We start from the raw sequence: 57,671 nt of genomic DNA on the forward strand, positions 1-57,671 counted from the left end.
AAGCTTATGCTAAACAAGGAAAAGCAGGTTACTTGCCTTCTGCAAATGTAGGAGCTAATTACACACGTCAAGAGTTTTCAGAAAATAGCCAATTTGGTTCAATTTTTAGTGGTGGATTAGATACGTATGATATTACAGCTAATTTATCTTGGGAAGCAGATATTTGGGGGAAAATTAGAAGTAACAAACGTGCAACACAAGCTGCTTACTTACAAAGTGTCGCAGGACATCAAGCAATAAAAACGCAATTAATTTCTAGTATTGCGAATACATACTATAATTTATTGGCTTTAGATGCACAATTAGAAGTGACTAAACAAACTATTTTAACTAGAGAAAGTGGTGTAAAAACCATTAAAGCTTTAAAAGATGCTGGACAAGTAACACAAGTTGCAGTAGACCAAAATATCGCACAGTACAATAGTGCTAAAGCTTTACAAGTAGATATTGAAGTCGCTATTTTTAAAACTGAAAATACGCTAAGTATTTTATTAGGTAAAACACCACAAACGTTTGAAAGAAGCAGTTTAGACATTCAAAATATAGATCAAGATATCGTATTGGGTGTTCCTGCAACGTTATTAAGTAACAGACCTGATGTTATGGCTGCAGAATATGGTTTAATAAATTCGTTTGAGTTAACTAATGTTGCTAAAAGTAATTTATATCCTTCATTAACATTAACCGCTTCTGGAGGATTAGAAAGCTTGGATGTAGATAATTTAATTAATGTTAATTCAATTTTCGCAAATATTATAGGCGGAATTACACAACCTATCTTTAATCAACGTAAGTTAAAAACTCAAAGAGAAGTTGCTTTTGCACAACAAGAACAAGCTTTACTTCAGTTTAAACAAACCTTGTTAGTAGCAGGAAGTGAAGTATCTAATGCATTATATACATACAAAGCCGAAACTAAAAAGTTTGAGTTTAGAAAAGATGAGGTGGAAGCGTTACGTACAGCCGAAGCCAATTCTAACGAGTTACTTAAAAATGGTTATGCTAACTATTTAGACTTATTAACAGCAAGAGAAAGTGCTTTAAATGCCGAACTTAATATTATTGACAGCCAATTACAACAACTAGTGTCTGTTGTAGATTTATATGAAGCGCTTGGTGGTGGATGGAAATAATAATGTAATAAAAAAGAAATGATAACAAAAACTCAATTGTTACAATGTGCTATAACTAAGTTTACAAGATTTGGTAGTAAACACGTTACTTTAGACGATTTAGCAACTGAGCTTGGGATATCTAAAAAAACTATTTATTCTTTTTTTAAAAACAAAGAAGACTTGGTAAAATCAAGTCTAGAAAGTTTATTAAACGAGTATAAAACCGATATAAATAGGATTGTTGATAGCAATGGTAAAGATCCTGTTTTGTGTGTTATTTTAATTTACCGTAGAGGGTTTGAGTATTTAAAGTACTTTAAACCCTCTTTTATTTTTGGATTACAAAAATATTATCCTAAAGCAAGCTTGTTGTTCGATAATTTTTCTGAAGAATTAGCGCATAAAACCATACAAGATTTACTTATTGAAGCAAAAGTAAAAGGAGATATAAGACCCGAAATTGATATTGAATTAATAGTGAGAATCTATTTTTTTAGAATAGATAATCTTGTGTTTAAAGAGAATAATTTGTTTGAAATTTATACAAAAGAAGCATTGTTTAAACACTTAGTGCTTTATAATTTAAAAGGTATTACAAGTGATAATTACACTAATAAATATTTATAACTTGAATTTTAAGCATAAAGAAGCCTTAACAGAACTGTTAAGGCTTTTTTTGTGTAAGTAAACCAATTTAGGTATTTAAAGACCAATTTTGGTTTGTTATAATATAGATTTATTCAATTAAAAGATCATATTGAAATTGAGGATTCCCTCTTTCTCCAGTTTCACTTTCAACAGCTGTAAATCTTAATTTATAGTAGTTACCATCAGTATCTTTTATTATGTAATATCTGTTTGCAGTAACAGAGGTTTCACCTGTTGAAAAATCAACACTTCTCCAACCACTTCCTATGTATGCACGATTATCAAATACTAAATTAGCTTCGTTAATATCACTAAATGAAAAATTAGTATAAGTTGGTGTTGTGTCATCTTCTACATCAATTTGGTATACGCCTACAGCACTTAATGTATTATGTAAAGTATAATCTGAATAAGTTAATCCAGCATCAAGACCTTGTGATCCATAATAAGAAAACACACCTCCTAAATCTAAATCCCAGTTAGAAGATATTGGTTCTGTTTCTATTATTAGACCATTAGTTAAACTTACACCAGTTAAATTGTAACTACTATCTTTAGTTACGGTAATTTCAGAAAAGTCTGTTGTATTACTTAATGCTGCGTATTGAATGGTATAAGTGTTTCCGTCGCTTAGGATTCTAACTTTCATAAAACCTCTAGCCTCTCCAACATGATTTAATCCTCCATTCTCTTCAGTAGGTATTTGGTTACCTAAGTTTACAATATAAACATTGTTTTCACTATCAGTTGTCGAAATTTCTCCAAATGCAGTTCCTGTCAATTCTCCTTCTTTACTATCTGTAAAAGAAATACCTTCATCAAGATTACCATATTGAGAATAACTAATTGGTAGACCTTGCATTAATTCTGAGACTGTGTTTACAGTTACTGTTATGTTGCCTTGTTGATTTTGAGCTGCATCATATGTGTTTAAAGTCAAAGGAGTGCTTAATTCTGTAGTTTCTGTAACAGATGTAATATCTGTAATACCGCTTAACTCAGCAGCAGATACTAATAATGAATTATTAAGATACACTCTGTTTTCTGATCCATTATAAATAGCTAGTTCCCAAGTATCACGTTGTAATGCTACTTCTTCACCTGTACTTAAATCAAAATATACACGATTTGATTGGTTAAATCCACCAACTGTAGGATCAATTATTCCACCTGTAGAAGCAGGAGTTGGAGTTATTGTAGGGTTTGTGCTATGATCATCACTACTACAGTTAGTAAAAGCTAATGCAGCTAAGCAGACTATTAATGTTAAAAATTTGTTTTTCATTTTTTGTTTGTATTAAAGTTTAAATTATAGGCTAGTTTTAAAAAAAATGATCGACCGTTACCAATCAATCTAGAAGTTGAGGTAGACGCAGAATGTGCTCCTGCGGAAATACCTGTATTAATATCGACAACATCTAAAAGGTTTCTTACACCTAATGTTGTAGATAATTTAGGCGTTATATTTGTTTTTATAGATAAGTTTAACCACGTGTATGCATCAGTTTCTCCAATAAATAATTCTCCGTTAGTATCATTAAATACACCTTGTGTTTTACCGTTGTATTTAAGTTGGCTAGAAATGTTAGTGTTCCACTTTTCAATTTGATAATTAATAGAGGCTTGAAGATTTAAAGCCCATAAATAATCAGATGTGTTATTAAGTGACTTATTTATTGCGTTAGTTGTCCCTAAGTATGTAGCTCCTAGTCCAATATTCCAGTTTTTATAAATAAAATTATTGTCTAAAGTAAATCCTAAACGCTTACTGTAATCTATGTTATCTTGTGTAAATAAAACACGACCATCATCATCCTCTGAAGTTACACTGGCAATAGCATCATTTAAGTCAATATAAAACGTATTAAACCCTGTTTTTAAATAAGCATTTTTATTAATTTTATAGCTATCCTTTAGGTTAACAAAAATGGATAGTCCATCTTCAGGTTGTAGATTAGGATTTCCTCTTACATTATGGTTAGAGTCTACAAAATAGAAGAAAAGTTCTTCAAAATTAGGTGCTCTGTAAGCAGACCCAACAACAGCTTTTAATTTTAGTTTTTCTGTAAAATCATAGGTTGAAGATAATGACCAAATAAGATGATTATTAAATTGCGAACTATGCGTAAATCTAGCTCCAGGATTTAAAGATAATTTTTTGTTTACATTAAACTCTGTGATGCTAAATAACTCATAATTTGTTATTGTATTTTTTACGACATCATTAGAGTAGTTTCCTGTAGCTATGGCATCAAAACCTGTTTGATTAGTAAATTCATAACCTAATTGGAAATTAAAGATCTCAGAATTTGTTATAATATTATTTACAAAAGCTTTGGAGTACCAAATGTTACTTGATTGGCTAACAGCATCGGTTTGTACAGATTCTGTTTTTTGGTCCAAAATGTTGTAAACATACTCTTTATAGTTTCGTTTTTGATTTTGATAGGATAGTGATACATTATATTTTGTATCACCAATTAAGCTACCAGATGCGTTTAAATTACTTACCCATCTATTAGTGTTGTAATTTTTATCTAAAGCGGTTGGATTAAGTCTTCCGTCTTCATAACGTCCATTAACAGACCTATTATAGATGTCTAAATCTTCATTAAAATACTGTAATTTGTAAAATAAGTTATGTTTACCTAGATCTAAATCAATATTTAAAGAGGTTGTAATTTGATCTTTAGGATTCCATTCTGTGCCACGCAAACCATCATTAACAACAGCTCCATCTTGTATATTTACATAGTTTGGACCTTTATAAGTATTGTAAAAACCAGCAAAATCGTTTCTAGAAGCACCAATTGAATAGGATAATTTATCATTAACTTGATTAGTAGCTTTAAAATTTTGAATATGTCTTCCCTTATCAAAAAACTCAAATTCGTTACCTACAGATTCTTCTTGTAATGCTAGTTGAAGCTCCCAACCATTGTCTTTTAACCCTCTTTTTGTAATAATATTAATAACTCCAGCAACTGCATTATCACCATATAAAACACCCATTGAGCCTTCAACAATCTCAACACGTTCCACATCATCTAAATTTATTTGTGTAATATCTATGTTATTACCAACACCATTATCACTTACAACAGGTATTCCGTCAATTAATATTTTTACATACTGACCATCTAATCCAAATAAACTAACAGTAGATTTACCGTTGGATGCGTCAGGATTAATAGAAATATTTAAGTTATTAAATAGTACATCTGCTAATGTATTTCCAGCTACATTTTCTATATCTTTTCTCTTTATGGTATTAACCGTAAAAAGCTTTTTACTTAAAGACATAACATTGCTTTCTCCAGTAATGACTACTTCTTCTAAAACTTCAATATTAGTAGTGTCTTTTATTTTTTCTTGTGCAGAAAGGATTACTACACAAAAAAATATAAAATAAACCGTTAAATAGTTTTTATTTAGAATCATTCTTGATTAAATTTGCTGCAAATATATATCTTATTTTAATTCAGTCTAAATAAGAATAGATTATTTTTAAATAAAACTATAAACAACTAAAAATGAAACAATTATCAACTTTACCATTACTATTAATAGTATTTTCATTATCAGTAACTGCTCAAAACAAGAAAAAGCAAGATCAAAATACTATTAAAAGCATGTGTGGTTGTTACGAAGTAACCTTTAATTTTACCGAAACATTTAACTATAGTCAAGATTCGTTATATAAACCTTCTGACACTAAGATAGCTTCTGGTTTAGAATGGGCTCAATTAGTTGAAGACAGTGATGATAAGATTTCAATTCAGCACTTGTTACAAGTAGGTAGTCCTACTGCTCCACATATTGTTAAACATTGGAGACAAGATTGGTTGTTTGAAAACACTGATTTTTACATGTTTAACGGAGATAATAAATGGACATACCAATCTAAACCTAAAAAAGAGGTTAAAAACCAATGGACTCAAAAAGTTTATCAAGTAGACGATAGTCCACGTTATGAAGGGTCTGCAACTTGGGTACATGTAGATGGTAAAAGTTTTTGGGAAAACACAACAACTGCGCCTTTACCAAGACGTGAGTATACTAAAAGAAGTGATTATAATGTAACCCTAAGAGGTAATAGACATGAGATTACCAAATATGGATGGTTACACGATCAAGATAACGAAAAACTAATTAGAGAAACAGGAAAAGAAGACGTAGTTTTAGCAAAAGAAAAAGGATATAATACTTATGTTAAAGTAGACGATAATCGTTGTCAAGCTGCACAAGATTGGTGGAAAAATAGCCAAGAAAAATGGGCTAAAGTAAGAACAAAATGGAATGAAGTTTTTGCAAGACACCAAAATTTAGCTTTACACGCTAAAGTTGATAATAAAGTATTGTTTAAATACTTGTTTGATGATGAAAACTACTCTACATCAGCGCAAATAAATCCATTAATAGAAAGTTTTATAATTAAATAAATGAAAAAATTAATTACAGTAGTTATACTTTTAATAAGTATACAAATCAAAGCACAAGACAATATATTATTAAACCGAAAATTTTGGAATCCAACGGTTTCTGTTGCAACAGTACAATCTGAGATTGCAAAAGGTAATGATCCAACACAATTAAATAATAATAATTTTGACCCAATGGTGTATGCTATTTTGCAATCTGCACCTAATGATGTTTTAAAGTTTATGTTGTCTCAAGAAGGGAATGATGTAAATAAGTTAACTCACGACGGTCGTACTTATATTTTTTGGGCAGCTTACGCTGGTAATGATACAATAATGGAATACCTTATTAGTAAAGGTGCCAAAACAGATATTTTAGATGACCATGGATATACTGTATTAAATTTTGCTGCAAATGCAGGACAAACCAACACTAAAGTATATGAGTTATGTATAGATAATGGTGCAGATTTAAAAAAAGACGTAAACCATGATGGTGCAAACGCTATGTTGTTAGCTGCACCAAGCAATATCAAGTTATCAAACTACTTTATTCATAAAGGTATTAGCGTAAAAAGCGTAGATAATAACGGTAACGGAATCTTTAACTACGCTGCTAAAACAGGTAATATTGAAGTTTTAGAAGGCTTAATTAAAGAAGGTTTAAAAGGTAATGATCAAGCATTTATTTTTGCAAGTCAAGGGACTCGTGGTAAAACAAATGGTCTTGAAGTATATAAATACCTAGAAAGTATTGGTTTAAAACCTAATGTTAAAACAATTGAAGGCTTAACTCCATTGCATAATACAGCTGCTAAAAGTAAAGATGTAGCGGTTAGTAACTACTTTATAGAAAATGGGGTAAGCGTAAATGCGGCAGATAAAAACGGTAACACTCCGTTTTTAAATGCAGTTAAAAACAATTCTGTTGAGGTTGTTACTACACTTTTAAGTAAAGCTGATAACATTGAGTATGCTAACAAAAAAGGACAAACAGCATTAATATTAGCAGTCCAAAATAATAGTACAGATGTTGTTAAGTTGTTACTATCTAAAAATGCAAAAATCGATGTTACAGATGCTAAAGGTAATAATTTAGCTTACTATTTATTAGAGTCCTACAGTCCAAGAAATACTAAATCTTTTGAGACTAAATTACAGCTTTTAGAAAGCAATGGTTTAGACTTTACTACGCCTCAAAAAAACGGAAACACGCTATTACATTTAGCTTTAGATAAAAATGATACTAACTTTTTAAAGCAAATCGCTCAGTTTGATGTAGACGTTAATGCTATAAATAGTGAAGGTAACACTGCGTTACATTTAGCAGCAATGAAAGCACAAGACACTACAGTAATTAGATACTTATTATCTTTAGGAGCCGATAAAAATATAAAAACATCTTTTGACGAAACCGTTTTTGACTTAGCTTCAGAAAACGAATTATTGTCTAAAAAAGGAGTATCATTAAACTTTTTAAAATAATTACTACTAATGAAAAATTATAAACTAATTTTTAGTCTAGCGTTACTTTGTGTCGCCTTATTTTCTTTTTCAACCATTGCGACTTCTACAAAATACAAGTGTATGGTGCAAATGACTAACTATACAGGTGAAGGTGCATATATTGCTATTTCATTAATTAATCCAGAAGGCGAATACGAAAAAACACTTTACGTACAAGGTGATGATGAAGAGTGGTACCATGACATTACACAATGGTGGAAATTTCAAGGTAAAGTGCGTACAGATATTGATGCCTTAACAGGAGCAACAATTTCTGGAGGTGAGCGTGCTATTAGCGTTATAGAAATTGAAGATTCTAAAATAGATTCTGGTTATAGTATACGTTTTGAAACAGCTGTTGAGGATCAAGAATATTACACACAAGATGTTCAGTTTTTACTAACGTCAGAGAGTGTAAAAAGTAAAAAAGAAGGTACAGGATTTATACGTTACATACGTTTAATGCCTAATTAAATACATCTCTATGATCATTTCTATTTGGAGGTATAGTCACTTAGCATTAGCTATAACTTCTTTTGTATTTGTTTTTTTAGCGACAGTTACAGGAATAGTGTTGTCATTTCAACCTATTTCAGAACAAATACAACCTTTTAAAATAGATGGTATAGAGCAGCTAAATGTAGAGCAAACAATTGCCACATTTAAAAAACAATATCCAGAAATTATTAGTATAGAAGTAGATGCAAATCAATTTGTATCTGCTTCTGTAATAACAAAAGAAGGTAACTCTTTAAATGGATATTTTAACCCTAAAACAGCTGCGTTTTTAGGCCAAAAACCTGAGGTCTCAAATCTATTTAAGTTTACCACAAGTTTACATCGCTCGTTATTTTTAAAAGGTATTGGTCGCTTTTTTGTAGGTTTGGGTTCTTTTTTATTATTTCTAATTGCATTTACTGGAGCTATATTAGTTATAAAGCGTCAAAGCGGAATTAAAAAGTTTTTTGCCAAAGTTATAAATGAAGATTTTGCGCAATATTGGCACGTTATTTTAGGTAGATTATCATTAATACCAATAATAATAATAACACTTACAGGTGTGTATTTATCGTTGTTAAAATTTGATTTAATCGAAGAAAAAAAAGACAAACACACTATAAATTTTGAAACTACTGCTGTAACAGAAATAAAGCCTGAAACGTCAGTTTTTGAAACCATTAGTTTAAATAATGTTGAAACTTTAGAGTTTCCGTTTTCTGAAGATGAAGAAGATTATTTCATCTTAAAACTAAAAAACAAAGAACTTCTTGTACACCAATATTCTGGTCAAGTTTTAAGCGAAGTTAAAGATCCAATGGTAACTTTTTTATCTAATTGGAGTTTGGTTTTACACACAGGCAAAGGAACTGTATTATGGTCTATTGTATTATTTATAGCCTGTATTAATATCTTGTTTTTTATCTATTCTGGATTTAAAATGACTATTGATAGACGTAAAAACACAGTAATACCAAAAAATAAATTTACCAAGGATAATGCAGATATCATAATACTTGTCGGATCTGAAACAGGTAGTACATACCATTTAGCAACAGCATTTTTTAAAGGGTTATTAGATAAAGGTAATCGGGTTTTTATTTCAGATTTAAACAGTTATACCAACTATAAAAATGCTTCACAATTAATTGTATTAACATCAACCTATGGTGAAGGTGAAGCGCCAATAAACGCTAAAAAGTTTTTAACGCTATTACACAGTGTTAAACAAAAGCGTTTAATGCATTATGCTGTAGTTGGTTTTGGCTCTTTACAGTATCCTGAGTATTGTAAATTTGCGCAAATAGTTGATGCTAATTTGCAACTGCATCCTCAATTTCAACCTAATGTTGAATTATTTAAAATTCATAATCAATCTGAATCCGATTTTAAAAATTGGGCAAAAAAATGGAGTCAATCGGTTGACTTAGATTTTGATGCTTCGACTTTAAAAGTTTCAAATAGAGCAAGAAAAGACCAATTGTTTACTGTCGTAGATAAAACCGATATTAATATAGATAACACTTTTATTATTACATTAAAACCTAATAAAAAACTTAAGTTTAAGTCAGGAGATTTACTCTCTGTTATTCCAAAAAAGGATAAGGTAGAGCGACTATATTCTATCGGAAAAATAGATGGTAACATTGTTATAAGTATAAAAAAACATGAGTTTGGAGTGTGCTCTAATTACTTATATAATTTAAAAGTCAATACTCAAATTAAAGCTGTTGTTAAAAGCAACACAAGTTTTAATATACCTAAAGCTAAAACAGTACAAGATGTTGTTTTTATAGCAAACGGAACAGGAATTGGACCGTTTTTAGGCATGATACAACAGTCTAAACCCACAAAGCATTTGTTTTGGGGAGGACGTACTAAACAGTCGTTACAGTTGTATAAAAACACAATAGATGGTAGTTTAAATAATAAATCTTTAGCTAGTTTTAATATGGCTTTATCTAAAGAAACCAATGATAAAGTTTATGTGCAAGATGTTGTAGCAAGACAGCAAGACCTTATTGCTAAGGTGTTAAGCAATAATGGTGTTATAATGATTTGTGGGTCTATTGCAATGCAAAATCAAGTGTTAGATGTTTTAAATAAAATAACAACTAATACATTGCAACAACCATTAAGTGTTTTTGAGCAAAATAATCAACTATTAACCGACTGTTATTAATCTTTAAAACAATATTATGTGTAAAGGAATAGAAGCGATTAATAAAACCTCTAAAGGCGAATTAAATTTTTGTAAAAACTGCCAGCAATTTCATTTAGAATTTAATAATATTTATTTTGAATTTTCACCTGTTGAGTATAATCAATTTAGAAAATATATAATGTTTATTGAAACGGAATATTGGGAACATAAGTATGCAAATGCTAATGTTAAACGTAAAATTCCGATACCAACGTTACAAGAAAATTTAGTTTTAATGTTTAATAGGCAAGAAATAAAAGAGCTTAAAGCTTTAGTCACTAACAAACATCAAGATATATTTAACAGCTATTTAAATGTGGATGATATAGATTATACATTAATAGTTAATTAAACCAGAGTTTAACCAATATAAAAGCCCAACTTTAATCTAAAGTTGGGCTTTTTATTTGAAGTGATTTTAAAATTTTATTTTAAGATTATTTCATAAGGAACATCGTTGTTTAACGAGTAGTTACCTGAAATTTCTTCTACAACCTTATCATCATTACTATTAAAGTAGGTGATTCTAAATTGTTTGATTTGATCTTGTGGATATGAGTTTATTGTTAATTCTATTAAACCACTAGCATCGCTAGTTTTACTTTCTTTAAACTTGTATTCTGTTAATACATCAATTGTGACTTGTACAGCTTGACCATTAACATTTAAAAATTTAGCTTTAAAAAATTGTTGCTCAATTTCTGGTTCATTAACATAGTTTAAATGCTGTTGATTAGTGTTTTGGTGTTTGTTTCGGTAAAACCCTAAATGCAAGTTGTTACTAACGTCATCTAAAAATGTATTGTATCCCTTTTTTTCTGCATTATCAAAGTATTTACAAGATTCGCTAGTGTGCTGTCTTGCTATCTCTACTTCTTTACTGTATTTTTTTCTGTTGCTATAGTTTTTATATGCGACTACAGATCTTTTAAATAAATAAAAAACAAACAGACCAGCTAAAACTTCTAAAATGTAAAATAATACAGGTAGGATATCTTGAATTCCAAAAGCAGATTCTCTTATTCCTGCAGCAATTTCTCTAGCAACACGTTCTTTTGAAAAATAAAAAATGGCTCCTCCAATAGCTATAAAAAGTATAGATCCAAAAATAAACTGTCCTCTAGCGTGTTTGTAGACACCTCTTATAATATCAGAGTCTGGTGTGGATGCATTGGCTAATATTTTTTTGTCTTCAAAAAAACGTCTATTTCTAGTATGTGCACTTAACATACCTACTAAAAGCTCGGCAATGACTATAGATATAAAAATTATACCAATACCTATAACCCAAGGCGCTTGAGGTAAAATATCACGATAAATCTCGCGACTAAAATAGTATTCTAAAATACAAATAACTATAAAGGATATTGTAAAAGGGACTACATAAGCATTGGACATTATTTTGTCCCATTGGTTAAGCTTTGCTTCTTCAGGTTTTAGTACTTCAAATGTGTCTCTAGCACGTTTTGATGCCGAATTAGCTCTTGCTGCGACTTCATCAGATATTGAATATAGGTTTTCTGACTCGTCTGTTGATGGTTGATTCCAGTTAACAATCATAGGTTGGTTATGTGTGTTTTATTATAAGCATTCAAAATCTTCTAGGTAGCTAAAAAAGCCTTCTTTCCCTTCAAATTCATTAATTTCAATTCCTCCAAAAACAGAAGTGTCTTTCCATCCGACAAGGTATAATTCTGCATTATCGGTTAGTTCTAAATTATTTTTGATGTCTACGATTTTTCCAGATCTAACAGGCTCGTTAACACCATCTGTAAATAAAGCAACTATCACTTTGTCATAGTCTTCAATATTTGGTTCTTTTAAAAGTTTATTGATATGACCAAATGCTAAATCTATATTTGTAATGTCATTACCTTTATGCGGTTTGTATCCTAATATAGAAGACTCTAATGTTTTGGATAAAAAGCTTTTTAAACGAGATTGGTTTTTCTTTTTAATTTTTTCGTTTTTAGCTTTAATTTTTTCGTTGTGCTTTTTTTGTTTGGCTTGCTCTGTTAATGTTGGGTTTTCAGAGGTTAAAATATCTTCATAAGGTTTTAATGCACTTACTTTTAGTCTAAAAATTTCTTTAGAATTTGGTGCAGGATTACCAATTATGGTTGAAGCAAAGTAGCCATGTCCATTTTGGTTGATAATGTCTATTACAGCTTCGTAGTCTGTTTTGTCTAATTTTTGAATGCTTTGTGACGAGCCACTTCGGTCATCACCTAAAATAATCATTATTTTACAATCAGGTATGTCTTCTTCTTGCATTGCAGAGTGTGCTTTTGATGCTCCATCTACACAGGAAGTTAAGGTGATTGCTAAAAATGTTAATAGTAAAATTGGTTTAAAATTGGTCATTGTTTATTAATTTATGCTAATATATGTAATAAAAACTTACCGAATGTTACATAATCTATACTACTAATCTATATTTTTGCAGTAAATTTTTGATAATTAGTATTGTGTTTTTATGAAAAAAGATATTGTTATTCCTGAGGTTAAAGATGTACATGTTGCTGTTGTACAAGAGCAGCATTTAGAGTATAAAACCCTAGATTGGAATGCTTATATTATTAATAATAGTGATGTAGATTTAGATACTGTTTTAATTGTGTCACAAGGCTATAATGATACTAAAATGACGCCTCCAATGCGTCATACTATTGCAAAACTACCTGCCAGAAGTTATGCTAAAATAGAATTTTTACAAGACAAGGTTTTAGCGTTAAATAACCAGTTTAAGGTTACTTTTTTTGAAGGTAACCAGATGTATGATAAAACGTATTTGTTTAGAAAAAACACGATTAATATTAAGGCTTTACAACCTTTGCCTTTAATGCAATTAAAAGGTGTTTTGGTTAAGTAATTAATTGGGCTGTTTACGCGTTAGCGATTGCAGTGTAAATCCTTTTTATGAGGTACGATTAAAAAGATTGCAACGTAAAGCGCGACCTTTAGGTAACGCCCAAATTATAATTTAAAGTTTATAAAAAAAACCCTTTTTGCAAAGGGATTTTTTTAGTCTAATTTATCTGTTAATTTTTTAAACACCTTTTTTGCATCTTTACCTTCGTACAAAACGTCATAAACTGCGTTTACTATTGGTAAGCGTGTTTTTTTCTTGTTTTTGGAGTTTAGTAAATGGGCACTTTTTGTGGCATAATAACCTTCGGCAACCATACTCATTTCCATTTGTGCGGATTTTACGGTGTAACCTTTACCTATCATGTTTCCAAACATACGATTGCGCGAAAATGTAGAGTAGCCTGTGACTAGTAAATCACCAAGGTAGGCAGAGTTGTTTATGTTACGTTTCATTTTATGCATTTTTTTAATAAAACGTTTCATTTCGCGTATTGCATTACTCATTAATACACTCTGGAAATTGTCTCCATATCCTAAACCATGTGCTATTCCTGCTGCTATTGCATAAATGTTTTTAAGCATTACAGCGTATTCTGTACCAATAATATCATCGCTGATTTTGGTTTTTATATAGTCACTAGATAATGCATCTGCAATGTGCTGTGCTTTTTGTTGGTCTGCACAAGATATGGTTAGGTAAGATAATCGCTCAAGTGCAACCTCTTCTGCATGGCATGGTCCAGCAATCACACCAATATTATCAAATGGTATGTTATAATTATCATGAAAATGCTCGCCTAAAAGTTTTCCTGTTTCTGGTAAAATCCCTTTTACTGCAGAAACTACTGTTTTGTTGGTAATGTCTACGGTTAGTTTTTGTAGCTCAGAATGTATAAAAGCAGAGGGTACTACAAAAATTAGTACGTCTGCGTAATTAGCCATTTCGTTAATATCGTTACTTAGTTTTAGTTGTTCTAAATGAAACTCGACTGAGCTTAAGTAACTTGGGTTATGTTGTTCTTTTAATAAATGCTCTTTAGTATAAACGCTACGCATGTACCATCCTACTTCATCCAAGTTTTCGCATAGCATTTTTACAATTGCAGTAGCCCAACTTCCGGATCCAAAAACAGCGTATTTTAATTGTTGACTCATTATTTAATTTTAATAACTAATTCAAAAATACATAAAATTTAAGTCATAAATGTTAATGGATTATCAATGTTGTTTGCTTTTTGGCACAGCTTTTGAAAACAGTTAAGTATCAATCCTTAAAATGACAGATTATGAAAACTCTAAAATTACTTTCAGGTTTTGCTTTAATAGCAACTTTGTTTACTTCGTGTTATACTGAAGTAGCTGTAGATAATTACAACGATCCAATACCTTTAAGCATCAATCAAGTCTTAAACTCTCATGAGTTATGGTATGTTGCTGTTGAAGAAACTATAGGTTATGGCGAGTCTCCTTTTTTACAAATAGCCTTTACCGTATCTTTTAGAAACGGAACCCTTTACGCTAATAATAATTTAGTTGGTATTGGAAGTCAAGGTAACGGTTTTGGGATACCAATTGGTTATTACAATGCTTATGATAATATTTTAGACATAGACCATGATATTGATGGATATGATAGTTTTGATGTTTATCAAATAGATAATAATACTATCGAGTTATACAACCCATTTACTGATACATCGTATTTTTTACATGGTTACCAACGTAATAATTTTGATTATGACTATGTGTTTTATGATAACATCCAATATTTTTTACAAGAATATGAAGCTTGGGAAAAAACATATACCAGTAATTATGGTGCTTTAAATGAATTTGATAACGAAAACTATTTACAGTTTTTAACTGGAGGAAACGATGATACTTTTAGAAGTAGTCAAGATCCAAACGGAATTGACCCAAACAATTTATATTGGGATTATTCAGGGTTTTATAACGTCGGAAACGTTAGTGGTAATATGTATTTAAAGACATTGGTTTTAGATTATGATTATTTTGATAATGAGCAGTTTGAATTGAGTATTGTTAATGATCAACGTATAGAATTATTTCATCCTTCTTCAGGAACGTTATATGAATTTACAGGACGTGGTTATATCCAATATTTAAAACAAGGAAAGTCAATTGATACATCAAAAACTTCAGGTCTTAAAAAACGTGTCCAGCATACTAAAAAACAAGACAATACTAGAGAAAACTCTAGAGCATAATATTTTTATTAGTTAGTTTGTAAAAACCGTTTAAAACATTTGTTTTAAGCGGTTTTTTGTTTTTTTAAAAACATTAGTCGTATAAGTATTAAAAATACAGGAGCAAAAGTTGTGGGAATAAGAAAAATAGCTAAACATTATTGTAATGATGCTATATAGTACCCAAAAATATTTGATGCCAATAAACCTATGTTAACTGATTCTGATAAAATTTATCCAGGTCAAGTATTACGTATTCCTGCTTTAGATTAATTTATACAGTAGTTAACATAAAAAAAGCGATTCCATTAGGGTCGCTTTTTTTGTAATGTTATTTATAAAATCCCATTTGATCTAAATAGGTCCAAACGTCTTCACTTAATAAAGGTTTGACATTTTTATCAGCTTTAATACTGTTACGTATTAAGGTAGAAGAAATTTCAATTATTGGTGCTTCGACATGATGAATTTTAGGGTGATTATCAAATTGTGTTTCAGTAACGCCTTCACTTATCCTTGGGTAAACATAAATGTGGTGGTTGTCTAAAATAACTTGATAGTTTTTCCATTTATGAAAGCTTTTTAAGTTGTCTTCACCCATTATTAATGAAAAATCTTTTGTAGGATGTTTTTCAGTTAAATAAGCTAGCGTGTTTACAGTATAATTTGGTTGAGGTAAATTAAACTCGATATCACTTTCTTTTAGTGTGTCATAGTCTTTGGTTGCTAAATAAACCATCTCTAATCTTTGATGATTGTCTAACAATGTACTTTTCTTTTTAAATGGATTGTGCGGTGTTACAACAAACCAGATTTGATCCAAATCACTGTTTTCTACTAATTGATTAGCAATAATTAAGTGTCCAATATGTATTGGATTAAACGATCCAAAGTATAAGCCTATTTTCATGTTTTACTTCTATGCTTAGGTGTATTTTAATTAGCTTTTAATAAAACTGTCAACCAAATGCTCAGCTTCGTTTAAAGCCTTTTCAAGATTATCATTTTCTATAATAACATCAAATAAAGGTGCTGTAGCTAATTCTGCACTGGCTTTAGAGATGCGCATATTTATCTTGTCTTCGCTTTCTGTTTTACGCTTTTTAAGTCTAATTTTAAGCTCGTCAATACTTGGTGGTTTAACAAAAATAGCTATAGTTTGTTCAGGAAACTTTCTTTTAATACGTAATCCTCCAGAGACATCAATATCAAAAATAACATTTTTGCCTAAAGCCCAAATACGCTTGACTTCTGTTTTTAAAGTTCCGTAAAAATTGTCTCGATACACTTCTTCCCATTCTAAAAAGTCATCATCTTTTATGTGCTGTTTAAAATCTTTAGCAGATAAAAAATAGTAGTCTTTACCATCTACTTCTGTTCCGCGTTTTTCTCTTGAAGTTGCAGAAATTGAAAACGCTAAATTTAATTGTTCCTGTTTAAGCAAATGTCTTACAATGGTAGTTTTTCCTGACCCAGAAGGTGCAGAAAACACAATTAATTTGCCTTGTTTTGTTGGTTGTTTAGTCAATGTAGTAGTGTTTAAAGCGCGTTTAATAATTGTTCTTTAATTTTTTCAAGCTCGTCTTTCATTTGTACAACCAATTGTTGCATTGGTGCATAATTACTTTTAGAACCTATTGTGTTGATTTCTCTACCAATTTCTTGCGCGATAAAACCTAGTTTTTTTCCGTTAGAATCCGGACTGTTTATACTTTCGTTAAAATAGTTAAGGTGGTTGTTTAGTCTTACTTTTTCTTCGGTAATATCAAACTTTTCAATATAGTATACTAACTCTTGTTCAAAACGATTATCATCGTATTTTTCTCTTAGTTCTTCGACGCCTTTTCTTAACCGTTCTCTAACACCATCTATACGTTCTGGATCCATAAAAATGACTTGTTCAAGTAAGTCTGCAATGTTTTTAATACGATCTTTAAAATCTTGCTCTAAAACCTTTCCTTCATTTAGTCTGTAATCTGATAAATGGTTTAAAGCAGTTTTTATTTCGGCTTCAATTTGTGTCCATTCTGTGTCATCTATTTCTTCTCTAACAGTATTTAATGCATCTGGAAAACGAACAGCCATTTTTAGTAACTCCATTTGGTTACCATCATTATAAACAGCTTTTAATTGTTCCATGTATTGTTTTACAACAGGAGCATTAATTTGTGTTGAGGTATCATCAGCAGTTGTTTCTACATAAATAGAAAAATCTACCTTACCACGTACTAGTTGTTTAGCAATTAATTTACGTAAGTCTAGTTCTTTCTCTCTGTAAATTGAAGGCATTCTAGCATTCAAATCTAGGTTTTTGCTATTAAGCGATTTTAACTCTATAGTTATTTTTTTTGTTGGCAATTGTAATACAGATTTGCCATAACCTGTCATCGAATAAATCATATAAACACTAATTAATTGCTACAAAGGTAAGTAAAATGTCAACGCTTAAGAAATAGAAGTTTTATTATGCGTGCACAGCTAATTATTGTAAATTTGAGTGACCAAAAAACACTAAAATTATGTACAAAAAAGATTTTGAAATAAGATGGAGTGATATTGATGCTAATAGACATCTAGCTAACTCTGCATATATAAATTACATGTCACATACACGTACTGCTTTTTTGCAAGATCATGGGTTTTCTTTAATGACATTAAGTAAAGCCGGTTTAGGTCCTGTGGTGTTCCATGAGCATGTTCATTATTTTAAAGAAGCTTTTTTAGGGCAACCAATTACTGTAAGCTTAGAGGTATCTGGTTTAAGTGAAGATGGAATGTTTTTTAAATTTGACCATAATTTTTACAATAGTAAAGGCCAAAATTTAGCTTTTTGTGAAATTGTAGGCGCATGGATAGATTTAAATACAAGAAAACTTACAGGTTTACCTGAAGATTTATTACTAATGGCTAATAAGTTTCCGCAAACCGAAGATTATAAAATATTAACCAAAGAAGACATGCGTAGTCATGGACGTGTACCTAAGAATTTAACGTTGTAACTTTAGGCTTTTTAGTTACTAAGTACACACCAAAAAATATTAGTGATGATGCTATTAGCTTGACAGAGGTAATAGCATCACTACCTGCTATAATAGCGTAAATACCTGCTATTAATGGTTGTAGGTAGATAAAAACAGTCACTGTTGATGCTTTTAAATGTCTTAATGCTAAAGGATTTAATAAATAAGTTCCAAAAGTAGCACCAACAATTACAAATGCTATTGAAAACCATATGTAAGGTGTGAAATTGGTTATGTTAATAGCTGCTACATCATTAAAACCAAAAGGTAAAACCATAAAAAAGCCAATTAAAAACAACCATCTTATAAATGTAAATGGATGGTATTTATAGGTTAGTTTTTTTATAATTATAATGTAAATACTGTATGAGACTGCATTTAGTAAAATCATTATATTACCTAAAAACACATTGTCTCCTGGACTTTTAGAGCCACCATAAATGGTTAAAACTGCAGCTCCTGTAAAACCAAAAACAACACCTAAAACTTTTAGTTTGGTTACTTTTTCTTTTAGATAATATGATGATAGTAATAATACGATAATAGGACTGGTTATCATTATTACAGAGGCGTGTATTGGTGTTGTTAATTCTAGCCCTTTAAAAAATAAGAGCATGTTTGTAGCGACACCAAAGAAGGCTGCATAAACCAGTGTTAAAAAGTCTTTTTGATCTATTTTTTCTTTTGGACCTAAAAAACTAAATAGCCAAAACAATATTGCTGTACCACCAACACGAAGGACTATAAAACCAAAAGGTTTTACAAATCCACCAACCATTACATCTTTAGCAAATGTGTAGTTTAACCCATAAAGGATTTGAACGGTTAAGGCTGCCAATAATGCCCAATATCTAGCTTTCATCTAATGCTTGTTTTGTAAGTTGAGTTGTCTTTTTAGAATTACCAATAAATATCTGGTCATCCATAACAATGACTGGACGACTTAAAAAGGTGTAATGTTCTAGCAGATAATGTTTGTAATCTTTTTCGGTTAGGGTTTGGTCTTTTAAACCCATTTCTTTGTATAGTTTAGCTCGTCTGCTAAACAATGCTTCATAACTACCTGCTAATGCTGCTAACTCATCTACTTGTTGAGCTGTTAGTGGATTAGCTTTTATATCTTGTAACTGAAAAGTTTCAGGAAGATTTAATTCGTTTAAAATTCTTAAACAAGTGTTACAGGTTTTAAGGTAGTATACTTTTTTCATTTGTACTATTTTTAAACAAAGGTCGTTTTTTTTAGCAAAAAATAACTTCTTTTTGTATTTAAAACTATGGTTGGCTTGGCGAAGCTTCCGCGAAAGCGTTATGTGTTATAGGAAAATTACATGATCTAGCTATAAAGCACATTTGATTTGCTTGATGATGTAGTTGATTGGCTTTATCTACCATGTTTTGATCTTTGACTTGTACTTTTGGGTTTAATGTGACATTAGTAAATTGTCCACTTCCATTGGTGTTTTCTTGCATTGTGCCTTCTGGTTGGTCTTGATAATTGGTAACAATAATATGGTTTGTTGCACATAGGTGTAAATACCATAACATATGGCAAGAGGCAATGGACGCTAGTAAAAGTTCTTCTGGATTATATCTTGAGGGATCACCCAAAAACATTGGATCTGCACTAGCTAGTATAGTTTGACTTTTTTGATCGTGATTAATGGTGTGATTGCGGTTATATGCTTTGTAATTTGTGGTGCCTTGACCAAGATTACCTGTCCAGTTTAGGGTTGTTTTATAGTGGTGTGTTTTCATGGTAATTATATTTGGTTACAAGTTAATTATTGAAAACTTATTTTTCTGAAGATTTTTTAATTTACTTACTTTTGACAAAAAAAGAATATTATGGACTTTACTTTTGATGTTGCAATTAAAAACAGAATGTTATTTAAGCATTTTTTAGAAAACTTTACTTTAGATCAGTTAAATAAAGTACCTGAAGGATTTAGTAATAATATGTTTTGGAATATTGCACATACAGTAGTCACACAACAGTTATTGGTTTATAAATTATCTGATGTGCCAATGCTTGTAAGTGATGCTTTGGTTGAAACTTACAGAAAAGGAACTAAAACAGAAAGACCAGTAACACAAGCTGAAGTGGATGAGGTTAAAAGGTTGCTATTTTCTACTATCGAAACCACAAAAGTAGATTATAATAATAACGTGTTTAAAACTTATACAGAATATACAGTGTCTACAAAAAGTACTTTAACTTGTGTAGATGATGCGTTGGTTTTTAATAATTTTCATGAAGGTATACATTTAGGGTATATCCTTGCGCTTAAAAAGTATGTTTAATAATTTAAATACTGATTGACCACAGTGTAAGGTATAGTAAATTCTACTAGTTGCTTGGTAAAGTTACCAAGTTCAAAATTATCATATACTATAATTACTCCGTCTTCATTAAAACCAATAGTTTCGGGTAGTTTAAAATTATCTGTGGTATTGTTAACACTGGTGTAGGTAGTTAGTAGCTCTTTATCGTAATATTTTTTGACTAAAGCTTTAAACACCTTCATGTTGTTGACAATATCTTTGGTTTTAAGCGATTTTCCGTTAGATAAATCAAAGTTGAAAAACTTAAATTTTAAACTGCTACTTGCTGCTCCTGTAGTAATACTACCATTCATGGAAACACAAACTAAAGCTTCATTTTGGTAAGATACTTCACCATCTATCAAAGCTTCCCATCTAGGAAACTTAGTATCAAAATCAGCTAGTAGTGTTTCGTTAAAATTAATATAGGCTGCATTAAAAGCATCAATACTTTGATTGATTGTAGTCGTTTTATTTTTGGCACTATCAATATTTAAAACATCACACGCAAAATTAGTTAGTGCGTCGTTTATATTTTTTGCAGTTTTTGATTTTCCGTTTGCTTTTGGAATGATAATTTCCACAAAGGTTTCTTTTTCTTTTGTGATTTCGGTTTCAGAGAAACTCAATTTTTCATCTTTATCACAAGATAAAGTGATTAATAAACAAGACATTACAGTAAAGACTGTTATTTTAGATGTAGTGTTAAACATAGACTAAAGGTTGGGTTCTAGTTTGAATACAACGAAGTAAAAACTATTTTTGTTGTTAACAAAAGTTTTGAACATGAAATTTAACACAAAAACGATTCATGGTGGTCAAAAACCAGATCCTGCTTATGGAGCTGTCATGCCACCAATTTATCAAACGTCTACTTATGCACAAACGACTCCAGGAGGACATAAAGGTTTTGAATACTCTAGAACTCATAATCCTACACGTCAAGCTTTAGAAAACGCTTTTGCAAGTTTAGAAAATGGATCATATGGCTTAGCTTTTGGCTCTGGATTGGCAGCTATTGATGCTGTTTTAAAATTATTAAAATCTGGAGATGAGGTTATTTCTACCAATGATTTGTATGGTGGAACTTACAGATTGTTTACAAAAATTTTTGAAAACTTCGGTATCAAATTTCATTTTGTAGGTATGAATCAAGCTAGTAATATAGAGCAATACATTAATAAAAATACAAAGTTGATATGGGTAGAAACACCAACTAACCCAATGATGAATATTATTGATATCTCTGAAACTGCTAAAATAGCTAAAAAGCATGATGTACTTTTGGCTGTAGACAATACTTTTGCAACGCCTTATTTACAACAACCTTTAGATTTGGGTGCAGATATAATCATGCATTCAGCCACAAAATATCTAGGTGGTCATAGTGATTTAGTTATGGGAGCTTTAGTTGTAAAGGACAAAGCATTAGCAGATAGGCTGTATTTTATACAAAATGCAAGTGGCGCAATTTGTGGACCACAAGATGCTTTTTTAGCGTTAAGAGGTATAAAAACTTTACATGTAAGAATGCAACGTCATTGTGAAAATGCTAAGACTGTAGCCGAATTTTTAAATGCACATCCTAAAATTGAAACTGTTTATTGGCCAGGTTTTGATCATCATCCAAATCATGATATAGCTAAGGTACAAATGAAAGGTTTTGGAGGTATGTTAAGTTTTGTTACAAAAGGAAACGATTATAAAGAAGCTATTAATATAATTGAAAAACTTAAGGTATTTACTCTTGCAGAGTCCTTAGGTGGAATAGAATCTTTATGTGGTCATCCAGCTAGTATGACTCATGCTAGTATACCTAAATCCGAGAGAGAGAAAGTAGGTGTGGTTGATAGTTTAATTAGGTTAAGTGTAGGTATTGAAGATGAAACCGATTTAATTAATGATCTTAAACAAGCTTTAGCCTAAGCATCATGTTATATAAATAAAAAAGCTCAAGTTATATTTTTAACTTTTTATTTATATAAGTTTAATTATACCCTAATCTAAGTAATATATGTAACCAACGTTAAGCCAAACTAACCAATCATTATGTTTATTACTATTAAGTTGGTGGTCTAAACCATCAATTAAATCGTTAAAATAATATTGACCACGTAAATCTAACATTAAATCAGATGTAGCATTTAATTTATATCTAACACCAATACTAGAAACTATAGACCAGGTAGAACCAGATTCTGGATTTACAGATCCAGGTTGCCAAGGAGAATAAAAATTATTACTATCTAAAACATTTCCAACATCATTTGTTCCGTTGTCGTAATTAGTATAAACTTTTGGATTATAGGAAACATAATGTGCACCTAAACTCACAAAAGGAGCAAGTTTATATCCGTAAGCTTGAAAAGATCTAATGCTTAAAGGGTAAAATTCTAACTGCATACCAATGTCAAAATTATTAGCTTCACCTGTGTGAGATCTTAATTTTTCTGCTTCGTCGCTAGTTCTTGAGCCTTCAACCCATTCACCAAAATGACTTAATTTAGTTTTGTTGTATGAAATTTCAGTACGTAATTTAAAATGGTCATTAAAATAATTGTCAGTAGTATAACAATTACAATTAGCTTGATATGAAAAATTAATGTAATGTACTAAACCTATTCCAAAGCCAGTATTTCCTGAATTTGTTTCGTAATCAGTGCGTAGTCCAAAATCAGACTTAAATGCCACAGGACCAGTTATAACGCCTATCTCATGAGAGAAGCCTAACTGAGAAAACGCATTGCTTGTACATAATAAAATAAGTACAGCTAGAATTAATTGCTTATGGTTAAACATGATTAGGCATATTTTTAAGGACTATTTATTCAACAAATATATAAAATCACGACCAACATACAAATTTTATAGATAAAACGCATTAATTTTTTATTTATTTCGGTATCAACTATATCGATTGCGAAAATCAAAAAAAAATAGGTGTAATATTAAAGATAATGTATCTTTGTATTACTTTTTTACAAATAGTATAACAACATTGTAATTATTTACATAATGAAAAATAAAATTGAAGCATTTTTAGACCTAGTAAAGGAAAAAAATAGTCATGAACCAGAGTTTTTACAAGCTGTTCATGAGGTTGCAGAAACTGTAATTCCTTTTATAGAAGACAATCCTAAATATCAAGGTAAGATGTTATTAGAGCGTATGGTGGAGCCAGAACGTACTATAATTTTTAGAGTGCCTTGGATTGATGATGAAGGTAATACTCAGGTTAATAGAGCATTTAGAGTTGAGTTTAACTCGGCAATTGGACCATATAAAGGAGGATTACGTTTCCACCCATCTGTAAATCTTAGTATTTTAAAATTCTTAGGGTTTGAACAGGTGTTTAAAAACTCTTTAACTACTTTACCAATGGGTGGAGGAAAAGGAGGAAGTGATTTTAATCCAAAAGGGAAAAGTGATAACGAAGTTATGCGTTTTTGCCAATCTTTTATGAGTGAATTATTTCGTCATATTGGAGCAAATACTGATGTGCCAGCTGGTGATATTGGTGTTGGTGGAAGAGAAATAGGTTATATGTTTGGTCAATACAAACGATTAAGAAATGAGTTTACTGGAGTGTTAACTGGTAAAGGAGCTTCTTATGGTGGATCATTAATAAGACCTGAAGCGACTGGTTATGGTACTGTGTATTTTGCTAAAAATATGTTAGCAACAAAAGGAGATTCTTTTTCTGGTAAAACAGTTGTGATTTCTGGATCAGGAAATGTAGCACAATATGCTTGTGAAAAAGCAACACAATTGGGAGCTAAAGTTTTAACTATGTCAGATTCTTCAGGATACATACATGATGCTGATGGTATTGATGCAGATAAACTAGCTCACGTTATGGAACTTAAAAATGTACAACGCGCTAGAATTAGTGAATATGTTACTAAGTATCCTAATGCTACATTCCATAAAGGAGAAAGACCTTGGAGTGTTAATTGTGATATTGCGTTACCATGTGCTACACAAAATGAATTAGATAAATCTGAAGCAGAAGCTTTAGTTAAAAATAATGTAATAGCTGTAGCAGAAGGTGCTAATATGCCAACAACGCCTGAAGCTATTGAAGTTTTACAACAAGCTAAAGTATTATTCTCTCCTGGAAAAGCATCTAATGCTGGAGGAGTGGCAACTTCTGGTTTAGAAATGAGCCAAAACTCGTTACGTTATAATTGGACTAGAGAAGAGGTTGACGCTAAGCTTAATCAAATTATGGATGATATTCACGCATCTTGTGTACAATACGGAACACAAAAAGATGGTTATGTAGATTACGTAAAAGGTGCTAACGTTGCAGGATTTGTTAAAGTTGCAGATGCTATGCTTGCACAAGGAGTTGTATAATTCTAATATACAAATAGCTTAAAAACACCCTTAATCTTTTAAAAGATTAAGGGTGTTTTATTAATAAAGGTTTTGTTAAGTAGGGAAGATTGCGTTCTACAATTTCGTAAATGACAATATCGGGTTTGTAATCTTTGATTAATTTAGTGGATATTTGGTTGTAATTTTTTATGTATTTAGTTTGATTAAAGCTAGTGTTAAAAAATGGGATCCATGCATCACTAAAGGAATCTCTACTCATAAGTAACTTTAGTTTTTTATTAGGATTATAATACGTTAAATCATCATATTTTGAAGATATAGTGTCAACTTTACTTGGTTTTTTTTCATTCAAATCAAAAACCTTTTCCCTTTTATTGATGTTAATCATTTTAGATAAATGATTAACAGGTTTTATTGAGCTACTTACAGTGTAGTCTTTTAAAAGCACTTGATCTATAATATTAGTTTTATTAATGGTTTTTATAACCTCTTGATATGCATAGAATGCTCCTAAGTTATTCCAGTGAGAATCAGTTTTATGATATAGTTTGTTTTCTTCTTTATGACTTAATAGTGTTTGTTGTAAATCAATATAATTAATATTATTAACTTCAAATTCTTTTTTAATTTGATTATAAAACGTGTAGCTATTAGATAACTGATAAGGTAGATACTCTTTGTAAATGCTATGTTTGTTTGGTGCTACAGTTATATAAAACTCGATGTTGTTTTCTTTTAAATATTCAGAAAGAGTTTTAATATTTTTTACAACTTTTAGGATTTGTCTTTTTTTATATTGGGACTCAAAGGTATTAGTTAAGACTTGTTTGTATGAATCTCCTAAATAGTACCAATTATCATGTCCAATTACCACTTTGTTGGGTAATGGGTTTTCGTTTAAAATTTCAGATTTAAAATTGAGGTATTGATTAACAAATGTTTTTTTTAATCCATAATTGCCTAAATAGTAACTTTTGTAATTTTTTAATGTTAATCCAATGTTTTTAAAATTGAATTTAGGAGGTGTTTCAAATTGTGTGTTTTCATTATTAGTCATGCTTTTTTCTATTCCCAAAACCATGACAATATTAGGTGCTAAAAGCATTATTAAAAATGAAGCAATAAATAATCTATATTTTAAATTTTGAAACTGCATCATTTTTAGAATTTAAAATATATGAAAGGGTTGTATGCGTTAGTTGCTATGTAATAGTAGCATAGCCAAAGCAAGGCTAATAATGCTAATGATTTTGTTATAACATAGGATTGGTAAATAACACTGCTTTTAGTTTGTTTGTTAAAAAAACAAACTATTTTCTTGTCTATGGACGTTGATAAAATTAAACCAATTATTAAGGCCAATACTACTTCTGTAGTAAAATAAAAATTAAAATAATCGTAATTGGTTTTGCTGTTAAAGCTGAAAAGTTTTACTAAAAAGGAGGTTGCTTGTTCAAGTGTTTCACTTCTAAAAAACACCCAGCCTAAGAGAATAACCAACAATGTGTAACAATGTGCAATAGCTGAATGTGTTTGTTTTAATATGTTATTAAAACCAAGTCTTTCAATAATTAAAAATAAACCATGCCATAATCCCCAAATTAGAAATGTCCAATTGGCTCCATGCCATAATCCTGTTAGTGTAAATACAATTAGTAAATTAATATAAGTTCTAGTCTTGGTTTTTCTATTTCCGCCTAACGGTATGTATAAATAATCTTTAAACCATCTAGATAAAGTCATATGCCAACGTCTCCAAAATGATTTTATAGATTTAGAAATATAAGGATAGTTAAAATTTTCTGGAAAAGTAAAGCCAAACATTAGTCCTAAACCAATTGCCATATCAGAATATCCAGAAAAATCAAAATAAATTTGTAGTGCATAACAAATTAGACCTAACCAAGCAACAAGTATAGACAACTCCTCATTGGGTAAATTAAAAGCAGCGTCTGCAAAAAAGGCACAATTGTTTGCTATTAGCATTTTTTTTGATAATCCGATTATAAAGCGTTTACATCCTTTGTAAAATTGATGTGAACCAAAATGTTTATTTTTCAGATTGTATTTAATGTCTGTATACCTAACTATAGGTCCTGCAATTAATTGTGGAAACATCGTTATATAGCAAGCAAAATCTATAAAGTTATTATTAGCTTTAATTTTTCCTTGGTACACATCTAAAGTGTAGGACATTGTTTGAAAAGTAAAAAAACTTATTCCAATTGGTAATATAACTTCAATTGTTGAAAACGAAATATTAAACGTACTATTTAATAATAATGAAGCATTATAAGTTATAAAGTAAGCGTATTTAAAATATAAAAGAATTCCTAAATTAAAAAATAAAGAGGTATAAAGGCCTGTTTTTTTATACCCATTTTTAATTAATAAGCCTGCAGAATAATCTACAGAAGCTGAAATTAAAAGCAGTAAAACTAAGTTTTTTTCTCCCCAAGTATAAAAAGCTAAGCTAAATATTAGGAGGACTAAATTCTTAAGATTTTTAGGTGCTAGATAATAGAAGCATAATGCAATTGGCAGAAATAAAAATAAAAAAATAGGGTCTGTAAATAGCATATTGTTTACTAAAAAGCTAACTTAAAATACAATAATAATCAGTAATTTTGGTTTTTGATTAATATAGCTTAAAAAATATAATAATGCGCATTTTAAAGATAGTCTTATGTTTGTTGGTATTTGCTAATACTACAGCTAATTTTGCGCAAGATTTTACAGCTGATTGGACGGGACATTACAGCTATCTAGATATAAAGGATGTTACTAAATCACAAGAAAAATTATATGTGGCAGCAACAAATGCAGTGTTTACATATGATTTTATTTCTAGAGAAATACATACAATATCCACTATTAATGGTTTGTCAGGAGATGATATTACAACGGTTTTATATATTGAAGATAAATCAATTTTATTAATTGGTTATGACAACGGTTTGATTCAGGTTTATGATGAAATTGATAATTCTGTTTTTAGTGTTGTTGATATATTAGAAAAGCAAACCATACCTGCTGCTAGTAAAATAATAAATCAATTTTATAGATTTGAAGATGTTGTATACATATCAACGGGTTTTGGTGTTTCTGTTTATGACATTAATCAATTAGAATTTGGTGATACTTATTATATTGGTCCAAATAATACTCAGATTAATGTCAATCAAACAACTGTTTTTAATGGATTTATTCATGCAGCTTCTTCGCAAGGTATGTATAAAGGAGAGTTAGCAAACCCTAATTTGATTGATGCTGCAGAGTGGCAAAGTATTAACGCAAATAATTGGGTTGGTATACAAAAAGTACAAGATAATTTATATGCAGCTTTAAGTAATAATAAAATATATGAAGTTGTAAATAGTAATTTTATAGAAAAAACAACTATCCAAGGTACTGTGTCAGATTTTAAATCTGTTGATAATCATTTAGTAATTACTGCTACTAATCTTGTAAAAGTATATAGTAATGATTTTAGTGAAGTGTATAGTACAATAATTGATGTTTCAGAATATTCTAATTTAAATACAGCATTAATAGCTAATCAAGATGAAGTCTTTATTGGTACCAAAGCTATTGTAAATTCTGGTAATGCTGGATTAGGTATTTTAAAAACATCGTATTTTGATCAAGATGTTTATGAAGAAATTCATCCTACTGGTCCATTAAAAAACAGATTTTTTCAGATTAATATTAATGGAAATCATCTTTGGGGAACACATGGAGGGCACAATGCTATTTTAAACTTTGAAATTGGAGATTATAGACGTACAGGCCTTAGTTATTTTAATTCCGAAGAATGGGATAATATTCCTTACAAAACCTTTAATGAGTCAGTCGCTAATCCATTTTTTTTAACAGGAATTGTAATTAATCCATTTAATATAAATCAAGTCTATGTGACTTCTTATAATTCAGGATTAATAGAATTGACTAACAGAGAGATAACTAATTATTTTAATCAAGATAATAGTACTTTATCCCCATTTTACTCAAATTTTTATTTGACATCTAAAGCTGTTTTTAATGAAGATGGTGAACTTTGGGTTATGAATGGAAGAGTAGACCAGCCTTTAAATATTTACTCAAACAACCAATGGTCTTCTTTTAGTTTTCAGGATGTTATTCCTGATCCTTTTGATGAAAACGGTTTTTTTGATACTGTGTTTGATGACTCAGGAAACTTTTTTTTAGGAACCCATCGTTTTGGAATCATAGGGCTAAATAAAAATGGTAATAACATTACCTTCAATCACCTTTCAGAAGAGGAAGAAGGTATGCCTTCTCCATCTGTAAAAACACTTACAATAGACAATAACGGTCAACTTTGGCTTGGTACAGATAAGGGGTTAAGAATTGTTTATAACACAGACCAATTTGTAAATGGAGAAGCAGAGGTGGACAACATTGTGGTTTTGGATGATGGTATAGCTAGAGAGCTTTTGTTTCAGCAATACATAACAGATATAGAAGTTGATGGGTCTAATAATAAATGGGTCGCAACATTAGATACAGGTTTATACTATTTTTCGTCAGATGGACAAGAGACTATTTTTCATTTTACAAAAGACAACTCCCCTTTGCCAACAAATGATATTTTAGATGTTGATATTGACGATGTCAATGGTGTTGTGTATATCGCAACAGATAAAGGTATGGTATCCTATAAATCGGAAGCCTCAAAACCTCAAGTAACGTTAGAAAACGCTTATGTTTACCCAAATCCTGTAAGGCCAAATTTTAATATAATAAGTGATAAAGTTAAAATTAGAGACTTGTCCGAAAATGTAAATATCAAAATATTAGATATTGAAGGTAATCTAGTGGCTGAAGCCGAAACAAATACAAACTCAAGATTTAAAGGGTATAATTTAGAAATTGATGGAGGAACAGCACTATGGAATGGTAAAAACCTTGGCGGAAACATCGTCGCTTCAGGTGTCTATTTAATAATGCTAAACGATTTAGATACTTTTGAAACCAAAGTGCTAAAAGTAATGGTTGTTAGGTAATGTTAACACCAACAAATGCAATTGTACTCTCAAAGTTAAGGTTTAAAGATAACGACCTGATAGTAAAATGCTATACTCAAAAACAAGGTGTGGTTAGCTATTTATTAAAAGGAGTTTTAGCCTCTAAAAAAAGTAATAAAAAGGTGGCTTATTTTCAGCCATTATCTCAATTACAATTAATTACAGACTATAAATCCAACCGTTCTCTACAATATATAAAAGATATAAAAACAGATTTTTTATATACCTCATTACATACAAATATTTTAAAAAGTGCTATAGTTATGTTTCTTGCTGAAGTATTGTCAAATGCACTTCAAGAAGAAGAACAAAATGATCCTTTATATAGCTATTTACAAGCCACTCTACAATGGTTAGATGCTAATGATGATTATGCCAATTTTCATTTATTATTTCTGTTAGAACTTACTAAATATTTAGGGTTTTATCCCGATCAAACAAACATTGAAACTGCAACGTCTTTTAATTTGCAAGACGGAGATTTTCAAGAGTTAAGTATTTCAAAACATAATGTATCTGGTCAAAATTTAGCACTCCTAAAACAATTGTTAGGTACAACATTTGATGAGCTACATACTATAAAAGTTAATGCTAAACAAAGACAATCTTTTTTAACACTTATATTAGTGTATTTTGAGTTACATTTAGGCAATTTTAAAAAGCCAAAATCTTTACAAATCCTTAATGACGTATTTAATTAAAAATATGAAGTTTATAATAAGCACGTTTTTCCTTTTGTTTTTCACTATATCTATGTCTTCTCAGACTATAAAAGTGCTTAATAAAACCACTAAACAACCAATTTTTGGTGTTGCTATTTATAATAAAGAACAAACTAAAAGCGAAATAACTAATCTAAATGGAGAAGCTTCTTTGGATAGGTTTTTGCCTAACGAAACTATTTATTTTCAACATATAACCCATCAATTAAAACAGGTCAATAAGGAAGCTGTAAATGATGTCGTTTATTTGGTAGACAGTCAGCAAGGGTTGGACGAGATTGTCATCTCTGCGTCTAATTTTGGTCAAAGAAAAAAAGACATTCCAAAAACAATAAAAACTGTCACTGCTAAAAATATAAGTTTTAACAATCCACAAACAAGTGCAGATCTGTTAGAAGCTACAGGACAGGTTTATATGCAAAAAAGTCAATTAGGTGGAGGAAGCCCAATGATTAGAGGGTTTTCGACCAATCGTTTATTGATTACTGTTGATGGTGTGCGTATGAATAATGCTATTTTTAGAGGTGGAAACCTTCAAAATGTTATATCAATAGACCCATTATCTATTCAAAATACAGAAGTTACCTTAGGTGCTGGATCAATTATTTATGGTAGTGATGCCATAGGTGGAGTTATGAGTTTCTATACCAAAAAACCAGAATTTTCTTTATCAGATACCTTAGAGATTAAAAGTAATGTAATGTTGAGGTATGCAACTGCAAGTCAAGAAAAAACTGCACATTTAGATCTTAATTTAGGCTATAAAAAATGGGCTTTTTTAACTAATGTGAGTTATACAGATTTTAATGATTTAAAAATGGGAAGCCATGGTCCTGAAGATTATTTAAGACCAGAATATGTAGTAACCCAAAATAATCAAGATGTCATTATCCAAAACAATGACAGTCGTATTCAAAAATTCACAGGTTATAATCAAATTAATCTAATGCAAAAGGTAAGCTATAAAGCTGCTGAAGATTTAGATTTTGGATTGGGTGTTTTTTATACTACGACGTCTGATTATTCAAGGTATGATAGATTAATAAGGTATAGAGGTGAAAACTTGAGGTCAGCCGAGTGGAATTATGGTCCACAAAAATGGTTTATGACCAATCTTAATGTTGTTAAAAGAAGTAGCCAAGCGACTTTTTATGATAATATAAAAACAACATTCGCTTATCAAAACTTTCAGGAAAGTAGAATGGATAGAGATTTTCAGGATAATGAAAGAAGTGTTAGAGAAGAGTCTGTAGATGCATTGTCTTTTAATATAGATTTTGAAAAAGCTTTAAATGAAACCTCCTTTTTATTTTATGGTTTAGAGTATGTTTATAACAAAGTTGGATCTACTGGCTTTACAGAGTATATAGATGATAATACAACACAACCAACAGTGTCAAGGTATCCTGATGGATCAACTTGGAGTAGTGCTGCTCTTTATGCAAGTTATAAGTACAAACCAAATCAAAAGTTTGTGTTTCAATCCGGTTTACGCTACAATACTGTGACTCAGAAGGCAGATTTTACTGCTAATAATGTGTATTTAAATTTGCCATTTTCAGAATCAGATAATACGTCTAATGCATTAACAGGAACAGCAGGTGTTACATGGTCACCTAACCAATTATTACAATGGAAATTTAACTTATCGTCAGCCTTTAGAGCGCCTAATATAGACGATATAGGCAAGGTGTTTGACTCAGAACCAGGGTCTGTAGTTGTGCCAAATAATAACCTAGATCCAGAATATGCTTACAGTGGTGAATTAGGATTAAAATTAGATTTTGATAAGTTTTTTATTTTAGATATGGCAACGTATTATACGTATTTAGATAATGCTTTAGTAAGACGTGATGGTACTTTAAATGGACAATCGCAAATTATATATGATGGCGAGTTAAGTAATGTGCAATCCTTACAAAACGCTTCTAAATCTTGGATTTATGGTTTTGAAATTGGTGCTCAGATTAATTTCTCTAAAGCTTTAAAATTAACATCACAGTATAATGTCATAGGAGGAACAGAAGAAACTGAAGGTATAGAATTACCTGTTAGGCATGTCGCTCCAAATTTTGGAAATACGCATTTAATTTGGCAAAAAAACAAGTTTAAAGTTGATGGATTTATTAACTATAATAATGCCTTATCGTTTGAGCAGTTAGCGCCTTCTGAGCATGAAAAGGATTATATTTATGCTTTAGATAAAAATGGTAATCCATATGCGCCAGCTTGGTATACTTTAAATTTAAGAACGCAATATCAATTAGGGGAAGGTGTTACCTTAACAACAGCTCTAGAGAACATTACAGACCAACGATATAAAACGTATTCATCAGGTATTGCTGCTCCTGGCAGAAACTTAATAGTATCATTGAAGTATAGTTTATAAATACTAGTTATTTATTTTTATAGTATGAAATCAACCCAATCGTTTTCAGTAGAAGAAGCAAAAAAAAAGCTAGAGCATTATTGTGCTTATCAAGAGCGTTGTCATCAAGAAGTCAAGCAAAAATTGAAAAATATGAATATGATACCTGAAGCTTCAGATGTCATAATTGTACATCTTTTAGAGCATAAATTTTTAAATGAGACACGTTTTGCTAAATCTTTTGCTAGTGGTAAATTCAGAATTAAAAAATGGGGTAAACGTCGTATTGCACTTGAGTTGAAACGAAAAGAAATTACTAAGTATAATATAGATCAAGCGCTTAACGATATTGATGAAGAGGAATATCTTGAGGTTTTTAATGCTTTAGCAGAAAAAAAAGAAGCTTCGTTAAAAGAAACTGATAATTATAAGAAAAAGAAAAAATTAATAGACTACCTATTGTATAGAGGTTGGGAGAATTATTTAGTTTATGATAAAGCTAATGAGCTTATTTTTTAGACATAAAAAAAAGCCTTTCATAATTAAAATAAAAGGCTTTTGTTTTATGATGTTTATATCTAATTATAGATTAAATACAGCTCCAATATTTACAGTAAACTGATTGTGTATTTTTTCTGCAGGTGTTAATGCATCTGAATTAAACTTTGCAAAAGTTGTCCCAAACTCAGAGAATATACCAAATCCGTCAGAGAAAAAGTAACGCATTCCAAAATGTCCTCCAAAGTTTTTTAAGCTTAAGCTAATTCCTGGGTAAAAATCAAAATTATCGCTAACATTAACAACATTACCTAAATTAGCATTAAAACGACCTTCTAATTCAAAACGATCAGTAAAATCTGCATCTAAACCATTATTTAGGTTTAAAGCATATCCTGTAACCACTCCAACAGATATGTTTTCGCCAAGACCATAGTCGTAAGCTAATGTGATACCATTAACGTTATTTTGTAAATTTGCTCCAATTGAAAGTTTTTGATCTCCTTTACCATCAAAAGCTTGTGCATTAACTAATCCTGCTGTTAGTATTAATGCTACTAAAAGTAATCCTTTTTTCATCTTTATAAACTTAATTTAAATTCTTATTGGTGTTAATTATGGCCTTCTTGTTTTTCCAATCAATCCATTTTTGACCTTTAATGCGACGCATTAAGTTGTCAAAATTACGCATTATAAAAACATTGTATATAGCTTTTGTTAAATTTTTTGGATTTCGTGCTATTGCACGTAAGCTCATTGAAAATCCGGGAGTTATGTATCGCATATAATGCCAATAACCTTCTGGCATGTATAAAACCTCACCATGATTTAATTGACACTGCCATCCTTTAGCATTCTTTAAAGCAGGCCATTTGTTAAAATCAGGATTTGAAAAATTTATATCTTCTCGTGTAATTAAAGCGTGTGGTACTTTGTAAAGATGTTTGTTTTGTTTTTGATCAAACAAAATTATTTGTTTTTCACCTTCAAAATGAAAATGAAAAATATTAGCCAAGTCTATGTCATAATGCATAAATGTATAGCTATCACGACCGCCAAAAAACAACATTGGTAATCCCTTCATTAGACGTAATCCAAAGTCAGGAAACTTAAAATCTTTTTGAAGTTGAGGGACTTCTTTTAAAACATTCCATAGAAAAATTCTAAATTTTGTAGGCTCACGTTTAAGTAAATCTACGTAGTCCCTCATTTTCATTGTTGCATGAGGCTGGTTAAAACCATCTTTATAATCTACAGGTCTATCGTCGTATAATGGTACAGTTTTATCACCTGCAACAGCTTTTATATACTCTAGATTCCATTTAGTATAGGCTGGCCAATCGGTAATAAATTGTTCTATAACAACAGGCTTTTGTGGCTTAAAATAATTTTTAATAAAATCCTGTTTAGTTATACTTTTTACTCTTGGTATATCTTGTAAGTCTAAACTCAAATTTAAAATTTAAGCTTCAAAGTTAATAAAACGTTATCAAAAGTAAAGTATTTGTGTGTGTTACACTTTAGTTAAAGTTATAACGCAGTCCAAATAACACATTACTTGGTGGCATTGGTACAAAGCCAGCCTCAATATATTCTGCGTTAAAAATGTTACCAGCAGTTGCTGTTAATGTAAATTGTTTTAGGTTAATATCTATGGATGCATCCCAAACATTATAACTGTCACCTGTAGTACGCTCGGCATGTTTATAAACAATATTTTGACTTACGTTTTTAAATAGCTTAGTGCTTAAACGTGATGTAAAATGATGCTTTAAAGTGTTTAAAGAGTACCTAGATAAATCTTTGTTTTGATCTAAGATATTGTCTTCTAGAAAGTTGTAAGCAACTGAAAATGTTTGTTTGTAGTTGTTTACATTGAAGTTGTATTTAGCATCTATTTCAAATCCTTTTGTTTTTACTTCTGCAATATTGTTAGCTGTAAATACCTCTGTGGTATTATCAGGTCTAATAAAATCTATTAAATCTTTAGCATCACGATTAAATACAGCTGCAGAAACAGAAAGTTTTTCAGTATTGTATTTTAATCCAACTTCTTGAGCAAATGCTTTTTCTGGTTCTAAGTTTTCGTTTCCAGAAGTAAAAGAGTCATTGTAATATAAATCTGTATAAGTTGGTATACGATATGTGTAACCAATATTACCATAAGCTTTTAGGTTGTTGTTAATTTTAACTCCAACATCTAATCCAGGAAATGCATAAAACTTGAAGTCTGAAAAATAGGTTACAGCTATACCAGGTGTTACATCTACTGTTTCATTAAATAATTTAAATTGATGTTCAAGAAACAGATTTGACATAAAACGTTGTCTGTTACCTAGATTATTACTACTTATATAAATTTTAGATAAGTCTACACCAAAACCAGTAGTACCTAATTCGGATTTGTAAGAGGCATTTGCTTCTGCACCTACTTTATTAGTAATATGTAAGTTTCTGTATACTGTAGGATCTTCTCTTAAATAAACATATTCATCTTGATTACGTTTCCAATATAAACGAGGTTTAATGGTTAAATTGTCGCTATTAAATTTAGTTGAAAATGCCATTAAGCTATTTTGTGTTTCTTCATATTGATCTACAGCACTTGCACGAGCATAAAACCCGTTTGCTCCAAATTTACGTTCTTGAAAAGTTGTAATCATTTCAACAGCTTTTCTCTTTTTATTAAAAACGCTTTTTACAAAATAGTTGCTATTGTCATAATCTGTATTGTATCTGTAACCTTCAGAAGTCATTTTGTCTATATGTACAATGTGTGACGAGTTTTCTAAGTTGCTACCAACAGTGACTCCAGCATTAAATTGTCCAAAAGATCCAGTTTCTAATTTTGCAGAAACTGTATTGGTTAAACTGTTTTTGGTTACAATATTAATGGCTCCTGTAAATGCGTTTTGGCCAAATACTCTAGCAGCAGGACCTTTAATAACCTCGATGCGTTCAATAACTTCAAGTGGTAATGCAGCATTCATGGTATGGTGTCCTGTTTGTGCATCGTCCATTTTTATACCATCAATTAATAATAAAGTTTGGTCAAAACCACCACCTCTAATATACAAGTCAGCTTGACTTCCTGCAGTACCACGTCTTCTAATATCTACTCCAGCAACTTGCTGTAGTAAATCGGCAACATTAGTTGCAGCACTGTTTTTAATATCTGTAGCAGAAATTATAGTAATGGTTCTAGAATTTTCCTTAAATGGTAAATCTATACGTGAAGAGGTTATTATTACCGAGTCTAGTTGCTGCTCTTGTTCTAGATCTTGAGCTTGTGTTGTAAGGGAAAACAAAGCTGTTAAGATGAATACATATTTGAATGTCATAATTAATTAATTTCGTGTTTTTTTTCAGGCTGCAAATTTCGTAACTTTCCGGATCACTAAAGTAGTCCAGTTTTAAAACAATGCATAGTCCGGTTGATGGTATCTTAAAATCTTTAATTCATTTTGAAAAATCGCCTAATACAGCTATTTATATTCAGATTGCACAACAAATTATTAATGCTATCCAACGTGGGTATTTACCAGAAGGAACTGCTCTACCAGGAACAAGAAAGTTTAGTGTCTTACTTGATATAAACCGTAATACAGCAGTAGCTGTTTATGATGAGTTGGCTTCGCAAGGTTGGGTAGATATAGTTGCTAATAAAGGAACATTTGTTTTAATGCCAGAAAAAAAGACAGCTGCAATAAAAGGTGCTTTACAGGGTTTAGAGCAATTAAAAACGTATCCTAAAGTTGCAGGTTTTAAGTTTCAATCGTCTTTTAATTTAGCATCTACTGAAGAGTTTTCAGTTAGTAAATATGTTATAAACGACGGACAACCAGATTTACGCTTACATCCAACACATCAGTTTTCAAAATGGTATAGTGCTTCCATGAAGCGTTCTTCATTAATCTCTAAATGGAATCAAACCCAAGAACAGTCTTACACTAATTTTAGTAAGCAATTATGTAATTACTTAAATGCTACTAGAGGCTTTTATATAAAACCTGATAATATAGTCAGTACACGAAGTACAGAAATGAGCTTGTATATAGTCTCACAACTTTTAATTAAACAAGAGGATGTTGTACTTGTTGGTCATTTAAGCCATTACAAATCTAATATGATTTTTCAACAAGCAGGAGCAAATATAATTACTATTCCTGTAGATGCTTATGGAATAGATGTCGATTTTATTGAAAAGAATTTTACCAAAAACAGTATTAGATGTGTGTATGTCTGTGCTCATAGACAATACCCAACAACTGTAACTTTAACAGCAGAGCGACGATTAAAGTTATTGCAATTAGCCAAAGCTTATAATTTTGCTATTATTGAAGATGATTTTGATTATGATTTTCAATTTGAAGGTTCAGCGATGCTTCCTATGGCTAGTTCTGATGGAGCAGGAGTCGTTATTTATTTAGGACGATTAGGACAATCTTTTTTTCCTAGTTTTCAAATTGGGTTTGTTGTAGCTCCCGAAAATATTATAAATGAAGCCAAAAATTACTTGCAAATTTTAGATAAACAAGGAGATTTAATTCAGAAACAAATCTTAACCGAATTAATTTCTGAGGGAGAAATACATCGTTTAATCAAAAAAAACATCACTATTTATAAGCAACGACGTGATTATTTATGTGCATGTTTAACGACCCATTTTAAAGATGATGCCACTTGGCAAGTGCCTACAGGTGGTTTAGCGATTTGGATAAATTTTAAGCCTAGTATATCACTTGTGAAATTAGCCGAAAAAGCAAAAATGTACGATTTATTTCTGCCAAAAACTATCTTGTATCAAAGTAAAGCTGTTTGTGCAATACGTTTAGGTTTTGGACATTTAAATGAGGGTGAAATAGAAATTGTTATTAAAACGTTGAGACTTAGTTTTGATGCTTTGTGATTATTTTACATCAAACTCTGTGTCACAATTTGCACATCTATATTTATCTTTTGAATAGAAGGGAAGTGTACCAGAAATAAACCCAAAGACAAAAGCAAAAAAAGATTTAAGATCTTTAATGGTAGAAAACATAGCGACCTCAGTACTATTGCAATTGGGACAATGTATAGCATTACCATCATCATCAATAGAGTATTTATTAATACTTTCTAAAATATGTTGTGCTTGCATGGCATCTGTAGATAAAACCTTAAGCTTAACGCCTCCAATAGCATTGCTCACTAAAGGATCTGTATCTATAGTTATATTGTCACTTAAAAATACTTGAATACCTTCAGATTCTAGTCTTCCTTTTATAATTTGTGCTTCAGCTGTATATTGAAATTTCGCTATGGTTTTAAAAGTTTGACTCATATAACAAATAATTATGCTTGATTAAATATACGACGTCTGGTTTCATTTTTAAAATGAAATTAAAGTAAATGAATGTCTTTTTTTTAATGTTATTATTGTTTATCAATAATTTTTATATATTTGTTATCGTTAAACAATAATAAAAATATTTGAAATATGAGAAAAATAAGAATATTACATTGGTTTATAATAGCGTTGATAGTGATTTATTGTGTTGTTTTTTTATCCAATATCTATCTAGTGGTTTACACTCCTGACTTTATGAATTTTTCAGAGGAATTTTATCAAAAGTTTATATTTGGATACTATACGCAGTTTGTTGGTTTAGCAATTTCAGTTGTAACTTTTATTGCTTTATTTTTCTTAGAAAGTGGGTTAAAAGGCACTATTAAAAACGGTTTTTTTAATCATAATAATGTTATAAAATTTGAAAGAACAGGTCAGCTTTTTATGTTTTCAGGTAGTCTAAGCTTAATTTGGAGTATAGCATTGTTGATTTATTCTAATGGTATGACTCTTTTTTCTGGATTAAGTTCAAGTGCACTTTTAATATTAGTAGGTTTTGGTTTGATAATTCTAACTGATTTTATCAACAATGGAAACCAATTACAACAAGAAAACAATTTAACTATATAATTTAGGCTAAAATGAAAAGTATTTCAATCATAAAAAAAGCAATAAACATTTTCTATTATTTATTTATATTGACTTTTGCTTTTGAGTCAATTAAATTTATGTATTATTTAATTTTAGGAAATTTTGATAAATTAAAACCTAAGTTTATAAATGATGTTATAAATTATACAGATACATCTGGCATTCTCACTATTGTTAGTAATGTAATAGGATTGGGGTTAATTTATCTTTTTGTTTTAGTAATAGAAAATTTAAGACTATCTACTTTTGAATTAGAACAACAGAATTATTTTAATGATGTAGTAATAAATAGCTTTAAAAAAGCGGGTGGCTTATTATTAATATTTGCAGTAATACAACTTGTTAGTAAATTTATTTTTCCAGTTTTATTAAATACCTCTTTTAAATTAACTAGTGGTCATTTTCCTATATTTCATGTGCTTATAGGTTTGTTTTTTATTTTTTTAAGTGATGTCTTCAAAAAAGCAAAAAAAGTAACTGAAGAAAACGACCTAACAATTTAACCTATGTCAATAGTAGTAAACTTAGACGTTATGCTTGCAAAGCGTCAAATGAAAAGTAAAGATTTAGCTGAAATTATAGGTATAACAACTGCTAACTTATCTATCCTAAAATCAGGAAAAGCTAAAGCAGTGCGGTTTTCTACTCTGGAAGCTATTTGTAAAGCATTAGACTGTCAGCCTGCAGATATTTTAGAATATATTGAAGATTAAAAAAAAACCTCACTGATATAAAATCGATGAGGTTTTTATTTATAATTTGATAGTAATGTTATTCGGTCTTAACTATCCTCTATTGTAGCTTCTTCAATACTTGGTTTATCTTTTCCTTTTAAATACTCAGGTAGATCCATTCCAGCCATATTAAACATGTCTTGTAATGGTGGTACTGATTTGTACATTCCGGATAAGAAATTAGCTGTAGATGATTTTCCATCTTCACCTTTTCCTCCATTTTCCCAAACGGTAACTTTATCTATTTTGATATTTTTAATAGCTTCTGCTTGTGTTTTAACTAACTCAGGAAGTTTATCGGCAATTAACAATAATACAGCGTCTTTAGAGTTGTTTCCTGCAGCTTTAACAATTTGATCTAAACCAGCAGCTTGTTTGGTTAATACTTCGTAAAGTCCTTGTGCTTCGGCTTGTGCTTTAAATAAAATGGCGTCAGCTTCTCCTTTTGCAATTCGTCTTATGTTTTCGGCTCTTGCTTCAGCATCAATTTCTACTTTTCGTTTATCAATTTCAGCAGGTACAATTACATCAGCCATTTGAGATGAGCGTTCACGTTCTGCTCTTGCTGCTTCTGCCTCTTGTTCTGCAGCATAAGACTCTTCTAAGGCTTTTGCGGTCTGTACTTTTTCTGATGCTACTGCCACACGACCAGCTTCGGCTTCGCGTTGACGACGTAATGAATCTGAATTGGCAACAGCAATTTTTGCGGTATTTTCTCCTTCTACAGCTTGTGCATTAGCAGCTGCAACCTGAGATCTTTCATCTTGCACTGCATTAGCCTCACCAATAGATCCATCTCTGTTTTTTTCGGCTACAGATTTACGTGCTGCGTTAATTGCATGTGCTGCAGCTTCTTTACCTAAAGCTTCAATATAACCAGACTCGTCTACAATATCTGTAATGTTTACGTTAATTAGTTTAAGTCCAACCTTTTTTAGTTCAGATTCAACACTTTGTGATATGTTGGTTAAAAATTTGTCTCTGTCGCTATTAATTTCTTCTATATCCATTGATGCTACTACTAAACGTAATTGACCAAAGATAATCTCTTGTGCTAGCTCTTGAATGTTGTCTTGGTTTAAACCTAATAAACGTTCGGCAGCATTTTGCATAATTCCAGGTTCTGTAGACACACCAATAGTAAATCTAGAAGGGACGTTTACACGAATATTTTGTTTTGATAATGCATTAACTAAATTAACTTCTATAGATATTGGTGTCAAATCTAAGAATTGATAATCTTGTATAACTGGTAAAATAAAGGCAGCTCCACCATGAATACATTTAGCAGATTGTCCGCCACCTACTTTTCCGTATACTACTAATATGCGATCAGAAGGACAGCGTTTATAACGTCTTATCAACACTATTAAAAATAGGAAAATAAATAATACAGCTGCTATAATGGTTATAGGGAAGCCTAAATTAAAAGTCTCTTGTGTGGTTTGTAAAAACATAGGTTTAATTAGTTGTTAAGTTTTTCAATGATTAATATTCCGTTTGATGTTACAGATTTTACTTTTATTACTGTACCAGTTTTTAAATCTGTTGTACTGTCTGTTAATGCCTCTAATTCTCTTAAAGCACCTTGGATTCTGACATGTGCTTTTCCTATATTGGATCGCTTTGCTCCAACGGTTAGATAAACTTCTCCTATTTGATTAATAGCATTATTGTAATTAAGTGTACCACTATCGCTTAGTTTGCGCATATAGTAAAACATTGCAGCCATAATAGCCATCATAATAAGTCCACAAATAGTAGCAATTGTTATGGTTAATGGCTTAGATAATCCAGCATCTATACACGCGATACCTGACCATCCAAAAATGGTGAAAAAACCAACTAGATTTTTTAAGGTTATAAACTGAAACCCAATTCCTGTATCTGCATCAATATCTGCATCTACATCACCAAAATCACCTGTATCTCCACCAATAAAAGATAGCGCTATGGTGATTATAAAAATTAAAGAAGCTATTAGAGCAAGGCTCCAAAATACTTTTGGAAACATCTCTAAACTAGAAAACCAATCTAACATATTTATAGGATTTTAAAAATTTAAATATAGAACGATAAAAGTTTATAGTCAATAAAATTAATTTGCTTTTATTGTTACTATGCTTATATGTGTGTTTTTTTGTTATAAATGTTACATTTTCATAATATTTAAATTTTGTTAATTGGTCATTTTAACATTTTACAAAAAATATTTTTAATAGAATTGAAATGTTTTACGTATTTTTGCACATATGTTTGCACTTGTAGATTGTAATAATTTCTATGCTTCTTGCGAACGTGTTTTTAACCCTAATTTACAAGGAAAACCAGTCGCTATTTTAAGTAATAACGATGGTTGTGTTATCTCACGTAGTGACGAAGCTAAAGCGTTAGGTTTGCCAATGGGAGCTCCTATTTTTAAGTGGGAATCCTTTTGTAAAGCTAATAACGTTACTGTTTTATCATCTAATTATCCATTATATGGTGATATGAGTAATCGTGTTATGTCTATACTTAAACAGTTTTCACCAGATATTGAAATATATAGTATTGACGAATCTTTTTTAGAATTTAAAGGTTTTGATAATTACGATTTAGAGATTTATGGTCAACAAATAAAAAAACGGATTTTAAAATGGACAGGAATACCAACATGTGTTGGCATTGCTCCAACTAAAGCATTAAGTAAAGTTGCAAATAAAATTGCTCGTAAATTTCCTGTTCAGACTAAAGGGGTTTATGTTATTGATTCAGAAGAAAAACGGATTAAAGCCTTAAAGTGGTTAAAAATTGAAGATGTTTGGGGAGTTGGAAGACAACTGTCAAAACGTTTAAAGGCCAAAGGGAGTCACACAGCTTATGATTTTACAAAACTAGACGATGATTGGGTAAAACGTAATTTTTCGGTAGTCGAAGCAAGGTTAAAAAGAGATTTACAAGGAATAGCAACATTAAAATTAGATGAAGCTGTAGATCAAAAAAAAATGATTGCTACTACTAGAAGTTTTGATTTTAGTTACTCTGATAGTAGTTACATTAAAGAACGTATAGCAACTTTTGCTGTAGTTTGTGCAGAAAAATTACGCAAACAAGGGTCTAGCTGTCATGTTATTATAGTTATGTTAAAAAGCGATAAACATAAAACAGAACTAAGTCAGCATCGTGCAAGTACTAGTGTAAATTTATCTTACCCAACAGATTCGTCTTTAGTGATTAGTAATTGTGCTGTAAGTGCTGTTATGTCTATTTTTAAAAAAGGTATTAAATATAAAAAAGCAGGTGTCATTGTTACAGGTTTAGTGCCTACAGATAATCACCAGTTGCATTTATTTGATACCGAAAACCCCAAACACAAACCATTAATGCAATCCATAGATGCTATTAATGCCAAATATAAAGGTGCTGCTATTAAAATAGCTAATCAAGATTTAAAACAAACTTGGAAAATGCGTCAAGACCGACTGTCTCCAAGATACACCACTAATATCAATGACATTATAGTCGTAAAATAAAATGAATTTTATAATAAAATAATCTCACTAATAATAAGTAAATTTATAAACAGAATAATTTAGATAATACAGCATGGGTTTAGTTTATAGATTTACTGTAGTATCAACATATAAATAGAGATAACTATGATTGCACATAAATCTGGAAGTTTAACCTTCTATACACCAGAAACTATTGACGGAGTTGCAGGTCAATTTTTTGATACAGGAATTTCGGCAGGATTTCCTTCACCTGCAGAAGACTTTAAAGAGCATCGCTTATCTTTAGATGAAGAATTAGTAAAAAATAAAGAAGCTACCTTTTACGCAAAAGTTAGTGGGCAATCTATGATAGGAGCTGGGTTAGATGATAACGATTTACTAGTTATAGATAGAAGTCTTGAGCCAGCAAATAATAAAATTGCAGTTTGTTTTCTTGATGGAGAGTTTACAGTCAAACGTTTACGTGTGTCTAAAGACGAAGTTTGGTTACAACCAGAAAACCCTAACTATCCAATTATTAAAATAACTGAGGACAATAACTTTTTAATTTGGGGAATTGTTACCAATGTAATTAAGAAGGTTTAATTTTTAAAAAATAGAGCATAAAAAAGGCGAAACATATGTTTCGCCTTTTTTTTATTATAATCTAGTTAAAGTATTAGTCTGCTAATACAATTAACTTATTGTCATTCATTTCTAGCGTACCAGAATTTATTTTTAATAGTGTCGTATTATTGTTTCCTTTAGTAAATTGGTCTTCAACCTCTTTATCTAAAGTGATATTTCCCACGATTTTAACAGTGCCTTCTTTTAATATAGATACTATTGGTGCGTGATTATTTAACATTTCAAACTCACCATTTATACCAGGAACAGTAACACTTGTTACTTCTCCTTTAAATAATGTCGCTTCTGGTGATACAATTTCTAAATACATATTCTTTTAGTTTGCAGTTTGCAGCTGTAGTTTATAGTTAACTAAATACTGCTAACTAATTTATGCCTCAGCTAACATTTTTTCTCCAGCCTCAATAGCTTCTTCAATAGATCCTTTAAGGTTAAATGCTGCTTCTGGTAAATGATCTAATTTACCATCCATAATCATGTTAAAACCTTTAATAGTTTCTTTAATATCTACTAAAACACCTTTAAGTCCTGTAAATTGCTCTGCTACGTGGAAAGGTTGAGATAAGAAACGTTGTACACGTCTAGCTCTACCTACAGCCATTTTATCTTCTTCAGATAATTCTTCCATACCTAGAATAGCAATGATATCTTGTAATTCTTTGTAACGTTGTAATAACTCTTTTACTCTTTGTGCACAGTCATAGTGCTCATCACCTAAAATATCAGCAGTTAAAATTCTTGAAGTAGAATCTAAAGGGTCTACTGCAGGATAAATACCTAGCTCAGCAATTTTACGAGATAATACCGTTGTTGCATCTAAGTGAGCAAACGTTGTTGCTGGTGCAGGATCCGTTAAATCATCTGCAGGTACGTAAACCGCTTGTACAGATGTAATTGATCCTTTTTTAGTTGAAGTAATACGCTCCTGCATAGCTCCCATTTCAGTTGCTAATGTAGGTTGGTAACCTACTGCAGATGGCATACGTCCTAATAATGCAGATACCTCAGATCCAGCTTGTGTAAAACGGAAAATGTTATCAACAAAGAAAAGTACATCTTTACCTTGACCATCTCCAGCTCCATCACGGAAATATTCTGCTATAGTTAATCCTGAAAGTGCTACACGAGCACGAGCTCCAGGTGGCTCATTCATTTGTCCAAATACAAAAGTTGCTTTAGAATCCTTCATAGCAGACTTATCTACTTTTTGTAGATCCCATCCACCTTCTTCCATAGAATGCATAAAGTCATCACCATACTTGATAATTCCTGACTCTAACATCTCTCTTAAAAGATCATTACCTTCTCTTGTTCTTTCACCAACACCAGCAAATACAGATAATCCTCCGTGTCCTTTTGCAATGTTATTAATTAACTCTTGAATTAATACTGTTTTACCTACTCCTGCACCACCAAATAATCCAATTTTACCTCCTTTTGCATAAGGCTCAATTAAGTCAATTACTTTAATACCAGTAAATAATACTTCCGTAGATGTAGATAAATCTTCAAATTTAGGAGCAGATCTGTGTATTGGTAATCCAGCATCTCCAGCTTTAGGTAAATCACCTAAACCATCAATAGCATCTCCAATTACATTGAATAATCGTCCGTAAACATCACCACCAACAGGCATTTGTATTGGAGCTCCAGTTGAAACAACTTCTGTACCTCTACTTAAACCGTCTGATGAGTCCATTGCAATAGTACGTACTGTATCTTCACCAATGTGAGATTGTACTTCTAGTACTAATTTTGAACCGTCAGCTTTATTAATTTCTAATGAATCGTAAATTTTTGGAAGTGCAGTACCTGCGTCGAATTCAACATCGATAACTGGACCTACTATTTGAGCAACTTTACCTGTAACTTTTGACATTACTTATCTGTTTAATATTATGGTATTTAATTGAAAGAAAACACCTTCTGTTTTCGCGTGCAAAGATAGATGTTTTAATTTAAAATAAAAGAGGTTTGTTAACCTTTTTTATATACAAGAAACGTCCACTTTTTATATTACTAAAAAGCAGACGTTTTTATTGTCATTTATAATGTGTTTACTGTAATGTTGGTGAGTATGTCACACCAAAATCTTCAGCTTTTGCAACATTACCAGAAGCAATAAAGTTAGAACCATAAGTTAAATCTATAGCTTCTAAAAATTTATTAGCCATTAAAGCATAACCTCTTGCTGTTAAATGTATGCCATCTAAACTAACTAAGCCACCTGTAGCTAAATTTGTAGTTAAGTTGTAGTCATCAAACATGATACCTGCAGAAGAGGCTTGACTTAAAATCCCGTTTAAATCGACTAAAGCTAATCCTTTTGTGTTGGCAACATTTGCTATAGTAGCATTGTAAGCATCTGTAGCTGTTTGTATTTCGTCTTGTTCAGAAGGTAATAATACCCATTTGTCTTCTAATGGTAAGCTTACACCTTCTACAGAAAATTGTCCAGCTAACGCTTGTGGTAAACCTTGTCCCATTAGTGCTCCTACATTAGCTTCATTTACAGTTCCTATAATTGAAGAACTTGGTAATACTAATAAATCAGCTGGTGTTGCTTGTCTTGTTTGTCCATAAGTAGCACCTAAAAGGTTTGCTACTAATGGTGCGGCTTGAGCTGGTAATCCAAATTGTGCTATAAAAGCCGGAAAAGTTGGACTAGCATTTAGCTGTGCGCTAATTATTGCAGATATATCATCTAAAGTTTCGTCTTTAATCACCACAGGACTTGCTTCCGTAGTAGAAAACACAATAGCTCTTGCTGGATCTACAGCTTCAAATATTGGGTTTAATGCACTAAATATTGAGTTCAATAATGGTATTTGTGGACCAAAATCAGGGTTTGTAGGATCTAGAGGGTTGTGAGGTACTGTTGTAAAATGTGGTAAATCTGTAATGTACGGTACATTAGTAACTACTCCATTAGGTGTTACGGCAGTTAATTGATTAACCATATCGTTAAACACAAAATCAAATGTTGTTGTAGGTGTAATTGGATCATAATTATCTGATGTAGTATCACTTTCTCCTCCTGAAGTGGCATAACCTAAAACATCATTACCTCCAATTTCTGACAAAGTAAAAAATGTTGGATTTTGTGCAATAGCATATTCTAACATTGATACTGTTGGTGAGTTTGCAAAACGCCCAAAATATGGGTTTAAACTAGCGTAACCGTTCAAGCCAATGTGTGTACTTTTAGCACCAGGTACACCAACATTTTCAAATATACTTCCATCTGCTGCTAAACTATTACCTACATCAGTAGTTGGTGTTGCTGGTAAGACTTCAGGTCCAGTACCATTAAAAAATAATCTAGGATTTGCAACTACATTACCTCCTAAAAGTAGTCCTCCAATATTATCTTCCATTAATGGTTGGTTAAAAGCACCTCCATTTGCCATAGCAAATTTATTAGATAATGTGTTTGGAAAAGAGTTTTCCTGAGCAGCTATAAATAATGCTCCATCAGTAAAACCTGCAGTAAATGATGCGCCTAATGAGACAAAAGTTGAAAAGTCTGCTGAACCACTTGTTAATGCAGGAAGATTAGCTTCTTGCGTTGGTGGTTGATCCAAAAGCTCTTCAAAATCTTCCTCGTCGCTACATGCTGTGAAGCTAATAGCTACAGCAAGTAATCCTATATATTTTATGTTTTTGAATGTTTTCATTTCTTATAAATTATTAATCGTTAATGATGCATAGTACATAGATCCAATAAATCCTGTTCCAAATGCAGTAAAGTACTCCTGACCTGTTAAGTTGGTTGCTCCAAGTTTTATAATTGATTTAATACTTGGTATTTTATAATTTACTTGAGCATCAACTACATGAAATTCAGGAATTATACCATTTCCAAAGGTTGCTTCCCAAAAATAGTCATCACTAAATCTATATGATACATTAAACCCAAAGTTTTCAAAGACGTTAGTATGTCCAAATGAAGCTTTAAATTTATGTTCTGGTGTGTTAAAGTTTGTTTGGAAGTCTGGGTTTCCTGCTTTGTCAAAATCTTGTTTAGTAAAAGTGTAACTTCCGCTTAAATCAAATCCATTAAATACTTTAGTAGATAACCCTATTGATGCACCATAAGATTTTACATCCGCATTAGAGTTTGTATAAGCACTATAGGTTTGATAATCTCCATTAGCTAATGCAGCTACTGATAATCCATTATCTCCAACTGTACCATAAAAAGGAGAAATCACAACTTCTTGAGATATAAAATCTTCATATTTGTTATAGTAGGCACTAAGGTCTACTATTATACTTTCATATTTACCTCTATAACCTACTTCCATCGAAGTTACTTTTTCAGGTTTGATGATGTCTGGGTTTGATACTTCTAATAGAGCAGGGTTTCCAGCAGCTGCGAAATCAATTACTGAACTAGCAGAATAAGAATTGTTATAAGCTGCAGCGCCAGTTTGTGTTACTTGTGATGGTTGACCAAAAAATGTTTGTCCTTCTAAGCTGACATCGTAATCTCTAGTGTATCTATCTAAATTGTTTGGTGCAGAACCAACCAAAATTGCTCTACCAGCATCAAGACCAATAAATAAATCTTGTGTTGTTGGGTTTCTAAAACCAGTTTGCACAGATGCTCTTACATTATGATTTCTATTTAATGTTAATGCAGCAGATAATCTAGGAGAGAAAAAGCCATCAAATAATTCTGATTTATCATATCGTCCAGAGACTGTTAGTTTTAATTCCTTTTCACCTTCAAGTTCTAGATTTTTTTGAATTTGTGAATATACTCCAAATTCTGAATATTCGATAGGACTATCACCATCTGTGTAAATTGTACCACCAGAGTTTAATTTGTATTTTCTGTATGATCCACCAACTTGAATTTCAGCTATATCTATTAAATGACTAAAGTTATAGTTAGCATCACTGTGGAAGTATTTTGAGGCATCTTGGAATTTTGATCCTGTTGATAAGTCTGGATCATTGATGCTTCTGTTAAATGCAGCTTTAAATTCAGGAGATCCTGGCTCATAACGACCTGTGTCGGCAGCAGCTCTTGCGGCATCATGTTTTTGTTGGTCTGTTAAGCCCAAAGGGTTTCCAGTAAGTTCAATTCCTGCATAGGTTGCTATATAGTCTCCAAACCAATCTTCATCACTTTTCCATGATCTATTTATGTTTATTCCTGTAAAAACCATATCATAAGAATCTCCAGCTTTATCAGAAACTTCATAAGCTCTAACAAAAAAGTTGTCATTTCTAACTTCTAATTTATGTTGTTGTTGGAAGAAATTGTCAATATTATATCTGTTTGTCCCTTGGTAAATTGTTGTTCCAGTACCCACTTTTCCAACATATGATAATTCTAAACTGTTGTCTTCAATTGGTCGATAGTATAATCCCCAATCTGCTTTTACACTCTCAGCATTGTACGGTGTTAAATCTCTTTCATTATATCCTGTTCTACTAACTACAACATCTGGGATAACTCCTAATCCAGAAGCAGCTCTAATGTTAGTTGAAACTTCATCTCCATAGATATTAATACCATCATAGTTAGTGTTTGATCTAGTTCTGGTTGGATCAATCTTATCTACTTCACTTGTTGCTTGCCAATCAGTTCCTTTTAAATAGCCAAAGTTAACCTTAGCAGCAAATTTATCACTAAACTTATGGGCCATTCTTAAACTTAAATCAGTATAAGGATTATCACCAGCAGCTTCTTGAGAGGTTATTCCTCTTTTAAATGATGCACTAATACCTTCATGATCAAATGGGTTTTTACTTCTCATAAATAAAATCCCATTAAATGCATTTGCTCCATATAGTGCAGATGAAGCTCCTGGAAGTAATTCTACACTTAAAACATCAGTTTCAGTCATACCTACTAAATTTCCTATAGGAAAATTTAATGCAGGTGTTGAATTATCCATTCCGTCTACTAATTGCATAAATCTAGTATTTGCAAATGTTGCAAATCCACGTGTATTAACAGATTTAAATGTTAAACTGTTTGTGTTTACATCTACACCTTTTAGGTTTTCTAGTCCATCATAAAAATCAGCAGAAGCAGTATTTTTAATTTCTTTTAATCCAAATCTTTCGACTGTTACTGGTGATTCAAATATGCGTTCAGGTGTTCTAGAGGCAGATATAACGACTTCATCTAAAGATGTACCTTCATTAAGTACAATATTAAATTTTTGATTGTTAGAAGTCACTTCTAAGTCTTTGCTAGAAAATCCGACACTACTTACTTGAATTTTAAAAGGAGGTTTTTGATCTGTAGTTAAGACGAATGTACCATCAAAATCTGTAGCAGTCCCTATTGAGGTACCAGCTATTACGACATTTGCACTTGGAATTGGTTGTTGACTTACGTCATCTACCACTGTTCCTGATATTGTTGTTTGGGCGAAAGAAAGTCCACAAAAACACAACAATACAATTGAAAGGATTGTTCTCATTTTTTAGATTTAGTTAATTTATTTATGCCAATATACGTTTTTTAACTAAATTTTGGTAAAAACTGCTAATAAATTATGCGCGCATAATAAGTTTTTCTAAAAAAAAGATGTGATAAAGTTGTTATTTCGTAAAAAAATAATGTGAATTTTGAGGAATTGAGAACTTTATTTTGACTGTAAAAAATATTTAATATCTGTTTGTTGTGTTGATAAATATTTCAATTTTCATCTGTTTATATCCTGCTATTGTTGAATAATTTTTATGAGTTAATATTTACTTATTAATTTTAAGTATATATACTTATTAGTCAGTTTAATTACCTAGCTAATTCTGTGAGTAAATCTATTAATAGATATGTTTTTTTATTCTAAATAGTGTTGATCTATATGATTAAACAAAAAAAGGTTTCGAAACCGAAACCCTTTTATATAAATTGAAATCTTTGATAAAGATTTATTTTCAAATTACTCTACGGTAACCGATTTGGCCAAGTTACGAGGTTGATCAACATTTTTATCTAACATTACCGCAATGTGATAAGATAGTAATTGAAGAGGAATAGTTGTAAGTAATGGTGTCAATGATTCAATTGTTTCAGGAACCTCTATAACATGATCAGCTAAATTTTTAACATCTTCGTCACCTTCTGTAACAATACCTATTATTTTACCTGATCGAGATTTAATTTCCTGAATATTACTTACAACTTTTTCATAGTGACCTTTTTTAGTTGCAATTACAAAAACAGGCATCTGCTCGTCGATTAATGCTATTGGTCCATGCTTCATCTCTGCTGCAGGATATCCCTCTGCATGTATATATGAAATCTCTTTTAATTTCAATGCACCCTCAAGAGCAACAGGAAAATTATATCCACGTCCCAAGTATAAACAGTTTTTTGCATCTTTGTACTTTTGTGCTACAAGTTTAATATGATCATCCGCTTTTAAAGCTTCTTTAACTTTTTCAGGAATTAATTCTAATTCTTGTAAATGATGATGAAATTCTGTGTTAGACATACTTCCATTAGCTTTAGCTAATTTTAGTGCTATTAAAGTTAATACAGTAATTTGTGTTGTAAATGCTTTTGTAGAAGCTACTCCAATTTCTGGTCCTGCATGTGTATAAGCACCAGCATTAGTTTCTCTAGCTATTGATGAGCCCACAACATTGCAAACTCCAAATACAAATGCGCCTTTAGATTTTGCTAATTTAATTGCAGCTAACGTATCAGCTGTTTCTCCGGATTGAGAAATAGCTATAACTACATCTTTTTCAGTAATAACGGGATTTCGGTATCTAAATTCAGAAGCATATTCAACTTCTACAGGAATTCTTGCTAAATCTTCAAATATATATTCTGAAACTAGTCCTGCATGCCATGATGTACCACAAGCAACTACAATAATTCGGTTAGCATTTAAAAATTTTTCAATATTATCGTCAATTCCAGCCATTCTAATTATTCCATCTTTTGCAAGAAGTCTTCCTCTGTATGTGTCTAAAATAGCATTTGGCTGTTCATGTATTTCTTTTAGCATGAAATGCTCATAGCCGCCTTTTTCTATTTGCTCAAGATTTATTTTTAATTCTTGTATATAAGGAGCAACTAGTGAGTCATCTTTTATTTTTCTTATTTTAACTCCTTTTTTCATACTTATAATAGCCATTTCTTCATCTTCTAAATAAATAGCTTTTTTTGTATACTCTAAAAAAGGAGAGGCGTCACTTGCTATAAAAAACTCATCTTCACCCATACCTATAGCTAGAGGGCTTCCAAGTTTTGCAACAACAACTTCATTTGGTTTATTTTTGTCAAATACGGCAATAGCATACGCTCCTACTACCTGATTAAGGGCTATTTGTATTGCTTTTCCTAATTTGACTTTTTCGTTTTTCTTTACGTCTTCAATTAAATTTATTAATACTTCAGTGTCCGTATCTGAGTGAAAAGTATAGCCTCTATTAATTAATTCTTTTTTAATAGATTCATAGTTTTCAATAATACCATTATGTATAATTACTAGATCTCCAGAATTTGAGTAATGAGGATGTGAATTTACATCATTTGGCACTCCGTGAGTAGCCCATCGTGTATGTCCAATACCAACATGTCCATTTGTACTTATTTCATTAGATACGCGATTTTCTAAATCAATTACTTTTCCTTTAGTTTTTGCTAATTTTAAATCAGCACCATCATAAAGAGCTATACCAGCACTATCATAGCCTCTGTATTCTAATCTTTTAAGACCTTCCATTACTATAGAATAGGCTTCTCTTTTGCCTATATATCCTACTATTCCACACATAACATATTAGTTTTTTGGTTCTGTATAATAAATTTCAAAAGTGGCTTTTAGTTCATTAGGAACTGATGCTGTATTACCATGAAGTATAGTTCCTTCAGGAGCTAAAGTAGATCCTCTAGGTATCATGTTTATATCGTCATCATTTGTAGTATTAAATATTTTGGAAGTATTTGTGTAGTTTATGTTTGAAGTTACGAAAAGACCTAATTTGACGTTAGTCGAGTCATTAAGTAATATATCATTTATGTGTTCTGTTAGTCTTATTTTGTATTTTACTCCATTTTCATTTTCATCCCTTTCAAGTTTAGGCGAATATATTAAGTGAGAATTGTAAGAGTCAGAAGAGTTAGAGCTACTATCGAAAAAATGATCTATTATAGGGGCGTTATTGTTTAAATTGTATAATGTTACCCTATCAGGTTCTATACTGCCAGAGTTTTCAGAAGGAAGGTTTACGTAAAAACTCAAAGTCGCTTCATTTATCAACCATTGATTTTCTTTAGCTCTAAAATATTCAAAAGCATCCTGAGTATTGTTGTCTTCGTCTACTATATTTCCGTTAAATAGGTCTATAATTGTCATTGACCCTTCAAAACCTTTTAAGAATAACTCATTGTCACCTGTAGATTCATTACCATCAACAAGGTTAATGTTTGAAGTTAGTGTTTCATAGGTGTTAAATTTATTACTGTTAAAATTAAAAGAGAATGTGTTTCTTACCCGTTCATCCGTTGTACTATCTAGATCTGTTTCATATCGTAAATCTATTTTAGAGGTTGTATTGATATTAAGAAATATCATGTTTCCATCATTATTATCGATTTGTTCAACTTTAAAAATTAAACCTCTAAAAGCATTTTTAAAATTATTCGTACTTGATAAGTTGGGGTTTGTTGATCCGTCTGCTTGAACCAATAGGTCTTTCCATTGGTTTAAACCAAATTCTTGATTAGTCAGGTCTAAGTATAAGCCTGGAGCACGATTATCTTCAAGTTCTTCAAGCTCTGTTTCATCTAGAGGTACTTCTTGAATAGCCACATATTGATCACTTGGTGTAAATCCATCTGTACCACTTTCATATATTAGTTCACCTTCAAAAGCACTTAAGTTTAAATCCGTGTAAGCATTTGAATAGTATGCTTGTGTTTCTTCAAAATCAGATTCTGGATCTAAATCTCTTAAAAAATATTCGTTTTTATAGATTGATAATTTGTAACCGCTGCTTGCATCTCCAAATAAAGAATCTAAAGTATAAGTTGTGTTGCCATCGTCATCACTACCTTCAACCGTAGAAAAGTAAGGAATGTAAAGGTTTACAGATTTAACTTCTAAGTTGTCTCCAAATTCAGGATCTACTTCATTAGGAACTATTTGTGTAACTAATCCAGCTGATGTAAGACCAAAATTAGGATCGTTATATGTACCTAAAACGTAACTAGATAAACCGTTGGTTTGAACTGGACCAACTTTTTTGTTATAGGCTATAAATGGAAACATTTTACTATTTGTAGTAAAGTTTTCTGCACCAGTTATATCACTTTCTATATTTACAAAATCTTTTTCACAAGCTATTAATGTAATAGCAATAGTCATCAATAGCGCTAATGGCTTGATGAAATTTATTATGGATTTTTTCATAGGTAATTCTTGAGTATGGCAATATTGCGTTAATCTAAAACGCTAGTTGTATAAAAATTAGTGTATGCTTCGCTAAATTCATCTTTAGCATGATATCCTAAAACAGGTTTTTCTGAGTTATCTAAGTATTTAGTTAACTCTTCAGGAAGATCTTCTGATCCAACTATTAATGCGTCAGAGCTATCTATAGCTACTTTCATTAAGTTATTATAAGTAGGGTCTTTTAGTAATTTAATTTTGTCTTCTTCGATGTTATCAAACTTAATTTTTTTAACCAAATCAGGATTTAATGTTTTTTCAAAACCACTTTTGTAAATAGAAGTTACAATTTTACTTTCGTTAAATAAAGGTTCGTCTTTATAAAATTGTTTTAGATATAAAGGTAATAAAGAAGCTAGCCATCCATGAACATGAATAATATCTGGAGACCAATTTAGTTTCTTTACTGTTTCAATAACTCCTTTTGCAAAAAAGATAGCGCGTTCATCATTATCTTCAAAAAGATTTCCGTCTTCATCTGTTAAAGTTGCTTTTCTTTTGAAGTATTCGTCATTATCTATAAAGTAAACTTGTATACGCTCTTTAGGTATAGAGGCTACTTTTATAATTAATGGCATGTCTAAATCGTTAACGACAAGATTTATTCCAGACAATCTAATCACTTCATGTAATTGATGTCTTCTTTCGTTGATATTTCCATATCGTGGCATAAATATTCTTATTTGTCCACCTTGTTGGTTAACCATTCTAGGTGTCTCAAATGACATTGAAGAAATTTCTGTTTCTGGTAAGTAAGGCACCACTTCAGATGATACGTATAATATCCTCTTATCTTTCATATATTGTTTAGCTTTTCCGAATTATCAATAAAAAACACGCAAAAGTACAAAATTTTATGCTAATTGTTACTAAAATATTAAGTTTGCAATAGTTAATTAAATATTAATAATGCTTGTATTTACTAATAAAAACAAAATAAACGATCATATTTCTGCTTTAAAGCAGGCTAGCAAAATGATAGGATTTGTGCCTACAATGGGTGCTTTACACCAAGGTCATTTATCTTTAATAAAAGAAGGTTTGTCTAATAATGACATTATGGTTGTTAGTATTTTTGTTAATCCTACACAATTTGACAATGCTGAGGATTTAAAAAAATACCCACGTACTTTGGACGATGATGTTGCACTTTTAAAAACCTTATCTAACGATATTCTGGTCTATGCGCCAAGTGTTGAAGATATTTATCAAAACAATGTTAAAGCACAAAATTTTAGTTTTGACGGATTAGAATTTGAAATGGAAGGACGTTTTAGACAAGGGCATTTTGATGGTGTTGGAACTATTGTTAAGCGCTTGTTTGAAATTGTTATACCTGACAACGCTTATTTTGGTGAAAAAGATTTTCAGCAACTAACAATAATTAAAAAGTTAGTAGATAAGTATGATGTTCCTGTAAATATTGTAGGCTGTAAAATACACAGAGAAGCCAACGGTCTAGCTATGAGTTCAAGAAATGTGCGTTTAAAACCAGAATATAAAACAGCTGCTCCATTTATTTATAAAACTTTACAGCATGCCAAAACTAAGTTTGGCACAAAAAGTGCAGATTATGTTACACAATGGGTTGAAAACCAGTTTGCAGATCATGATTTATTAAAATTAGAATATTTTATAATTGCAGACGTTGACACATTAAAAACAGTTACAAAAAAACATAAATCTAAAACTTACAGAGCGTTTATTGCAGTTTATGCTGACGATATAAGATTAATTGACAATATCGCTTTAAATTAATTATCTTTGCCCTATGCAAATACAAGTAGTAAAATCAAAAATTCACAGAGTTAAAGTAACAGGTGCTGATTTAAATTATATTGGTAGTATAACTATTGATGAAGATTTAATGGATGCAGCAAATATTGTTCAAGGTGAAAAAGTGCAAATTGTAAACAATAACAATGGTGCACGTTTAGAGACTTATGCCATTCCTGGTCCAAGAAATAGCGGAGAAATAACTTTAAATGGTGCAGCGTCAAGATTAGTTGCTAAAGACGACATCTTGATACTAATAACATATGCTTTTATGGATATTGAAGAGGCAAAAGTGTTTAAGCCTTCATTAGTTTTTCCAAACGAAGCAAATAATTTACTTAAGTAAGTGTCAAAAAAAACATTTATAAAAATATTAAAAATCATGCTCCCAATTTTATTGGGAGTTTTTTTAATATATTACTCATTGTCAAAATTATCTTTTGAAGAGTTATTGCAGTATGCAAAAAATGCGGATTACAAATATGTTTTTTTAGGTTTAGTTTTTGGTCTGCTAAGTCATTTGTCAAGAGCCTATCGTTGGGTGTTTATGTTAGAGCCATTAGGCTATAAAATAAAATTAGGTAACAGTATAATGGCAGTATTTTCTACATACTTGATTAATTATACCATTCCAAGAGCAGGTGAAGTGGCAAGAGCAACTATTCTTAAAAATTATGAAAATGTTCCTTTTGAAAAAGGATTTGGGACTATCGTGGCAGAGCGTATTGCAGATATGGTAGTCATGTTAATTATTATAGCAGTTACCTTAAGCCTTCAGTTTGATTTTATCTTTAATTTTTTAACTCAAAAATTCAATTTAACTAAAATTATTATTG

General features: G+C 30.9%; 54 protein-coding genes and 1 pseudogene (2 of these 55 cut by a window edge). 27 read left to right on the forward strand and 28 right to left on the reverse strand.

Annotation, left to right across the window (positions count from 1 at the left end; translation table 11 throughout):
• Positions 1 to 1,133, forward strand: partial view of an efflux transporter outer membrane subunit gene (locus tag ITB9_RS12185; protein WP_054852451.1) — the 3' portion only. Its footprint begins 286 nt before the window's first position; 1,133 of the gene's 1,419 nt are visible here — the last part of the coding sequence; the start codon falls outside the window, past its left edge; the stop codon is at positions 1,131 to 1,133.
• 18 nt (positions 1,134 to 1,151) lie between these two features.
• Positions 1,152 to 1,742, forward strand: coding sequence for a TetR/AcrR family transcriptional regulator (locus ITB9_RS12190; protein ID WP_054852452.1), 591 nt, complete (start codon positions 1,152 to 1,154; stop codon positions 1,740 to 1,742).
• A 109-nt stretch (positions 1,743 to 1,851) separates the two neighbouring features.
• Here the strand turns inward: ITB9_RS12190 and ITB9_RS12195 are convergent, their stop codons facing one another.
• Together ITB9_RS12195 and ITB9_RS12200 are read right to left on the reverse strand one after the other, a co-directional pair.
• Positions 1,852 to 3,048: an HmuY family protein gene (locus ITB9_RS12195; RefSeq protein WP_054852453.1), complete on the reverse strand. Its 1,197-nt coding sequence runs from the start codon at positions 3,046 to 3,048 to the stop codon at positions 1,852 to 1,854.
• Complete coding sequence (locus ITB9_RS12200) at positions 3,045 to 5,204, reverse strand: TonB-dependent siderophore receptor (RefSeq protein WP_054852454.1); 2,160 nt, start codon at positions 5,202 to 5,204, stop codon at positions 3,045 to 3,047. Before ITB9_RS12200 ends, ITB9_RS12195 begins: the two co-directional genes overlap by 4 nt.
• Before the next feature lie 92 nt (positions 5,205 to 5,296).
• Here ITB9_RS12200 and ITB9_RS12205 point away from each other — a divergent pair, with 92 nt between their 5' ends.
• Genes ITB9_RS12205 through ITB9_RS12225 form a run of 5 tightly spaced genes read left to right on the forward strand, consistent with a single transcriptional unit; the run spans position 5,297 to position 10,743 of the window.
• Positions 5,297 to 6,205 (forward strand): DUF6607 family protein, encoded by a 909-nt coding sequence (locus tag ITB9_RS12205; RefSeq protein ID WP_054852455.1) that lies wholly within the window; start codon positions 5,297 to 5,299, stop codon positions 6,203 to 6,205.
• Entirely contained in the window at positions 6,206 to 7,669 is a 1,464-nt protein-coding gene (locus ITB9_RS12210; protein ID WP_054852456.1) for an ankyrin repeat domain-containing protein, read from the forward strand.
• Positions 7,670 to 7,678: 9 nt separating this feature from the next.
• A complete protein-coding gene (locus ITB9_RS12215; RefSeq protein ID WP_028291549.1) occupies positions 7,679 to 8,164 on the forward strand; it encodes a DUF2271 domain-containing protein in 486 nt (161 codons plus the stop codon).
• 10 nt (positions 8,165 to 8,174) lie between these two features.
• A complete protein-coding gene (locus tag ITB9_RS12220) occupies positions 8,175 to 10,370 on the forward strand; it encodes a PepSY domain-containing protein (protein WP_054852457.1) in 2,196 nt (731 codons plus the stop codon).
• 16 nt (positions 10,371 to 10,386) lie between these two features.
• The gene (locus ITB9_RS12225) at positions 10,387 to 10,743 is read left to right on the forward strand and encodes a DUF6686 family protein (protein ID WP_054852458.1); all 357 of its coding nucleotides are present in this window, start codon (positions 10,387 to 10,389) and stop codon (positions 10,741 to 10,743) included.
• A gap of 74 nt (positions 10,744 to 10,817) precedes the next feature.
• Here ITB9_RS12225 and ITB9_RS12230 read toward each other — a convergent pair whose 3' ends face one another.
• Together ITB9_RS12230 and ITB9_RS12235 are read right to left on the reverse strand one after the other, a co-directional pair.
• Positions 10,818 to 11,951, reverse strand: coding sequence for a hypothetical protein (locus tag ITB9_RS12230; RefSeq protein ID WP_054852459.1), 1,134 nt, complete (start codon positions 11,949 to 11,951; stop codon positions 10,818 to 10,820).
• 21 nt (positions 11,952 to 11,972) lie between these two features.
• Positions 11,973 to 12,755 (reverse strand): hypothetical protein, encoded by a 783-nt coding sequence (locus tag ITB9_RS12235; protein WP_028291553.1) that lies wholly within the window; start codon positions 12,753 to 12,755, stop codon positions 11,973 to 11,975.
• Between the two features lie 112 nt (positions 12,756 to 12,867).
• Here ITB9_RS12235 and ITB9_RS12240 point away from each other — a divergent pair, with 112 nt between their 5' ends.
• On the forward strand, positions 12,868 to 13,263 hold the full coding sequence (locus tag ITB9_RS12240; RefSeq protein WP_028291554.1) for a hypothetical protein: 396 nt from the start codon (positions 12,868 to 12,870) through the stop codon (positions 13,261 to 13,263).
• Positions 13,264 to 13,415: 152 nt separating this feature from the next.
• Here ITB9_RS12240 and ITB9_RS12245 read toward each other — a convergent pair whose 3' ends face one another.
• A complete protein-coding gene (locus ITB9_RS12245; protein WP_054852460.1) occupies positions 13,416 to 14,417 on the reverse strand; it encodes an NAD(P)H-dependent glycerol-3-phosphate dehydrogenase in 1,002 nt (333 codons plus the stop codon).
• A 131-nt stretch (positions 14,418 to 14,548) separates the two neighbouring features.
• Between ITB9_RS12245 and ITB9_RS12250 the strand changes: the two genes are divergently transcribed.
• A complete protein-coding gene (locus ITB9_RS12250) occupies positions 14,549 to 15,490 on the forward strand; it encodes a hypothetical protein (RefSeq protein WP_054852461.1) in 942 nt (313 codons plus the stop codon).
• Positions 15,491 to 15,649: 159 nt separating this feature from the next.
• A pseudogene (locus ITB9_RS15380) lies at positions 15,650 to 15,742 on the forward strand (peptidoglycan-binding protein LysM); the annotation flags it as partial.
• A gap of 58 nt (positions 15,743 to 15,800) precedes the next feature.
• On the opposite strand, the gene nadD reads toward ITB9_RS15380, so the two are convergent.
• Genes nadD through ITB9_RS12265 form a run of 3 tightly spaced genes read right to left on the reverse strand, consistent with a single transcriptional unit; the run spans position 15,801 to position 17,869 of the window.
• Positions 15,801 to 16,379 (reverse strand): nicotinate (nicotinamide) nucleotide adenylyltransferase, encoded by a 579-nt coding sequence (gene nadD / locus ITB9_RS12255; RefSeq protein WP_054852462.1) that lies wholly within the window; start codon positions 16,377 to 16,379, stop codon positions 15,801 to 15,803.
• Positions 16,380 to 16,409: 30 nt separating this feature from the next.
• Positions 16,410 to 16,997 carry a guanylate kinase gene (gmk, locus tag ITB9_RS12260; RefSeq protein ID WP_054852463.1) on the reverse strand — a complete coding sequence of 196 codons (588 nt, stop codon included), beginning with the start codon at positions 16,995 to 16,997 and terminating at the stop codon, positions 16,410 to 16,412.
• 11 nt (positions 16,998 to 17,008) lie between these two features.
• On the reverse strand, positions 17,009 to 17,869 hold the full coding sequence (locus tag ITB9_RS12265) for a YicC/YloC family endoribonuclease (protein ID WP_261975643.1): 861 nt from the start codon (positions 17,867 to 17,869) through the stop codon (positions 17,009 to 17,011).
• A gap of 119 nt (positions 17,870 to 17,988) precedes the next feature.
• On the opposite strand from ITB9_RS12265, the gene ITB9_RS12270 reads away from it, so the two are divergent.
• A complete protein-coding gene (locus tag ITB9_RS12270) occupies positions 17,989 to 18,468 on the forward strand; it encodes a thioesterase family protein (protein WP_028291559.1) in 480 nt (159 codons plus the stop codon).
• Here ITB9_RS12270 and ITB9_RS12275 read toward each other — a convergent pair.
• The 3 genes from ITB9_RS12275 to ITB9_RS12285 form a co-directional block, all read right to left on the reverse strand.
• Positions 18,449 to 19,351: a DMT family transporter gene (locus ITB9_RS12275; RefSeq protein ID WP_028607609.1), complete on the reverse strand. Its 903-nt coding sequence runs from the start codon at positions 19,349 to 19,351 to the stop codon at positions 18,449 to 18,451. The two genes, ITB9_RS12270 and ITB9_RS12275, sit on opposite strands and share 20 nt — an antisense overlap.
• A complete protein-coding gene (locus tag ITB9_RS12280) occupies positions 19,341 to 19,697 on the reverse strand; it encodes an arsenate reductase family protein (RefSeq protein WP_028291561.1) in 357 nt (118 codons plus the stop codon). The genes ITB9_RS12275 and ITB9_RS12280 overlap by 11 nt, the downstream gene beginning before the upstream one ends.
• A 64-nt stretch (positions 19,698 to 19,761) precedes the next feature.
• A complete protein-coding gene (locus ITB9_RS12285) occupies positions 19,762 to 20,244 on the reverse strand; it encodes an OsmC family protein (protein ID WP_054852465.1) in 483 nt (160 codons plus the stop codon).
• Positions 20,245 to 20,334: 90 nt separating this feature from the next.
• On the opposite strand from ITB9_RS12285, the gene ITB9_RS12290 reads away from it, so the two are divergent.
• Positions 20,335 to 20,790 carry a DinB family protein gene (locus ITB9_RS12290; RefSeq protein WP_054852466.1) on the forward strand — a complete coding sequence of 152 codons (456 nt, stop codon included), beginning with the start codon at positions 20,335 to 20,337 and terminating at the stop codon, positions 20,788 to 20,790.
• Here the strand turns inward: ITB9_RS12290 and ITB9_RS12295 are convergent.
• A complete protein-coding gene (locus ITB9_RS12295) occupies positions 20,787 to 21,524 on the reverse strand; it encodes a DUF3298 domain-containing protein (RefSeq protein WP_054852467.1) in 738 nt (245 codons plus the stop codon). The two genes, ITB9_RS12290 and ITB9_RS12295, sit on opposite strands and share 4 nt — an antisense overlap.
• 73 nt (positions 21,525 to 21,597) lie before the next feature.
• On the opposite strand from ITB9_RS12295, the gene ITB9_RS12300 reads away from it, so the two are divergent.
• The gene (locus ITB9_RS12300) at positions 21,598 to 22,737 is read left to right on the forward strand and encodes a cystathionine gamma-synthase (RefSeq protein WP_054852468.1); all 1,140 of its coding nucleotides are present in this window, start codon (positions 21,598 to 21,600) and stop codon (positions 22,735 to 22,737) included.
• Between the two features lie 72 nt (positions 22,738 to 22,809).
• On the opposite strand, the gene ITB9_RS12305 is transcribed toward ITB9_RS12300, so the two are convergent.
• A complete protein-coding gene (locus ITB9_RS12305; protein ID WP_054852469.1) occupies positions 22,810 to 23,610 on the reverse strand; it encodes a hypothetical protein in 801 nt (266 codons plus the stop codon).
• A 216-nt stretch (positions 23,611 to 23,826) separates the two neighbouring features.
• On the opposite strand from ITB9_RS12305, the gene gdhA reads away from it, so the two are divergent.
• Positions 23,827 to 25,170, forward strand: coding sequence for an NADP-specific glutamate dehydrogenase (gene gdhA / locus ITB9_RS12310; protein ID WP_054852470.1), 1,344 nt, complete (start codon positions 23,827 to 23,829; stop codon positions 25,168 to 25,170).
• Positions 25,171 to 25,216: 46 nt separating this feature from the next.
• Here the strand turns inward: gdhA and ITB9_RS12315 are convergent, their stop codons facing one another.
• Positions 25,217 to 26,311 carry a DHHW family protein gene (locus ITB9_RS12315; protein WP_054852471.1) on the reverse strand — a complete coding sequence of 365 codons (1,095 nt, stop codon included), beginning with the start codon at positions 26,309 to 26,311 and terminating at the stop codon, positions 25,217 to 25,219.
• 2 nt (positions 26,312 to 26,313) lie between these two features.
• Positions 26,314 to 27,732: an MBOAT family protein gene (locus ITB9_RS12320; RefSeq protein ID WP_054852472.1), complete on the reverse strand. Its 1,419-nt coding sequence runs from the start codon at positions 27,730 to 27,732 to the stop codon at positions 26,314 to 26,316.
• A gap of 83 nt (positions 27,733 to 27,815) precedes the next feature.
• On the opposite strand from ITB9_RS12320, the gene ITB9_RS12325 reads away from it, so the two are divergent.
• Genes ITB9_RS12325 through ITB9_RS12340 form a run of 4 tightly spaced genes read left to right on the forward strand, consistent with a single transcriptional unit; the run spans position 27,816 to position 33,809 of the window.
• A complete protein-coding gene (locus ITB9_RS12325) occupies positions 27,816 to 30,179 on the forward strand; it encodes a two-component regulator propeller domain-containing protein (protein ID WP_054852473.1) in 2,364 nt (787 codons plus the stop codon).
• Positions 30,179 to 30,901 carry a DNA repair protein RecO gene (recO, locus tag ITB9_RS12330; RefSeq protein ID WP_028291570.1) on the forward strand — a complete coding sequence of 241 codons (723 nt, stop codon included), beginning with the start codon at positions 30,179 to 30,181 and terminating at the stop codon, positions 30,899 to 30,901. Before ITB9_RS12325 ends, recO begins: the two co-directional genes overlap by 1 nt.
• 4 nt (positions 30,902 to 30,905) lie before the next feature.
• Positions 30,906 to 33,311 (forward strand): TonB-dependent receptor domain-containing protein, encoded by a 2,406-nt coding sequence (locus ITB9_RS12335; protein WP_054852502.1) that lies wholly within the window; start codon positions 30,906 to 30,908, stop codon positions 33,309 to 33,311.
• Between the two features lie 24 nt (positions 33,312 to 33,335).
• Positions 33,336 to 33,809 carry a regulatory protein RecX gene (locus tag ITB9_RS12340; protein ID WP_028291572.1) on the forward strand — a complete coding sequence of 158 codons (474 nt, stop codon included), beginning with the start codon at positions 33,336 to 33,338 and terminating at the stop codon, positions 33,807 to 33,809.
• Positions 33,810 to 33,872: 63 nt separating this feature from the next.
• On the opposite strand, the gene ITB9_RS12345 is transcribed toward ITB9_RS12340, so the two are convergent.
• From ITB9_RS12345 to ITB9_RS12355, 3 genes are all read right to left on the reverse strand, one after another.
• On the reverse strand, positions 33,873 to 34,367 hold the full coding sequence (locus ITB9_RS12345; RefSeq protein WP_028291573.1) for a DUF6646 family protein: 495 nt from the start codon (positions 34,365 to 34,367) through the stop codon (positions 33,873 to 33,875).
• 10 nt (positions 34,368 to 34,377) lie between these two features.
• A complete protein-coding gene (locus ITB9_RS12350; RefSeq protein ID WP_028607599.1) occupies positions 34,378 to 35,241 on the reverse strand; it encodes a cupin-like domain-containing protein in 864 nt (287 codons plus the stop codon).
• Between the two features lie 67 nt (positions 35,242 to 35,308).
• The gene (locus ITB9_RS12355) at positions 35,309 to 37,129 is read right to left on the reverse strand and encodes a TonB-dependent siderophore receptor (RefSeq protein WP_054852474.1); all 1,821 of its coding nucleotides are present in this window, start codon (positions 37,127 to 37,129) and stop codon (positions 35,309 to 35,311) included.
• An 80-nt stretch (positions 37,130 to 37,209) separates the two neighbouring features.
• Between ITB9_RS12355 and ITB9_RS12360 the strand changes: the two genes are divergently transcribed.
• A complete protein-coding gene (locus ITB9_RS12360; protein ID WP_054852475.1) occupies positions 37,210 to 38,697 on the forward strand; it encodes a PLP-dependent aminotransferase family protein in 1,488 nt (495 codons plus the stop codon).
• Here the strand turns inward: ITB9_RS12360 and ITB9_RS12365 are convergent, their stop codons facing one another.
• Entirely contained in the window at positions 38,698 to 39,111 is a 414-nt protein-coding gene (locus tag ITB9_RS12365; protein ID WP_054852476.1) for a putative signal transducing protein, read from the reverse strand.
• Positions 39,112 to 39,372: 261 nt separating this feature from the next.
• On the opposite strand from ITB9_RS12365, the gene ITB9_RS12370 reads away from it, so the two are divergent.
• The 3 genes from ITB9_RS12370 to ITB9_RS12380 all read left to right on the forward strand — a co-directional run bounded on the left by ITB9_RS12370 (position 39,373) and on the right by ITB9_RS12380 (position 40,481).
• Positions 39,373 to 39,747 (forward strand): hypothetical protein, encoded by a 375-nt coding sequence (locus ITB9_RS12370; RefSeq protein ID WP_054852477.1) that lies wholly within the window; start codon positions 39,373 to 39,375, stop codon positions 39,745 to 39,747.
• A gap of 98 nt (positions 39,748 to 39,845) precedes the next feature.
• Positions 39,846 to 40,271 carry a DUF2975 domain-containing protein gene (locus tag ITB9_RS12375; RefSeq protein WP_187294275.1) on the forward strand — a complete coding sequence of 142 codons (426 nt, stop codon included), beginning with the start codon at positions 39,846 to 39,848 and terminating at the stop codon, positions 40,269 to 40,271.
• Positions 40,272 to 40,274: 3 nt separating this feature from the next.
• The gene (locus ITB9_RS12380) at positions 40,275 to 40,481 is read left to right on the forward strand and encodes a helix-turn-helix transcriptional regulator (protein ID WP_054852479.1); all 207 of its coding nucleotides are present in this window, start codon (positions 40,275 to 40,277) and stop codon (positions 40,479 to 40,481) included.
• A gap of 68 nt (positions 40,482 to 40,549) precedes the next feature.
• On the opposite strand, the gene ITB9_RS12385 is transcribed toward ITB9_RS12380, so the two are convergent.
• Both ITB9_RS12385 and ITB9_RS12390 read right to left on the reverse strand, forming a co-directional pair.
• Positions 40,550 to 41,959: a flotillin family protein gene (locus ITB9_RS12385; protein WP_054852480.1), complete on the reverse strand. Its 1,410-nt coding sequence runs from the start codon at positions 41,957 to 41,959 to the stop codon at positions 40,550 to 40,552.
• A gap of 8 nt (positions 41,960 to 41,967) precedes the next feature.
• The gene (locus ITB9_RS12390) at positions 41,968 to 42,543 is read right to left on the reverse strand and encodes a hypothetical protein (RefSeq protein ID WP_028607592.1); all 576 of its coding nucleotides are present in this window, start codon (positions 42,541 to 42,543) and stop codon (positions 41,968 to 41,970) included.
• A 211-nt stretch (positions 42,544 to 42,754) separates the two neighbouring features.
• On the opposite strand from ITB9_RS12390, the gene ITB9_RS12395 reads away from it, so the two are divergent.
• Together ITB9_RS12395 and ITB9_RS12400 are read left to right on the forward strand one after the other, a co-directional pair.
• The gene (locus tag ITB9_RS12395) at positions 42,755 to 44,014 is read left to right on the forward strand and encodes a Y-family DNA polymerase (protein ID WP_054852481.1); all 1,260 of its coding nucleotides are present in this window, start codon (positions 42,755 to 42,757) and stop codon (positions 44,012 to 44,014) included.
• 126 nt (positions 44,015 to 44,140) lie between these two features.
• Complete coding sequence (locus ITB9_RS12400; protein ID WP_028291585.1) at positions 44,141 to 44,581, forward strand: LexA family transcriptional regulator; 441 nt, start codon at positions 44,141 to 44,143, stop codon at positions 44,579 to 44,581.
• A gap of 73 nt (positions 44,582 to 44,654) precedes the next feature.
• On the opposite strand, the gene ITB9_RS12405 is transcribed toward ITB9_RS12400, so the two are convergent.
• From ITB9_RS12405 to ITB9_RS12435, 7 genes are all read right to left on the reverse strand, one after another.
• Positions 44,655 to 44,933 carry a F0F1 ATP synthase subunit epsilon gene (locus ITB9_RS12405; RefSeq protein WP_028291586.1) on the reverse strand — a complete coding sequence of 93 codons (279 nt, stop codon included), beginning with the start codon at positions 44,931 to 44,933 and terminating at the stop codon, positions 44,655 to 44,657.
• Between the two features lie 60 nt (positions 44,934 to 44,993).
• Positions 44,994 to 46,502, reverse strand: coding sequence for a F0F1 ATP synthase subunit beta (atpD, locus tag ITB9_RS12410; RefSeq protein WP_054852482.1), 1,509 nt, complete (start codon positions 46,500 to 46,502; stop codon positions 44,994 to 44,996).
• Between the two features lie 178 nt (positions 46,503 to 46,680).
• Positions 46,681 to 48,300, reverse strand: a complete 1,620-nt coding sequence (locus ITB9_RS12415) for a G-D-S-L family lipolytic protein (protein ID WP_054852483.1) — start codon at positions 48,298 to 48,300, stop codon at positions 46,681 to 46,683.
• 3 nt (positions 48,301 to 48,303) lie between these two features.
• Positions 48,304 to 51,069: a TonB-dependent receptor gene (locus ITB9_RS12420; protein ID WP_054852484.1), complete on the reverse strand. Its 2,766-nt coding sequence runs from the start codon at positions 51,067 to 51,069 to the stop codon at positions 48,304 to 48,306.
• 465 nt (positions 51,070 to 51,534) lie between these two features.
• Positions 51,535 to 53,382 (reverse strand): glutamine--fructose-6-phosphate transaminase (isomerizing), encoded by a 1,848-nt coding sequence (glmS, locus tag ITB9_RS12425; RefSeq protein ID WP_054852485.1) that lies wholly within the window; start codon positions 53,380 to 53,382, stop codon positions 51,535 to 51,537.
• Between the two features lie 6 nt (positions 53,383 to 53,388).
• Positions 53,389 to 55,020, reverse strand: coding sequence for a DUF4270 domain-containing protein (locus ITB9_RS12430; RefSeq protein ID WP_082396202.1), 1,632 nt, complete (start codon positions 55,018 to 55,020; stop codon positions 53,389 to 53,391).
• Positions 55,021 to 55,049: 29 nt separating this feature from the next.
• Positions 55,050 to 55,859 carry a glycogen/starch synthase gene (locus tag ITB9_RS12435; protein ID WP_054852487.1) on the reverse strand — a complete coding sequence of 270 codons (810 nt, stop codon included), beginning with the start codon at positions 55,857 to 55,859 and terminating at the stop codon, positions 55,050 to 55,052.
• Between the two features lie 109 nt (positions 55,860 to 55,968).
• On the opposite strand from ITB9_RS12435, the gene panC reads away from it, so the two are divergent.
• The 3 genes in view from panC to ITB9_RS12450 are tightly spaced (at most 36 nt apart) and all read left to right on the forward strand, a layout consistent with a single transcriptional unit that may run on beyond the window.
• Complete coding sequence (panC, locus tag ITB9_RS12440) at positions 55,969 to 56,817, forward strand: pantoate--beta-alanine ligase (RefSeq protein WP_054852488.1); 849 nt, start codon at positions 55,969 to 55,971, stop codon at positions 56,815 to 56,817.
• A 13-nt stretch (positions 56,818 to 56,830) separates the two neighbouring features.
• Positions 56,831 to 57,181 (forward strand): aspartate 1-decarboxylase, encoded by a 351-nt coding sequence (gene panD / locus ITB9_RS12445; protein ID WP_028291594.1) that lies wholly within the window; start codon positions 56,831 to 56,833, stop codon positions 57,179 to 57,181.
• Between the two features lie 36 nt (positions 57,182 to 57,217).
• Positions 57,218 to 57,671 carry the beginning of a lysylphosphatidylglycerol synthase transmembrane domain-containing protein gene (locus tag ITB9_RS12450; protein WP_054852489.1) on the forward strand. Its footprint extends 467 nt past the window's final position, so only the first 454 of its 921 coding nucleotides appear in the window; its start codon is at positions 57,218 to 57,220; its stop codon lies beyond the right edge, outside the window.

The sequence above is a fragment of the Olleya sp. ITB9 genome (genome assembly GCF_001315805.1).
GTDB lineage: Bacteria > Bacteroidota > Bacteroidia > Flavobacteriales > Flavobacteriaceae > Olleya > Olleya sediminilitoris.

Coding starts and splice junctions, on each gene's coding strand:
- ITB9_RS12190 (WP_054852452.1), top strand. CDS start 1,152: ATGATAACAAAAACTCAATTGTTACAATGTGCTATAACTAAGTTTACA.
- ITB9_RS12195 (WP_054852453.1), bottom strand. CDS start 3,048: ATGAAAAACAAATTTTTAACATTAATAGTCTGCTTAGCTGCATTAGCT.
- ITB9_RS12200 (WP_054852454.1), bottom strand. CDS start 5,204: ATGATTCTAAATAAAAACTATTTAACGGTTTATTTTATATTTTTTTGT.
- ITB9_RS12205 (WP_054852455.1), top strand. CDS start 5,297: ATGAAACAATTATCAACTTTACCATTACTATTAATAGTATTTTCATTA.
- ITB9_RS12210 (WP_054852456.1), top strand. CDS start 6,206: ATGAAAAAATTAATTACAGTAGTTATACTTTTAATAAGTATACAAATC.
- ITB9_RS12215 (WP_028291549.1), top strand. CDS start 7,679: ATGAAAAATTATAAACTAATTTTTAGTCTAGCGTTACTTTGTGTCGCC.
- ITB9_RS12220 (WP_054852457.1), top strand. CDS start 8,175: ATGATCATTTCTATTTGGAGGTATAGTCACTTAGCATTAGCTATAACT.
- ITB9_RS12225 (WP_054852458.1), top strand. CDS start 10,387: ATGTGTAAAGGAATAGAAGCGATTAATAAAACCTCTAAAGGCGAATTA.
- ITB9_RS12230 (WP_054852459.1), bottom strand. CDS start 11,951: ATGATTGTTAACTGGAATCAACCATCAACAGACGAGTCAGAAAACCTA.
- ITB9_RS12235 (WP_028291553.1), bottom strand. CDS start 12,755: ATGACCAATTTTAAACCAATTTTACTATTAACATTTTTAGCAATCACC.
- ITB9_RS12240 (WP_028291554.1), top strand. CDS start 12,868: ATGAAAAAAGATATTGTTATTCCTGAGGTTAAAGATGTACATGTTGCT.
- ITB9_RS12245 (WP_054852460.1), bottom strand. CDS start 14,417: ATGAGTCAACAATTAAAATACGCTGTTTTTGGATCCGGAAGTTGGGCT.
- ITB9_RS12250 (WP_054852461.1), top strand. CDS start 14,549: ATGAAAACTCTAAAATTACTTTCAGGTTTTGCTTTAATAGCAACTTTG.
- nadD (WP_054852462.1), bottom strand. CDS start 16,379: ATGAAAATAGGCTTATACTTTGGATCGTTTAATCCAATACATATTGGA.
- ITB9_RS12265 (WP_261975643.1), bottom strand. CDS start 17,869: ATGATTTATTCGATGACAGGTTATGGCAAATCTGTATTACAATTGCCA.
- ITB9_RS12270 (WP_028291559.1), top strand. CDS start 17,989: ATGTACAAAAAAGATTTTGAAATAAGATGGAGTGATATTGATGCTAAT.
- ITB9_RS12275 (WP_028607609.1), bottom strand. CDS start 19,351: ATGAAAGCTAGATATTGGGCATTATTGGCAGCCTTAACCGTTCAAATC.
- ITB9_RS12280 (WP_028291561.1), bottom strand. CDS start 19,697: ATGAAAAAAGTATACTACCTTAAAACCTGTAACACTTGTTTAAGAATT.
- ITB9_RS12285 (WP_054852465.1), bottom strand. CDS start 20,244: ATGAAAACACACCACTATAAAACAACCCTAAACTGGACAGGTAATCTT.
- ITB9_RS12290 (WP_054852466.1), top strand. CDS start 20,335: ATGGACTTTACTTTTGATGTTGCAATTAAAAACAGAATGTTATTTAAG.
- ITB9_RS12295 (WP_054852467.1), bottom strand. CDS start 21,524: ATGTTTAACACTACATCTAAAATAACAGTCTTTACTGTAATGTCTTGT.
- ITB9_RS12300 (WP_054852468.1), top strand. CDS start 21,598: ATGAAATTTAACACAAAAACGATTCATGGTGGTCAAAAACCAGATCCT.
- ITB9_RS12305 (WP_054852469.1), bottom strand. CDS start 23,610: ATGTTTAACCATAAGCAATTAATTCTAGCTGTACTTATTTTATTATGT.
- gdhA (WP_054852470.1), top strand. CDS start 23,827: ATGAAAAATAAAATTGAAGCATTTTTAGACCTAGTAAAGGAAAAAAAT.
- ITB9_RS12315 (WP_054852471.1), bottom strand. CDS start 26,311: ATGATGCAGTTTCAAAATTTAAAATATAGATTATTTATTGCTTCATTT.
- ITB9_RS12320 (WP_054852472.1), bottom strand. CDS start 27,732: ATGCTATTTACAGACCCTATTTTTTTATTTTTATTTCTGCCAATTGCA.
- ITB9_RS12325 (WP_054852473.1), top strand. CDS start 27,816: ATGCGCATTTTAAAGATAGTCTTATGTTTGTTGGTATTTGCTAATACT.
- recO (WP_028291570.1), top strand. CDS start 30,179: ATGTTAACACCAACAAATGCAATTGTACTCTCAAAGTTAAGGTTTAAA.
- ITB9_RS12335 (WP_054852502.1), top strand. CDS start 30,906: ATGAAGTTTATAATAAGCACGTTTTTCCTTTTGTTTTTCACTATATCT.
- ITB9_RS12340 (WP_028291572.1), top strand. CDS start 33,336: ATGAAATCAACCCAATCGTTTTCAGTAGAAGAAGCAAAAAAAAAGCTA.
- ITB9_RS12345 (WP_028291573.1), bottom strand. CDS start 34,367: ATGAAAAAAGGATTACTTTTAGTAGCATTAATACTAACAGCAGGATTA.
- ITB9_RS12355 (WP_054852474.1), bottom strand. CDS start 37,129: ATGACATTCAAATATGTATTCATCTTAACAGCTTTGTTTTCCCTTACA.
- ITB9_RS12360 (WP_054852475.1), top strand. CDS start 37,210: ATGCATAGTCCGGTTGATGGTATCTTAAAATCTTTAATTCATTTTGAA.
- ITB9_RS12365 (WP_054852476.1), bottom strand. CDS start 39,111: ATGAGTCAAACTTTTAAAACCATAGCGAAATTTCAATATACAGCTGAA.
- ITB9_RS12370 (WP_054852477.1), top strand. CDS start 39,373: ATGAATTTTTCAGAGGAATTTTATCAAAAGTTTATATTTGGATACTAT.
- ITB9_RS12375 (WP_187294275.1), top strand. CDS start 39,846: ATGTATTATTTAATTTTAGGAAATTTTGATAAATTAAAACCTAAGTTT.
- ITB9_RS12380 (WP_054852479.1), top strand. CDS start 40,275: ATGTCAATAGTAGTAAACTTAGACGTTATGCTTGCAAAGCGTCAAATG.
- ITB9_RS12385 (WP_054852480.1), bottom strand. CDS start 41,959: ATGTTTTTACAAACCACACAAGAGACTTTTAATTTAGGCTTCCCTATA.
- ITB9_RS12390 (WP_028607592.1), bottom strand. CDS start 42,543: ATGTTAGATTGGTTTTCTAGTTTAGAGATGTTTCCAAAAGTATTTTGG.
- ITB9_RS12395 (WP_054852481.1), top strand. CDS start 42,755: ATGTTTGCACTTGTAGATTGTAATAATTTCTATGCTTCTTGCGAACGT.
- ITB9_RS12400 (WP_028291585.1), top strand. CDS start 44,141: ATGATTGCACATAAATCTGGAAGTTTAACCTTCTATACACCAGAAACT.
- ITB9_RS12405 (WP_028291586.1), bottom strand. CDS start 44,933: ATGTATTTAGAAATTGTATCACCAGAAGCGACATTATTTAAAGGAGAA.
- atpD (WP_054852482.1), bottom strand. CDS start 46,502: ATGTCAAAAGTTACAGGTAAAGTTGCTCAAATAGTAGGTCCAGTTATC.
- ITB9_RS12415 (WP_054852483.1), bottom strand. CDS start 48,300: ATGAAAACATTCAAAAACATAAAATATATAGGATTACTTGCTGTAGCT.
- ITB9_RS12420 (WP_054852484.1), bottom strand. CDS start 51,069: ATGAGAACAATCCTTTCAATTGTATTGTTGTGTTTTTGTGGACTTTCT.
- glmS (WP_054852485.1), bottom strand. CDS start 53,382: ATGTGTGGAATAGTAGGATATATAGGCAAAAGAGAAGCCTATTCTATA.
- ITB9_RS12430 (WP_082396202.1), bottom strand. CDS start 55,020: ATGAAAAAATCCATAATAAATTTCATCAAGCCATTAGCGCTATTGATG.
- ITB9_RS12435 (WP_054852487.1), bottom strand. CDS start 55,859: ATGAAAGATAAGAGGATATTATACGTATCATCTGAAGTGGTGCCTTAC.
- panC (WP_054852488.1), top strand. CDS start 55,969: ATGCTTGTATTTACTAATAAAAACAAAATAAACGATCATATTTCTGCT.
- panD (WP_028291594.1), top strand. CDS start 56,831: ATGCAAATACAAGTAGTAAAATCAAAAATTCACAGAGTTAAAGTAACA.